This is a genomic window from Elusimicrobiota bacterium (assembly GCA_018816525.1).
Classification (GTDB): domain Bacteria; phylum Elusimicrobiota; class Endomicrobiia; order CG1-02-37-114; family XYA2-FULL-39-19; genus OXYB2-FULL-48-7.
On record JAHIVV010000003.1, the window covers coordinates 1 to 56,839 of the forward strand.

Annotated in this window: 59 protein-coding genes and 2 tRNA genes; 22 read left to right on the forward strand and 39 right to left on the reverse strand. The window is 40.0% G+C overall.

The annotated features are described in order from the left end of the window. Positions 1–201: hypothetical protein (locus KKH91_00340; protein ID MBU0951265.1), on the forward strand; the 201-nt coding region annotated here is incomplete at its 5' end. Between the two features lie 25 nt (positions 202–226). On the opposite strand, the gene KKH91_00345 is transcribed toward KKH91_00340, so the two are convergent. The 15 genes from KKH91_00345 to uvrA form a co-directional block, all read right to left on the reverse strand. Then, complete coding sequence (locus KKH91_00345) at positions 227–1,348, reverse strand: 2-oxo acid dehydrogenase subunit E2 (protein MBU0951266.1); 1,122 nt, start codon at positions 1,346–1,348, stop codon at positions 227–229. After that, a complete protein-coding gene (locus KKH91_00350; GenBank protein MBU0951267.1) occupies positions 1,348–2,319 on the reverse strand; it encodes an alpha-ketoacid dehydrogenase subunit beta in 972 nt (323 codons plus the stop codon). Before KKH91_00350 ends, KKH91_00345 begins: the two co-directional genes overlap by 1 nt. A gap of 110 nt (positions 2,320–2,429) precedes the next feature. Next, a complete protein-coding gene (locus KKH91_00355) occupies positions 2,430–3,347 on the reverse strand; it encodes a thiamine pyrophosphate-dependent dehydrogenase E1 component subunit alpha (protein MBU0951268.1) in 918 nt (305 codons plus the stop codon). Positions 3,348–3,409: 62 nt separating this feature from the next. Continuing rightward, positions 3,410–4,666, reverse strand: a complete 1,257-nt coding sequence (locus KKH91_00360; GenBank protein MBU0951269.1) for a hypothetical protein — start codon at positions 4,664–4,666, stop codon at positions 3,410–3,412. After that, entirely contained in the window at positions 4,663–5,958 is a 1,296-nt protein-coding gene (locus KKH91_00365) for an alcohol dehydrogenase catalytic domain-containing protein (protein ID MBU0951270.1), read from the reverse strand. The genes KKH91_00360 and KKH91_00365 overlap by 4 nt, the downstream gene beginning before the upstream one ends. Positions 5,959–5,975: 17 nt before the next feature. After that, entirely contained in the window at positions 5,976–6,743 is a 768-nt protein-coding gene (locus tag KKH91_00370) for a DeoR/GlpR family DNA-binding transcription regulator (protein MBU0951271.1), read from the reverse strand. A gap of 138 nt (positions 6,744–6,881) precedes the next feature. After that, positions 6,882–7,616, reverse strand: coding sequence for an esterase family protein (locus KKH91_00375; GenBank protein MBU0951272.1), 735 nt, complete (start codon positions 7,614–7,616; stop codon positions 6,882–6,884). Positions 7,617–7,667: 51 nt separating this feature from the next. After that, on the reverse strand, positions 7,668–9,641 hold the full coding sequence (gene priA / locus KKH91_00380; protein MBU0951273.1) for a primosomal protein N': 1,974 nt from the start codon (positions 9,639–9,641) through the stop codon (positions 7,668–7,670). A gap of 4 nt (positions 9,642–9,645) precedes the next feature. Continuing rightward, positions 9,646–10,371: a uracil-DNA glycosylase gene (locus KKH91_00385; protein MBU0951274.1), complete on the reverse strand. Its 726-nt coding sequence runs from the start codon at positions 10,369–10,371 to the stop codon at positions 9,646–9,648. Beyond that, a complete protein-coding gene (locus tag KKH91_00390) occupies positions 10,346–11,002 on the reverse strand; it encodes a hypothetical protein (GenBank protein MBU0951275.1) in 657 nt (218 codons plus the stop codon). The genes KKH91_00385 and KKH91_00390 overlap by 26 nt, the downstream gene beginning before the upstream one ends. Before the next feature lie 18 nt (positions 11,003–11,020). Further along, the gene (locus tag KKH91_00395) at positions 11,021–11,584 is read right to left on the reverse strand and encodes a phosphopantothenoylcysteine decarboxylase (protein ID MBU0951276.1); all 564 of its coding nucleotides are present in this window, start codon (positions 11,582–11,584) and stop codon (positions 11,021–11,023) included. Next, the gene (locus tag KKH91_00400) at positions 11,562–11,861 is read right to left on the reverse strand and encodes a hypothetical protein (GenBank protein MBU0951277.1); all 300 of its coding nucleotides are present in this window, start codon (positions 11,859–11,861) and stop codon (positions 11,562–11,564) included. Before KKH91_00400 ends, KKH91_00395 begins: the two co-directional genes overlap by 23 nt. A gap of 25 nt (positions 11,862–11,886) precedes the next feature. Further along, positions 11,887–12,477 (reverse strand): guanylate kinase, encoded by a 591-nt coding sequence (gene gmk / locus KKH91_00405; GenBank protein MBU0951278.1) that lies wholly within the window; start codon positions 12,475–12,477, stop codon positions 11,887–11,889. A 168-nt stretch (positions 12,478–12,645) separates the two neighbouring features. Beyond that, positions 12,646–13,854 (reverse strand): M23 family metallopeptidase, encoded by a 1,209-nt coding sequence (locus tag KKH91_00410; GenBank protein ID MBU0951279.1) that lies wholly within the window; start codon positions 13,852–13,854, stop codon positions 12,646–12,648. Continuing rightward, positions 13,851–16,640, reverse strand: coding sequence for an excinuclease ABC subunit UvrA (gene uvrA, locus KKH91_00415; GenBank protein MBU0951280.1), 2,790 nt, complete (start codon positions 16,638–16,640; stop codon positions 13,851–13,853). Before uvrA ends, KKH91_00410 begins: the two co-directional genes overlap by 4 nt. A 98-nt stretch (positions 16,641–16,738) precedes the next feature. Here uvrA and KKH91_00420 point away from each other — a divergent pair, with 98 nt between their 5' ends. The 10 genes from KKH91_00420 (at position 16,739) to KKH91_00465 (ending at position 25,634) form a co-directional block, all read left to right on the forward strand. Beyond that, the gene (locus tag KKH91_00420; GenBank protein MBU0951281.1) at positions 16,739–19,396 is read left to right on the forward strand and encodes a valine--tRNA ligase; all 2,658 of its coding nucleotides are present in this window, start codon (positions 16,739–16,741) and stop codon (positions 19,394–19,396) included. Beyond that, entirely contained in the window at positions 19,375–20,091 is a 717-nt protein-coding gene (gene rph / locus KKH91_00425; protein ID MBU0951282.1) for a ribonuclease PH, read from the forward strand. Before KKH91_00420 ends, rph begins: the two co-directional genes overlap by 22 nt. After that, positions 20,088–20,711 (forward strand): XTP/dITP diphosphatase, encoded by a 624-nt coding sequence (locus KKH91_00430; GenBank protein ID MBU0951283.1) that lies wholly within the window; start codon positions 20,088–20,090, stop codon positions 20,709–20,711. The genes rph and KKH91_00430 overlap by 4 nt, the downstream gene beginning before the upstream one ends. Before the next feature lie 36 nt (positions 20,712–20,747). After that, positions 20,748–21,284: a GyrI-like domain-containing protein gene (locus KKH91_00435; protein ID MBU0951284.1), complete on the forward strand. Its 537-nt coding sequence runs from the start codon at positions 20,748–20,750 to the stop codon at positions 21,282–21,284. 6 nt (positions 21,285–21,290) lie between these two features. Next, positions 21,291–21,365, forward strand: a tRNA-Pro gene (locus KKH91_00440). Between the two features lie 17 nt (positions 21,366–21,382). Further along, complete coding sequence (locus KKH91_00445; protein ID MBU0951285.1) at positions 21,383–21,919, forward strand: nucleotidyltransferase; 537 nt, start codon at positions 21,383–21,385, stop codon at positions 21,917–21,919. Next, on the forward strand, positions 21,916–22,116 hold the full coding sequence (locus KKH91_00450; GenBank protein ID MBU0951286.1) for a hypothetical protein: 201 nt from the start codon (positions 21,916–21,918) through the stop codon (positions 22,114–22,116). Before KKH91_00445 ends, KKH91_00450 begins: the two co-directional genes overlap by 4 nt. A gap of 37 nt (positions 22,117–22,153) precedes the next feature. Beyond that, positions 22,154–23,326, forward strand: a complete 1,173-nt coding sequence (locus KKH91_00455; GenBank protein MBU0951287.1) for a pyridoxal phosphate-dependent aminotransferase — start codon at positions 22,154–22,156, stop codon at positions 23,324–23,326. Continuing rightward, positions 23,327–24,949, forward strand: coding sequence for an NAD+ synthase (locus KKH91_00460; protein ID MBU0951288.1), 1,623 nt, complete (start codon positions 23,327–23,329; stop codon positions 24,947–24,949). Between the two features lie 49 nt (positions 24,950–24,998). Continuing rightward, on the forward strand, positions 24,999–25,634 hold the full coding sequence (locus KKH91_00465; GenBank protein MBU0951289.1) for a hypothetical protein: 636 nt from the start codon (positions 24,999–25,001) through the stop codon (positions 25,632–25,634). Between the two features lie 192 nt (positions 25,635–25,826). On the opposite strand, the gene nifS is transcribed toward KKH91_00465, so the two are convergent. The 3 genes from nifS to pabB are packed head-to-tail and all read right to left on the reverse strand — an operon-like array spanning position 25,827 to position 29,141. Further along, the gene (nifS, locus tag KKH91_00470; GenBank protein ID MBU0951290.1) at positions 25,827–27,023 is read right to left on the reverse strand and encodes a cysteine desulfurase NifS; all 1,197 of its coding nucleotides are present in this window, start codon (positions 27,021–27,023) and stop codon (positions 25,827–25,829) included. Between the two features lie 4 nt (positions 27,024–27,027). Next, positions 27,028–27,855, reverse strand: coding sequence for an aminotransferase class IV (locus KKH91_00475; protein ID MBU0951291.1), 828 nt, complete (start codon positions 27,853–27,855; stop codon positions 27,028–27,030). Beyond that, positions 27,852–29,141: an aminodeoxychorismate synthase component I gene (gene pabB, locus KKH91_00480; GenBank protein ID MBU0951292.1), complete on the reverse strand. Its 1,290-nt coding sequence runs from the start codon at positions 29,139–29,141 to the stop codon at positions 27,852–27,854. The genes KKH91_00475 and pabB overlap by 4 nt, the downstream gene beginning before the upstream one ends. Before the next feature lie 73 nt (positions 29,142–29,214). Between pabB and KKH91_00485 the strand changes: the two genes are divergently transcribed. From KKH91_00485 to KKH91_00500, 4 genes are read left to right on the forward strand one after another with little or no spacing between them, the layout of a single operon-like run. Further along, positions 29,215–29,667 carry a hypothetical protein gene (locus KKH91_00485; protein ID MBU0951293.1) on the forward strand — a complete coding sequence of 151 codons (453 nt, stop codon included), beginning with the start codon at positions 29,215–29,217 and terminating at the stop codon, positions 29,665–29,667. Positions 29,668–29,672: 5 nt separating this feature from the next. Next, positions 29,673–30,251, forward strand: coding sequence for a 16S rRNA (guanine(966)-N(2))-methyltransferase RsmD (gene rsmD, locus KKH91_00490; protein ID MBU0951294.1), 579 nt, complete (start codon positions 29,673–29,675; stop codon positions 30,249–30,251). Continuing rightward, a complete protein-coding gene (gene argB, locus KKH91_00495) occupies positions 30,248–30,991 on the forward strand; it encodes an acetylglutamate kinase (GenBank protein ID MBU0951295.1) in 744 nt (247 codons plus the stop codon). The genes rsmD and argB overlap by 4 nt, the downstream gene beginning before the upstream one ends. Further along, on the forward strand, positions 30,988–32,163 hold the full coding sequence (locus KKH91_00500) for an aspartate aminotransferase family protein (GenBank protein ID MBU0951296.1): 1,176 nt from the start codon (positions 30,988–30,990) through the stop codon (positions 32,161–32,163). Before argB ends, KKH91_00500 begins: the two co-directional genes overlap by 4 nt. A 2-nt stretch (positions 32,164–32,165) precedes the next feature. Here KKH91_00500 and KKH91_00505 read toward each other — a convergent pair whose 3' ends face one another. The 6 genes from KKH91_00505 to KKH91_00530 all read right to left on the reverse strand — a co-directional run bounded on the left by KKH91_00505 (position 32,166) and on the right by KKH91_00530 (position 37,327). Next, complete coding sequence (locus KKH91_00505) at positions 32,166–33,053, reverse strand: OmpA family protein (protein MBU0951297.1); 888 nt, start codon at positions 33,051–33,053, stop codon at positions 32,166–32,168. 118 nt (positions 33,054–33,171) lie between these two features. After that, entirely contained in the window at positions 33,172–34,269 is a 1,098-nt protein-coding gene (locus KKH91_00510) for a PorV/PorQ family protein (protein ID MBU0951298.1), read from the reverse strand. Continuing rightward, positions 34,270–35,058 carry a hypothetical protein gene (locus tag KKH91_00515; GenBank protein MBU0951299.1) on the reverse strand — a complete coding sequence of 263 codons (789 nt, stop codon included), beginning with the start codon at positions 35,056–35,058 and terminating at the stop codon, positions 34,270–34,272. 14 nt (positions 35,059–35,072) lie between these two features. Then, the gene (pth, locus tag KKH91_00520) at positions 35,073–35,651 is read right to left on the reverse strand and encodes an aminoacyl-tRNA hydrolase (GenBank protein MBU0951300.1); all 579 of its coding nucleotides are present in this window, start codon (positions 35,649–35,651) and stop codon (positions 35,073–35,075) included. Further along, entirely contained in the window at positions 35,648–36,367 is a 720-nt protein-coding gene (locus KKH91_00525; protein MBU0951301.1) for a 50S ribosomal protein L25, read from the reverse strand. Before KKH91_00525 ends, pth begins: the two co-directional genes overlap by 4 nt. A gap of 15 nt (positions 36,368–36,382) precedes the next feature. Beyond that, positions 36,383–37,327, reverse strand: coding sequence for a ribose-phosphate pyrophosphokinase (locus KKH91_00530; GenBank protein ID MBU0951302.1), 945 nt, complete (start codon positions 37,325–37,327; stop codon positions 36,383–36,385). Between the two features lie 222 nt (positions 37,328–37,549). On the opposite strand from KKH91_00530, the gene KKH91_00535 reads away from it, so the two are divergent. The 7 genes from KKH91_00535 (at position 37,550) to KKH91_00565 (ending at position 43,153) form a co-directional block, all read left to right on the forward strand. Further along, positions 37,550–37,622: transfer RNA gene (locus KKH91_00535), tRNA-Thr, on the forward strand. Positions 37,623–37,966: 344 nt separating this feature from the next. Continuing rightward, positions 37,967–39,484, forward strand: coding sequence for an NTP transferase domain-containing protein (locus tag KKH91_00540; GenBank protein ID MBU0951303.1), 1,518 nt, complete (start codon positions 37,967–37,969; stop codon positions 39,482–39,484). Further along, positions 39,481–39,972 carry a hypothetical protein gene (locus KKH91_00545; protein ID MBU0951304.1) on the forward strand — a complete coding sequence of 164 codons (492 nt, stop codon included), beginning with the start codon at positions 39,481–39,483 and terminating at the stop codon, positions 39,970–39,972. Before KKH91_00540 ends, KKH91_00545 begins: the two co-directional genes overlap by 4 nt. Beyond that, entirely contained in the window at positions 39,969–40,835 is an 867-nt protein-coding gene (locus KKH91_00550) for a shikimate dehydrogenase (protein MBU0951305.1), read from the forward strand. Before KKH91_00545 ends, KKH91_00550 begins: the two co-directional genes overlap by 4 nt. Position 40,836: 1 nt before the next feature. Continuing rightward, positions 40,837–40,974, forward strand: a complete 138-nt coding sequence (locus tag KKH91_00555) for a hypothetical protein (protein MBU0951306.1) — start codon at positions 40,837–40,839, stop codon at positions 40,972–40,974. Then, positions 40,959–42,833 carry a M20/M25/M40 family metallo-hydrolase gene (locus tag KKH91_00560; GenBank protein MBU0951307.1) on the forward strand — a complete coding sequence of 625 codons (1,875 nt, stop codon included), beginning with the start codon at positions 40,959–40,961 and terminating at the stop codon, positions 42,831–42,833. Before KKH91_00555 ends, KKH91_00560 begins: the two co-directional genes overlap by 16 nt. A 110-nt stretch (positions 42,834–42,943) precedes the next feature. Next, positions 42,944–43,153 (forward strand): hypothetical protein, encoded by a 210-nt coding sequence (locus KKH91_00565; protein ID MBU0951308.1) that lies wholly within the window; start codon positions 42,944–42,946, stop codon positions 43,151–43,153. 69 nt (positions 43,154–43,222) lie between these two features. Here KKH91_00565 and KKH91_00570 read toward each other — a convergent pair whose 3' ends face one another. The 15 genes from KKH91_00570 to KKH91_00640 all read right to left on the reverse strand — a co-directional run. Next, entirely contained in the window at positions 43,223–44,389 is a 1,167-nt protein-coding gene (locus KKH91_00570; GenBank protein ID MBU0951309.1) for a trypsin-like peptidase domain-containing protein, read from the reverse strand. 77 nt (positions 44,390–44,466) lie between these two features. Further along, the gene (locus KKH91_00575) at positions 44,467–45,069 is read right to left on the reverse strand and encodes a TatD family nuclease-associated radical SAM protein (GenBank protein MBU0951310.1); all 603 of its coding nucleotides are present in this window, start codon (positions 45,067–45,069) and stop codon (positions 44,467–44,469) included. A gap of 2 nt (positions 45,070–45,071) precedes the next feature. Beyond that, positions 45,072–46,595 carry a methionine--tRNA ligase gene (gene metG, locus KKH91_00580; GenBank protein MBU0951311.1) on the reverse strand — a complete coding sequence of 508 codons (1,524 nt, stop codon included), beginning with the start codon at positions 46,593–46,595 and terminating at the stop codon, positions 45,072–45,074. Continuing rightward, complete coding sequence (locus KKH91_00585; protein ID MBU0951312.1) at positions 46,592–47,416, reverse strand: stage 0 sporulation protein; 825 nt, start codon at positions 47,414–47,416, stop codon at positions 46,592–46,594. The genes metG and KKH91_00585 overlap by 4 nt, the downstream gene beginning before the upstream one ends. Continuing rightward, complete coding sequence (holB, locus tag KKH91_00590) at positions 47,404–48,384, reverse strand: DNA polymerase III subunit delta' (GenBank protein MBU0951313.1); 981 nt, start codon at positions 48,382–48,384, stop codon at positions 47,404–47,406. The genes KKH91_00585 and holB overlap by 13 nt, the downstream gene beginning before the upstream one ends. Before the next feature lie 13 nt (positions 48,385–48,397). Further along, positions 48,398–49,024 carry a dTMP kinase gene (gene tmk / locus KKH91_00595; protein ID MBU0951314.1) on the reverse strand — a complete coding sequence of 209 codons (627 nt, stop codon included), beginning with the start codon at positions 49,022–49,024 and terminating at the stop codon, positions 48,398–48,400. Continuing rightward, positions 49,024–50,415 (reverse strand): NADPH-dependent glutamate synthase, encoded by a 1,392-nt coding sequence (gene gltA / locus KKH91_00600; protein ID MBU0951315.1) that lies wholly within the window; start codon positions 50,413–50,415, stop codon positions 49,024–49,026. The genes tmk and gltA overlap by 1 nt, the downstream gene beginning before the upstream one ends. After that, positions 50,412–51,230, reverse strand: coding sequence for a sulfide/dihydroorotate dehydrogenase-like FAD/NAD-binding protein (locus KKH91_00605; protein ID MBU0951316.1), 819 nt, complete (start codon positions 51,228–51,230; stop codon positions 50,412–50,414). The genes gltA and KKH91_00605 overlap by 4 nt, the downstream gene beginning before the upstream one ends. An 18-nt stretch (positions 51,231–51,248) precedes the next feature. Then, positions 51,249–51,413, reverse strand: coding sequence for an HNH endonuclease (locus KKH91_00610; protein ID MBU0951317.1), 165 nt, complete (start codon positions 51,411–51,413; stop codon positions 51,249–51,251). Between the two features lie 15 nt (positions 51,414–51,428). Then, complete coding sequence (locus KKH91_00615; GenBank protein MBU0951318.1) at positions 51,429–52,544, reverse strand: undecaprenyl/decaprenyl-phosphate alpha-N-acetylglucosaminyl 1-phosphate transferase; 1,116 nt, start codon at positions 52,542–52,544, stop codon at positions 51,429–51,431. 4 nt (positions 52,545–52,548) lie between these two features. Next, positions 52,549–53,172 (reverse strand): PIG-L family deacetylase, encoded by a 624-nt coding sequence (locus tag KKH91_00620; protein ID MBU0951319.1) that lies wholly within the window; start codon positions 53,170–53,172, stop codon positions 52,549–52,551. A gap of 20 nt (positions 53,173–53,192) precedes the next feature. Next, on the reverse strand, positions 53,193–53,996 hold the full coding sequence (locus KKH91_00625; protein MBU0951320.1) for an AAA family ATPase: 804 nt from the start codon (positions 53,994–53,996) through the stop codon (positions 53,193–53,195). Between the two features lies 1 nt (position 53,997). After that, positions 53,998–54,681 carry a WbqC family protein gene (locus KKH91_00630; protein MBU0951321.1) on the reverse strand — a complete coding sequence of 228 codons (684 nt, stop codon included), beginning with the start codon at positions 54,679–54,681 and terminating at the stop codon, positions 53,998–54,000. Beyond that, the gene (locus KKH91_00635; protein MBU0951322.1) at positions 54,682–56,097 is read right to left on the reverse strand and encodes a PHP domain-containing protein; all 1,416 of its coding nucleotides are present in this window, start codon (positions 56,095–56,097) and stop codon (positions 54,682–54,684) included. Positions 56,098–56,101: 4 nt separating this feature from the next. Further along, positions 56,102–56,839, reverse strand: a 738-nt coding sequence (locus tag KKH91_00640; GenBank protein ID MBU0951323.1) for a glycosyltransferase, incomplete at its 5' end; no start/stop codon positions are given.

Below are 56,839 nucleotides of genomic sequence, written 5' to 3' on the forward strand. Positions count from 1 at the left end.
GGCAAGGTAAATGTTTTGCAGGTGCCGCAACATGGCAAGAAAATGCCCAGTAAGCAATTATTGAATCAACTCAACCCTGAAGCTTTGATAGTCTCTTCCGATAAATCAATCGCAAATGTTTATTCCACAGCTGCTTCCGGTGCAATCGAGATTGTGAGTGATGGAAAAAAGTATAAAGTAAGTGGGTTTCTTAAGCAATAGCGAGATGAAAGTTTTAATTCTTTATTCATTGCATTATTGAAGACGGATTTTCCAATGTTTCTTTTAACTTAGCTAAAAATTTGGCGCCATAAGCGCCATCTACAACACGATGGTCTAAAGAAATATTAACTTTCATCAGCCAGCAAGCAACTATTTTCCCTTCCCGTACCTGCGGAACTTCTTTAATTTTACCCACAGCCAGAATACCCACCTGTGGCGGATTAATTATTGCAGTAAATTGGTCAATACCATACATTCCAAGATTGGAAATAGTGAAAGTACCGCCAGAAAAATCTTTTTCATCAAATTTACCTGTTTTTCCTTTTGCTTGTAAGTTTTTTATTTCATCAGCAAGCTCAAAAAGAGCTTTCTTGTTCGGTTCTTTTATTACCGGAACCATAAGTTTATCGTCTATCATCATGGCAATGCCGATATTGATTTTTTTATGCATTTTTATTTTTTCAGCTTCAAAAGTGGAATTGATTAACGGAAAACTTTCCAAAACTTTAGCCGCCGCTTTTACTACCACATCATTATAAGAATATTTTTTATCCGACCCCTCGCGCAGTTTAACAATATTATCCAGAGCTATCTCTATCTGAAGATAATAATGCGGGGCATCGTGCTTGCTCTGTGAAAGACGCTGAGCAATTGTCTTACGGATACCTGTCAATGGGACTATTTCAACATCACTTTCTGCGCCGACTGCTGATTTTTGACTGCTTTCTGCGTCAATTACATCTTTTTCAATGATTCTACCGCCGGGCCCTGTGCCTTTTATTTTGGAAAGGTCGATATCTTTTTCCTTAGCAAGTTTTTTCGCTACCGGTGAAGCTTTTGTCTCTTTTTCATTCTCTGGTTTCTGTTCTACGCTTCCTGTTTCTTTCGGTATTTCTTCATCCATTGTATCAGCAACATAAGCCACCGTTTGAATTACTGGTATTTTTCTTTCATTATCCGCCGGAAAAATAATTTTTTTTATAAAACCGCTTGCCGGCGATTCTGCTTCAAATGTCGCTTTATCAGTGGTCACTTCAAATAACGCTTCACCTTTCTCAACCTTTTCACCTTCCTGCTTTAGCCATTTAGTAAGTATCCCGTCTTCCATTGTTTCACCAAGTTTCGGCATTACAAGCTTTGTAATCATTAAATTAGCTCCTTTACTGCTTTAATGATATCTTCTTTCTGAGGCACTGCCAATTTCTCCAGATTTGGCGCCTTTGGCATAGGCACGTCTGCACCGCATAATCTTTTTATTGGTGCATCAAGGTAATCAAACCCTTCCTCCATTATTTTCATGCCTATTTCTGCACCTACTCCTCCTGTCTTACACGCTTCATGTACAATTAACACCTTATGCGTTTTTTTGACTGACTCCAATATAGTATCGGTATCAAGCGGCAATAATGTTCTCGGGTCAATGACCTCGCAACTTATTCCTTCTTTTTGCAGTTCTTCCGCAGCTTCCAATGACCTGAGCAATGACCTTGAATATGCGATAACCGTAATATCTTTCCCCTCTTTTTTTACATCTGCTTTACCTATCGGTACAGTATATTCAGTTTCTGGAATTAATCCCTTTGTATTGTAAAGCATTTTGTGTTCAATGTACATTACTGGATTATCTTCCCTGATTGCTGATTTCAGTAATCCTTTTGCATCATACGGCGTAGCTGGCATAACTACTTTTATTCCCGGAATATGAACAAACCAGGCCTCAAGACTCTGGGAATGATGAGCACCCAAAGTCCTGCCGGCGCCTCCTTCAGTCCGGACAACCAGGGGCACCTTGCATTTTCCGCCGAACATATATCTGATCTTTGCTACCTGGTTATTTAACTGGTCCATGGCAATTCCCATAAAATCCACATACATTATTTCAACCACAGGTCTGGTTCCGGTAAGCGCGGCACCCAAGCCGGCACCGACTATCGCGGCTTCTGAAATTGCAGTATCCCTTACTCTTTCTTCGCCGAATTTCTCGTATAATCCGCGGGTCACGCCGTATGCTCCGCCGTAAATTGCGACATCTTCTCCCATGACAAACACCGACGGGTCCCTTTTCATCTCCTCTTCCAGCGCTTCATTTATCGCTTTCCAATACTGCACTTCATGCATATTTTTCCCTCTCAGGATATTCATCCTGACCGGGAGTTAATCTCCCGGCTCTTTTTAAATATTTTTATTTGCGCTCGCCTCAGCGAGAGGGCTGAATTTTATGAAGCCCTCTAAACATATAAATCTTCATACAATGCTTCTGGTTCTGGTAAGGGACTTTCAATAGCAAATTTTGTTGCTTCCTCTATCTCTTTATTTACTTCTTTTTCAATAGCATCAATTTCTTCCCGGGTAAGAATTTTTGCCTGTTCCAATTTTCTTGAAAAACTTAAAATACAATCCTTTTCTTTCCAGAATTTCTCCTCTTCTTTTGTCCTGTATACTCTTGGATCACTTCTTGAATGGCCATAATACCTATAAGTACTACAAACAATTAATGACGGCCCTTTGCCTTCGCGGGCATATTTTGCGTACTTTGAAACAACATCCTTCACTGCCAATATATCCATACCGTCAACATGTTCTGAAGGCATAGCATAAGGGACTGCTTTTTTTGCTAAATCTTCAACTGCTGACGCTCTTTTGACTGAAACACTCATACCATATAAATTATTTTCACAAATATAAATCACAGGTAATTTCCACACACCAGCCATATTTAGTGATTCATGAAATATACCCTGATTAGTTGCGCCGTCACCAAAAAAACACAATACTACTTGATTTGTCTTGCGGATTTTAATCGACAAACCAGCGCCAGTTGCCATCCCAAACCCGCCGCCGACAACTCCATTGGCACCTAAATTACCAGTAGATACATCGGCAAGATGAAGTGAACCGCCTTTACCTTTACAACATCCTGTTTTTTTACCGAGTATCTCCGCCATAAGTTCCGGTAATTTCCCGCCTTTGGCAATACAATGTCCGTGTCCGCGATGAGTAGAAGTTATCAGGTCCTCCGGATTAATTGCTGCCATTGAACCGACAGCCACTGCTTCTTCGCCGGCATAAAGGTGAGAACCTCCTTCAGCAATATTTTTTGCCAATAAGTCCATAATTTTATCTTCGAACTGTCTTATCTCCATCATCTGTCGCAGGTGCTTTACTGCTTCTTTTTTTGTTATTTTGATTTCTGGCATTCCGTCCTCCGTTATAAATAATTTATTTTTTTTAAATAGGAATAGAGGTTATTTTTAACCTGCCATTCTTTAATAATATCAAACGCCTTACCGGTTAAAACTAAAATTTCTTGTTTCATTTTTTCATCGTCAACATCTTTCCACAAGTTCTCAAGAACCGAAAGAGCTTGCGATTTATCAGGTGAAGACAATAAAAGCCCTGCAGCAACACCGATAATATATCTCTTGGGAACAACACCTGCTGCAAGCGAATTGCGAATTACGCCGATAAACCGGTCATTCCATGAAAGTTTTCTATCCGGGTCGCGGATTATCCTGTCTATTGAATCGTATAAAAACGGATTAATTATCCGCTGACATAATTGAACAACGAACGCTTCATAACCCTTAGGCGTTGCATCTTCTTCCTTTGTATAGCTATATTTCTTTTTAAACCAGAATCCGGTTTCTTCCCGTAATGCATCAACACCTATATAACCAAAATCAGGGTCTCCTGCATAATCAGACATGTAAATGTAACCTTTTAATTTTCCGACAAATCCCAAAAGTGCGTGAACTGCATTATGACCGAAAAGTTTCTGTTCTTCATAGATGTTAATATGGTTTGTCGCGAAAAATCTTTTAAACCCGGTTTCATAATGATACTTTTTAGAAAATTTGCATTTTTCGATTATTATTTTGTCAAAGTCCTCTACAAGGAACGCCTCTTTACCGGCTTCGGTTAATAGTGCAAGCTTGTGCCTTTTTATAAACTCCGGGGCACTGTGGAAACCACCCATTCTTGCGATGACTGTATCCGAAAATTTTACCCAGGAAGGTATTTTGCCTGAAGGAAAAACAAGTTTTTTAAGCAGTACTGCCGCTTCAATTTGGTTTTCAGAAGCATAAACTATTACCGGACTGGTTTCTTTTTTCCGGGCAAGCCCTTCCTTTAATAGCTGGGCAACACCGCCTTTTTCATAAAGCGATGCGCTCGGCACTGCAGTAACAATATCGTTTGCGTCTTCGATATAATCAAGAATTTTCTTGCGCTCTTCAGGATTAGTTGGATTGTATATTTGTACGGGACCCACTGTTACAGGTACTATTCTGTCAAAATATGCGATGTTTAAGGAGTAATAATTATTATTATTTCTTATAGCCCGAACTTTTGCATCATCCACTTCAGCAATAACAACTTTCAATCCTGCAAGGTTTGCATAATATCCCCACAAACCCAGTTGAATTGCACCGCCCCCGATACCAACAAATATTTTTTGTTCTTTCATTTCAGGTTCTTCTCTAAAAATTCAGCTTCTTTTTCTCTTGTCCATTCATCTTTCACTTCTAACGGTTTATCTGCTTTTGCATGAGGATAAACTATTGCCTTACCATCAATTTTAGCCTGGTTGACAAGATTCAAAAATTCAACAGCATTATTAAGATCACCAACTAACTTAATATAAGTACCAACCTGCAAATCCCCGCTATTAATCATGTTAAGGGTTTTTACAGTATCTCCCCAGTTGCCCCCGCTTGAACCGGTAATTATTGATTCATCATAATGGACTTTGCGCATATCAACCGGAATAATTGCATCTTCTATTTTCAACCCGCCGAAAGAATTAACCACGCTCCCCTTGCCTGTAATTTTCAGCGCTTCTTTCTGCGCAATACCTGAACCGCTAGCTTCAATTATATCATCTCCGTAGTTCTGTCCACTGATTTTCTGGATGACATTTTTTGTATCATCTTTACCTGCAACTACACAGTGAAGATCAATGCCTTTTTTCTTTGCGCGGGGCGTAATATATTTTTCAATCCACTGAAACCTATCCTCCCTGATATCAAGAACAATTATTTTTCTGGGTGAATAACTGAGCGCTGACTCAATATGAAAACGACCCATAACTCCTGCGCCGAAAATTACAGTTACCCCGCCTTTGAGTAACCCTTTCATCGGAACCCGGTTGCCTGTTTCGGCATTGAAGGTCAGGTGCACGTGGTGGTCCTGCGATGAAACCACACATGAGAGCGGTTCGGAAAGCGAAACTTCGTAATAACCCATACTTTGCGAAGGTATTTTTAAAAGGCAGTTTGCTTCAAGAACTTCTTCCTGAACAAGCATATACTGGCTAAGATGTCCGCCGAGCGTATAACCCACTGCAGTTTTCTTCATAGCTTCCACATTGCGGTAACGTTCCCTGTGGTTGATAGGTGGACAGTCCACTGCCGGTTGAATACAAAGTCTTTCTCCAACTTTATATTTCTTAACCAGATTTTTACCCACCTTAACTGCGGTAACTGAACCCTCATCGCCGGGAGTTATCGGATATTTTTCAATATCCCAGCCATTAACAAATGTATGTTCCGGCCCCTGGCTAAGAAGTTTCATGGTTGACGGACATATAGTACACGCATCTACACGCACAAGTAGCTGGTTATCGTTTGGCTGGGGAATATCAACTTCTCCTAATTTAAGATTTTCAAGCCCAGTTTGTGACATTAAAACTGCTTTCATTTTTTTTGGAATTATTATGTTCTCTTCAATATTTCCGTATATCTGAAATTTGTTCTGCATTTCCGCATCCTCCTAAACTATAGATAAACAAATTTTGGGCCTGTATTTTCAAACTTTCTTTTGATTTTAGCATCTACCCCTGAATCAGAAATAACCATATCTATTTTTGATAGTGGCGCAACATGAGCAAATGAAACTATGCCAAGCTTGCTGTGATCTGTAACAACTATTTTTTCTCGTGAAATTTCAAGAAATATCTTTTTCATTGAAGCCTCTTCTCCATAGATCTCGGTTAATCCTTTTTCCCAGTGAATTCCAGTCGTTCCAAGAAAAACTTTATCTGCATTGAATTTTTTTATATCTTCTACGGCTGACGGCCCGTATATTGAAAAAGTTTCAGGCAGAATATACCCGCCAATCAAAATATGCCGTATGTCTTTATTTGATGAAAGTTCAACCGCAGCTTTCAGAGAATTAGTTATAACAGTAATGTTTTTTCTGTTTTTTAAAAGAGAAGCAATCCAATAATTAGTTGTTCCTGTATCAAGAATAATTACATCCTTTTCTTTTATCATAGATACAGCATACTTTGCAATTTGTATTTTTTCTTGATGAAATTTTTTTAGCCTTTTTTCAAAAGATATTTCTTCTAATACTCTATCTTTTGCTATAGCGCCGCCATGTGACCTGCGTATCATGCCCTTTCTATTAAGTTCTGTCAGATCACGCCTAATAGTAGGAATAGACACATTAAGCTCTTTTGCCAGGCTGTGTATTGTAACCCTTCCTTTGTCACTGATGAATTGCGTTATTAGATTTTGTCTTTCTTCTTGAAATAATCTCATAAGAGTTATTTTGATTGATATTGATTGTTTATGATTGATTTTATCATATAAATTATAATTTGTCAATAGGGTTTTTTAACCTATTATTTGCGAAAACAGGGCTTTTCCTTTAATTTGGTCTCCGGAGTTTATAGGGGTTCAGCGAAGGGGGAGCCAATGGAGGACGCGCTGGATTTTTTTATCCCAATAACCCCATTCATGCGTTCCGGGCTCTTCTTCATAGGTATAATCAAGAGGGAGGCGCTTGCAGTGATCGCGGAATTTTTTATTATCTTCATAAAGGAAATCTTTAGTTCCGCAGCATTGGTAAAGTTTTGGCTTGGGTCCTTTAGATTTCGCTAATTTATCCGCCAGAAAGAAAAGATTACTATTACTTTTTTTAAAATTCGGCCTGACACCGAAAACATTTGTCATGTCCTCTTTACTAATTCGAGCGCCTATTTTCTCAACATCCATAGATCCGGAAAGGCTGGCTGCAGCGGCGAACTTATCCGGGAAATTAAGAGCGAGCTTAAACGCTCCGTAGCCGCCCATAGAAATGCCTGCCGCAAAGTTTTCATTCCGTTTTACCGATAAAGGGAATAATGACCTGGCAATTTTTGGCAATTCCTCGCTGATGAATGTCCAATATTTCGCGCCATGAGCCATATCGGTATAAAAACTCCTGTTGACAGCCGGCATCACCACGGCAAGCCCCAGAGATTCTACATAACGCTCAATAGAAGTCCTTCTTGTCCAAGCTGTATGGTCATCAGATAATCCATGGAGGAGATAAAGTGCCGGGTGCTTTTTTGTCGTTTGCGGCAGTATAACGTACATGGACGTGGAAATTTGTAAAACTTCTGAAAAAAAACCACAATGAATTAGCGCCATTTTAAAGTTTCTCCTTATAACTATTTGCATTTGAAAAAAATATAAGTTTTTTCATATGATATAATAGGGATTTAGATCATATGCAATATGAATCCCTGTTTTTGGTTTAAAGTATTTTATATTTTCATTGAGCATGTTTAAATATTCAGTATCAAGCTTCAATAATATATGCCTGCGGTGTTCTCCGCGTAAAAGCGGATGGGGCGGTTCTTCAGGCCCCAGCAGGGTAACCTGATCCTGCACTTTATCTTCAAGGAAATTATACAATCTTTGCGCTTCTTCTTCAACTTTTGTTTTTTCTTTCCCGCGGATAATTACATTTATTAATTCCTTAAACGGCGGGTATCCCAGGTCTTCGCGCAATTCCAATTCATTTTTATAAAAGCCTTTCCAGTTAAGTTTGGCAAGCCAGGCAAACATATAGTTCTTTTTATCAGCAGTTTGCATCATAAACATGCCCGTTTTGTCCAGCAGGCCGGCTAATTTATATAAAACCTGAAAAGCCTTTTCGCTGGCCCGGTAATCCTGCTGGTAGATCAGGTGGTCAATATTGTAAAGGCCCACAAATGACAATTTCCGCGCGGATAAAGATTTTATTTTTTGCAGTATGGGAAGGATTATATGCGTGCCAATCAGTATATCTACCTTACCCGACTTGATCTCATTGAGAATTTTAAGCAAGTCGTCATTGCTTTTTATAGTATCCTGGTCTGCGCGGATAATATTTGCCTGGGGAAGAAGTATTTTTAAAGTAGATTCAACTCTTTCTGAGCCGATCCCGACAAATTTGATCCAGACGCTCTTGCAAATCAGGCATTTGTCTTTAAATTCGTATTTCAAACTGCAGTAGTGGCACTTGAGCTGTTCACTTTGTGGAGTTTTGGTATGGTAAGAAAGGGGGATACCGCATTTCGCGCAGCGCATAATTGTTTTGCAGCTGCGGCAGAACACCATGGTCGAGTACCCGCGCCGGTTCATAAAAATCAGGGAAAGTTCATTTTTCAACCGCCGCGACTGCAATTCATTGTTCATCTCATTAGTGATTGACTGGTCGCCTTTACTGATACTAACAACTTTTATTTCCGGCAAGTTCTCCTGCGATGTTTTTTTATCTGACAGAAGCGTGCACTTTTTTGTATTAATATTATGGTAAGTGTTAATTGAAACCAGCTCGCTGCCGAGAATAACCGAGCCACTATTGATTTTTGCGTATTCCGCTGCGGTTCTTATGGCGTCATATAAAGGTTTTTGCGGATTTTTATAAGATTGGTCGGTTTCATCGTCCACAATTATCAATTTAGGGTTTTTGAAAGGCATAAAAAGCGCTGAACGGGTACCCACAATGATTTTTAATTTTCCGGAGCTGGCGCCGAACCAGGTATCATGTTTTTGCCTTTCAGAAAGGTAGCTATGCCAGGCGCCCGCAATAGCGCCGAATTTTTCCTGTAATTTCGCTTTTACTTCTTCAACAAGAATAATTTCCGGTACTAATAGAAGGCAGTCGCCGAACTGCAAAGTTTGCGCTATGGTATCAATATAAAAAGAAATTCTTTCCGGCTGGTTTAAACTGCTTATCGCGAAAGCGCTATGCCGGTTCTCTTTAATAGCGGAAACAATCTTACTCTGGATTTTTGCCCCCGAAGGGGTCTCAGGGACATATTTATTTATAATGGTTTCTTCCGGTTGATTGGGATCAGTAATGTATTTTGAAGCAGGTTTGAAGGATGTCGAAAAAATGCAGTCTAAAGCTTCGCCCAATGAGCAAACGTAAGTAAAGGACATCCAAAAGGCCAGTTTAAGAAGGTTTTCTGTTATGACAGGATAAGGGTCGGGCAGGCTGTAAATTTCTTTAATTCCCTTGAAATTGCATTCTTCCGTCAGATTTATTACATAACCCGTAACTTTTTTGGGGCCGAACGGAACGCTGACCCGCATGCCGGGAAAAACTTTTCCTGATAAGTGTGCCGGTATTTGGTAAGAAAAAGTTCTTTCTAATGGCAGGGGTAAAGCTACTTGCGCAAACATAGGTTTATTTTAAGCCCAATTCTTTTTTTAACATTTTCATATCGTGCCAGGTGTCTACTTTAAGAGCCGGGTTTCTAAGCAATGCTGACGGGTGGTACATAGGCAGGAGTTTGCTTCCCTTGTAATTCTGGAACTTTCCGCGGAGCCTGGATATTCCTTCAAAAGTATTAAGCAAAGCCGATGTTGACGAATTTCCCAGGGTTACCAGGACGGCCGGGTTAATAATTTCGATCTGTTTCTCCAGATAGGGCATGCAGCTTTCCATTTCTTCTTTTGACGGCGGCCGGTCATTGCCTCTGGCATCAGGTGTGTCCGGATTTATCATAGGATGGCATTTTACGATATTGGCAATAAATACTTCTTCGCGTTTCAATCCGATGGATTCAATTATTTTCGTGAGAAGCTGTCCCGCTCTGCCGATAAACGGCCTTCCTGCCCTGTCTTCATCGTAACCCGGGCCTTCGCCTATAAATATTACTTTTGCATCGCTGCTGCCTTCGCCGAATACGGTTTTTATCCTGGATTTGCACAGCGTGCATTTTTTACAGCCGCTTACTTCTTTTTCAAGTTTCAGTAATTTATCGGATTTGCTCTTGTCTATTTTTAAAGGCGGATTCGAGGGGTTAACCTTGCTTGCAAATATGACGTCTGTATAGCCTAAAAACTTTTCCTCTTTGAGGGACCGCTGCGCGAGTTTGACGATTTTAAGAAATTCTTTTTTTCTGTCCATATATGGTTTTTATCTTATTCCAGATTATTTGAGCGAATTTTTCCTTTGTCATGACCGGTATTTTTTCAACTTCTCCTGACCTGAATATGAAATAACCCTGGCTTTTATTATTGCCGATACTTGAAGAAGGATTGGCGATAATCAAGTCCAGGTTTTCTGCTTTTAGTTTCTTTAATGTGTTTTTGACTAAATCCTTTGTTTCCAAAGCAAAACCTATAAAAACTTTATCGCTGTTTTTATAGGACGCTGAAATATGATGAAGGATATTTTCCGTAGGCACCAATCTAATCTTCATTTCTTTTTTATTGCCTTTTTTGATTTTGTTTTTATTGAACTTTACCGGCCTGAAATCGCATACTGCGGCACAAAAAATTATTATATCTGACTGCGCGCTTAATTTCATCGCCTGGGCAAACATCTGCCCGGTTGTTTCGACAGGGACAATCAATGTGTTTTCGGGCCGGGGCAGGGTTACCGGGCCGCTGATTAAAGTGACGCCAGCATCGTCTTTTACTGCGCAATCTGCAATAGAATAAGCGGTCTTTCCGCTGGATGCATTGGAAATAAACCTTACCGGGTCAATATATTCTCTTGTAGGCCCAGCAGTAATTAATACGCTCGGTTTTTTCATTTGATTTTCTTTGAGGAGTTATTTTTTGAGAACTGAAATTATTTTGTTTAAAATAGTGTCCACTGCGGCAAGCCTGCCTATTCCTTCAACGCCACAGGCAAGCTCTCCGGTCTCCGGGCCCACGAATTTATAGCCGAATCCTGAAAGTTTTTCTGCGTTTTCTTTGTTGGCAGGATGATTCCACATATTGGCGTTCATGGCAGGGCAAATAATTACCGGCGCTTTGCTTGCCAAAACTACGCTGGAAAGCAATTCATCAGCCAGGCCATTAGCTAACCTTGATATTGTGGCAGCAGTGGCAGGAGCGATTACAATCAAATCGGCCCAATCGGCAAGCGATATATGCTCCGGTTTCCATTCAGGAAGATTCAATTCAAACATATCGGAATAAACCGTGTTGTTTGAGAGCGTCTGCAAAGTCAAAGGAGTAATGAACTGCTTGGCTGAAGGGGTTAATATGCACTTGACGTCAATCCCTTTTTCTTTCAGTTTACGAACCAGTCCGCATATTTTGTAGGCGGCAATACTTCCGCATACACCCACTAAAACCTTTTTTGTATTATTTGCTTTTTGATTTTTCATCTTTTATTTCTTTTCTCGGGTATTTCTTATTAGGTGTATTCAACGATTCAACTACCGGAGGAAGCTTTGCTAACGCTTCAAGCGAAACTTTTCCGGAATAGACGTCTCTCATGGCTATATCCATCTGTTCGTCAAACGGAAGATTTTTAAATTCTTCCTTGTTTTTAATCTCATGCGCCCATCTTGCTATTAACGGTATTATTTTATACCTTTCCAGTTTTGTGTTTAACATCAATTCTGCTAACAGCACTTCCTTTACTTTCGGTTCTGATGACAATGTGTTGTACCTCCATTTGAAAATTTCAATTCTTGCTCTTCCGTGACTTTATTATAGCAATTATTTGAGCTACTGCGTTATTTAATTTATCATTTACTACCACATGATTATAATTTTTAGCATAAGCCATCTCTTTTTGAGCGTTTTTAAGCCGTAGTTTTATGGTTTCCTCGTTGTCCTGAGCCCTGTTGACCAGCCTTTGTTCGAGTGCTTTTTTTGAGGGGGGGGCAACAAATATAAACAAACCGTCCTTAAAAATGCGCCTGATTTTTTCTCCGCCTTGGACATCTATTATCAGCATTATATTTTTGCCTTTATTTATCGTGTCGATAAGCCGTTTTTTCGGGGTGCCGTAATAGTGCCCGTGCACAAGCGCCCATTCGGCAAACTCTTTTTTGGAAATCATGGATTTAAACTTTTGTTCCGAGACAAAGAAATAATCTTTGCCGTTTTTTTCCAGGGGCCTGGGTTTGCGGGTTGTAACCGATACGGAAACTATTGTGTTCTTTAATTTTTTAAGCGCTTCTTTGCATAGGGTGGTCTTTCCTGCGCCGGAGGGAGCTGATATAACGATTATGAGGCCTTTTTTTATTGATTTTAATGTTTTTGTTTTCATTTTATAAGGAAATTTTCCGAACTTGGAGGCAAGTTATTGTCAGTATTTATATCTAATTATCAGAGGAAAGTCAAACAAATTAACTCCCCTCAATCACCTCTTTTAAAAAGCGGGGAAGTTAAAGAGGGACAGTGCTATATCGATAAACCGGAAGAAATGAAAAGGCAACTATTTGTTTTTCGGATTTGTCTCTGGCGGTGTTTCTAATAATTTAAGCGCATGGTCTTTTTGTATAATAAATTCATCGATATAATTTTTAGGTATATTTGCCGCCGGTGGAAATTTAAGTTTCATAAAATTTACAAACCTGCCGTTCTGAGTGATGCGAAAATCCAGATGAGGCCCCGTAGAAAGACCTGTAGAACCCACATAACCGATAACCTGCCCCTGCCCCACCCGGGCTCCTGAGCTTATTCTTTTTCCAAATCTTGAAAGATGCCCGTATAGGGTTGTATATGTTGAGTTATGCCTAATAATAATCATTTTACCGAACCCGCCTTTCCATCCGGCGAAGGTAACAGTTCCTTCACCTATTGTTACAATAGGTGTTCCTGTAGCAGCAGAATAATCAATGCCCAAATGCGACCTAAAAATCCTTAGAATCGGATGAAACCTTTTTGTAGAGAAAAATGAAGAGATTCTTCTGAAGTTTACCGGCGCTTTTAAAAATAATTTTTTCAGCGAACCGCCCTCCGGTGTAAAGTAATCTGTGAATTTTTTGTCCTTGCTTTCGAAATAAACCGCTTTATGCAGGCCAATTTGCCGGCCATTATAGCTAGCAGACAAAATCTTTCCTTCTCGGACAACGCCGTTGCTGTACTTGTAGGTTTCATAGGCAAGTTTAAACGTGTCGCCCTGCCTCAAGTCGCTGAAAAAGTCAATTTGCCAGGAAAAAATATCAGCGAATTTCATAATAAGCTCAGGCGGGTTACCCGCTTTTATCATTGCTTCGTAAAGGCTGGTTTGGATAGTGCCGGAAAATGTTTTAATCTCCAGCGTTGAAGAGACCGCATTTTTTTTACAGTAAAAAATATTGCTGGATGATTTTTCTATGGAACAGTATTCTATCGGATTAGTCCAGTAATTGAACCTGTTGACCGTGCCGAACGTTGTTTTATAAATTTCGTAAACCTGCCCGGGCTGAATTCCACGGATATCAAAATTTGAATTGAGCGTGTTTATGAGGTTTCTGGTTTCTCCCGGAATTATTCCTTCCTGGTCCATGAGGATTTCCTTAAGGGTATCGCCCGTCTGGATAGTCCCTGATGAAAGCACAATCACCGGTTTAGAATTAAAATAACCGCCCCTGTTTAAAAAGAAAATAATAAAAACAATCAAAAGGGCCAGCGCTGAAATCAAAATGTTGTTTTTTTTCATTTGGATATGTATTCCTTTAAATACTGGCCCGTATAGGACTTCTTGTTTTTAACAATGTCTTCCGGCGTGCCTTCGGCTGTTATTTCTCCGCCGGCATTTCCTCCGTCCGGGCCCAGGTCGATTATCCAGTCTGCGGTTTTTATCACTTCCAAGTTGTGTTCTATTATAACAACCGTATTTTTTAAGTCAGCCAATTTATGCAAAACGTTAAGAAGTTTTTCAACATCCGCGAAATGCAGGCCCGTCGTAGGTTCATCGAGTATGTAGAGCGTTTTCCCTGTTGCCCTTTTGGATAGTTCGGTTGCGAGTTTCACCCTTTGGGCTTCTCCTCCGGATAAAGCGGGTGCTGATTGCCCGATTTTTATATAGCCCAGGCCTACATCGTTTAAAGTCTGCAGTGTGCGCGCAATCTGTGGGATGTTTTTGAAAAAGCCTAAAGCTTCTTCAACGGGCATATCCAGGAGTTCCGCAATATTTTTTCCTTTGAAACGGACCCGAAGGGTTTCTTCATTAAACCTGGCGCCTTTACAGACTTCGCATTTTACATAAACGTCAGGCAGGAACTGCATTTCTATTTTTATTGTGCCGTCGCCCTGGCAATTTTCGCACCTGCCGCCCTTTACGTTGAAACTGAACCTGCCGGGCCCGAAACCTCTTCTTTTCGCTTCGGGAAGCCGGGAAAAAATATCCCGGATAGGCCCGAAAACTCCGGTATAAGTTGCGGCATTGGACCTTGGAGTCCTGCCTATGGGGGACTGGTCAACAATTATTATTTTGTCAATATTTTCCGTCCCTTTGATTGAATTAAATTTTCCGGGAGCTTCTTTTGACTGGTAAAACTTCTGAGCCAGGGCTTTATATAAAATTTCATAGACTAGCGTGGATTTTCCCGAACCGGAAACGCCGGTTATGCAGGTTAATAATCCGATGGGGATTGAAACATCAATATGCTTCAGGTTAAATTGGGAGGCTCCGGTAATTTTAATAGCTTTTCCCGATGGGTTCCTGCGTTCTTTCGGTACGGATATCCGGAGCTTTCCGTTCAAATACTGTCCAGTCAGGGATTCTTTTTCTTTTAATATTGTTTCCAGTGGCCCGTTTGCAATTACTTTGCCGCCGTGAATGCCGGCGCCCGGCCCCAGGTCTACAATCCAATCGCTTGCTTCAATTGTATCTTTATCGTGTTCAACAACTATCAGCGTGTTGCCCAGATCCCTCAATTTTAAAAGTGTATCCAGTAATCTTTTATTATCTTTCTGGTGCAAGCCGATAGTGGGTTCGTCAAGCACGTACAGAACGCCCGTTAATCCGGAGCCAATCCGGGTAGCCAGGTGAATTCTTTGGGCCTCGCCGCCGGCAAGTGTCTGGGTTTCCCTTTCAAGAGTAATATAATTCAAACCCACATCAATAAGGAATTTCAGCCGCTGGTTAATTTCCTTGAATATTTGTTTTGCGATGACTTTTTCTTTTTCGGATAATTCCAGTTTGGAGAAAAATTCCGCTGCCTTGTCGATTGACATGCTTGATATTTCAGCGATGGATTTGTTGGAAATGGTTATTCCGAGAGTTTCCTTTTTTAGCCTTGTGCCGCGGCAAAGAGGGCAGATTTTACGCGTTATGTATTTGTTGTATATTTCTTCTTTGACATAATCTGATTCCGTTTCCTTGTATCTCCTGCTAAGGTTGGTTATGACGCCTTCAAATTCGTCCTGTCCGTAGAAAATAAGTTTTTTTTGTTCCTGGGTAAGAGTTTTAAATGGTTTATTTACCGGTATATGATTTTTTCTGCACAAATCTGAAAGCATTCCTTCATAATAGCCCTCCCAGGAGGATTTCCACCGGTGAGTGCGGGTTGTAATCGGGTTAGACCAGGGCCTTATAGCGCCCTGGTCGATAGAAAGGGCCGGGTCAGGAATAACAAGCGCTGGGTCAACCTCAAATTTTGTTCCCAGCCCGTCGCATTCCGGGCAGGCGCCGAAGGGAGAATTGAAGGAAAAGGTTCTTGGTTCTATTTCGGGAATACTGATTGCGCATTCCGGGCAGGCGTGATGCTCGCTGAATATTTTCTCGGTGTTTCCGATTATTGCCTTGAGCAGACCGCGTGATTCTTTAAGCGCAGTTTCAACGGAATCAGACAAACGTTCACGGACGTTGTCTGCTATAGTGATCCTGTCTACGACAACATCAATTTCATGTTTTTTATAGCGGTCTAATTGGATGTTTTCTTCCAGGTCATAAGTTTTGCCGTCAACTCTTACCCGCACATAGCCGTTTGACTGCAATCTGTTAAAAAGTTCCGAATAGGTCCCGGTTCTTCCTTTTACCAGGGGCGCCAGGATTTGAATTTTTGTATCATTCGGCAGGCCGCTTAATTCGTCGATAATTTGCTGCGATGATTGAGGCAGGATCTTTTTGCCACATTGGGGGCAGTGAGGAATGCCGATTCTTGCATATAGAAGGCGTAAATAATCGTAAATTTCCGTTACGGTGCCGACCGTTGAACGCGGGTTATGGCTTGGAGTTCTTTGCTGGATAGCGATAGCGGGGGAAAGGCCTGAAATGTAATCCACATCGGGTTTTTCCATCAGATCCAGAAATTGGCGCGCGTAGGTTGAAAGGGATTCTATGTACCTGCGCTGGCCTTCAGCGTAAATTGTATCAAAAGCCAGGCTGGATTTTCCAGAGCCTGATAAACCTGTTATTACGACAAGTTTATCGCGCGGAATTTCCAGGTGGATGTTTTTTAGGTTGTGTTCCCTTGCTCCGCGGATGACTATTTTATCCATGACTGTATATATAGCAAATTATTATTTTTTTGACAAAAATACATTTTTAACATATCATTTTTTGACTTAAACGGCTGATTTAGATATAATGGACAATCATGGAACTGGAAAAAGTTTATAATCCTAAAGAAACCGAAGCCAAATGGTATAAATTCTGGGAAGAAAAGAAATATTTTGAAGCGCGCGTAAACCCTTCCAAAAAACCATTTGTAATGGTCATCCCTCCGCCAAATATCACCGGAATCCTTCACATGGGGCACGTCCTGAACAATACCCTGCAGGATATTCTTGCAAGATATAAAAGAATGGACGGGTTCGAAACCTGCTGGATCCCCGGAACCGACCACGCAGGAATAGCCACCCAGAACGTTGTTGAAAAAAAACTCGCCAAAGAGAAAATATTCAGAAGAGACCTGGGCCGCGAAAAATTTATCGAGTACGTCTGGAAATGGAAAGAAGAATACGGCGGTACGATAATCAGGCAATTAAGATATTTAGGGTGTTCCTGCGACTGGCATAGAGAGCGTTTCACACTTGACGAAGGGCTTTCAGAAGCAGTTCGGGAAGTTTTCGTAAAACTTTATGATAAGGGGCTGATTTACAAAGGCAAATATATAGTAAATTGGTGCCCGAGATGCGGTACGGCCCTCAGCGACGATGAAGTTGACCATAGAGACCATGATGGAAACCTGTGGTATATAAAATATCCGATAAAAGATTCAGATGCTTATGTGGTTGTTGCAACAACCAGGCCGGAAACCATGCTTGGCGATGTAGCTATAGCCGTAAGCCCGTCTGACGAAAGATATAAACAGCTTATCGGGAAAACTGCGATTTTGCCTTTGGTAAACAGGGAAATCCCGATAATAGCTGATGCATTTGTAGATAAAGCATTCGGCACAGGCATGGTTAAAGTAACACCTGCTCACGACCCTAACGACTATCAAGTAGGGTTGAGGCACAACCTGGAAAGAATAGTAGTTTTTGATACTGCCGCAAAAATGAACGAAAATGTGCCGGAAGAGTACCGGTGCCTTGACCGTTTTGAATGCCGTAAAAAAATTGTTGAAGATTTAACCGCAAAAGATTTGATTTTAAAGATAGAAAAGCATAAAAACGCAGTAGGGCATTGCTATAGATGCGATACTATGATTGAGCCCTATCTATCTGACCAGTGGTTTGTGAAGATGAAGCCTCTGGCAGAAAAAGCGCTTAAAGTCGTGCTTGACGGTAAAATAGAATTTTATCCGGAAAGATGGACAAAGGTTTACCAGCACTGGATGGAGAATATAAATGATTGGTGTATCTCCAGGCAGTTGTGGTGGGGCCATAGGATTCCGGTCTATTATTGTAAAAATACAAACTGCCCTCCGATAGTTTCAACAAAAAAACCAGATAAGTGCCCAAAATGCGGCGGAACTGAAATAGAACAAGACCCAGATGTGTTAGATACCTGGTTTTCTTCCTGGTTATGGCCGTTTTCAACTCTCGGCTGGCCCAAAGAAAGCGCAGACCTGCGATACTTTTATCCGACAACAACACTTATAACCGCGGCTGACATTATATTTTTCTGGGTAGCAAGGATGATTATGGCCGGCCTTGAATTTATGGGCGAAGTGCCTTTCAAGAAAGTTTATTTTAATAGCATGGTGAGAGACGCCCAGGGTAGAAAAATGAGCAAGTCTTTGGGAAATTCACCCGACCCTATTGATATTATCAATGAATACAGCGCCGATGCCTTAAGATTCACAATTACATACCTTTCTCCCATGGGTCAGGATATACTCTTTGCAAAAGAAAAATGTGAAATCGGCAGGAATTTCTGCAACAAAATCTGGAACGCCACAAGATTTATCCTTATGAATGTTGATAGTAATTTCAAATTTCAAATTTCAAATTTAGAATCCTCTCTGGCCCCTATGGATAAGTGGATTTTATCCGAATATAACACAACCATAGAAAAAACCTCAAAGTCTTTAGAAGAATTGAATTTTACCGCCGCGGCGCACACAATCCATGAGTTTTTCTGGTCAAAATATTGCGATTGGTATCTTGAATTCTCGAAGCCGCGTTTTGCCGACCCCGAACAGAAAAAAACCATACAGGCAGTTCTGTTGCATGTGCTGGCAGGTTCGCTGAAATTGATACATCCGGTCATGCCGTTTGTTACGGAAGAACTTTATCAAAAAATAAAAGAATTCATGCCGGAAAGTGAATCAGCTGAAAGCATCCTGCTGGCCCCCTGGCCGAAAAAAGACGCTAAACTAGAGAATCCGGATGCCGAAAATGAAATAGGTTTTATAATGGAAATAATTAACGGCATCAGGACTATCCGCGCAGACATGAATGTACAACCGCAAAAAACTTTTGAAATAGTGGTCAACAGCAAGGATACTAGCAAGGCTAGCAAGACCGGTATTTTGAATAAATACCTGCTTAACCTTACGCTGATGTGTAAGGTTAATAAAATTTCTTGCTCCGGCAATAAACCGAAACATTCAGCTTTCTTTGCTGCTGGAGATGTGGAAGTATTTGTGCTTCTTGAAGGAATAATTGATTTCGAGAAGGAAAAGGCGCGCCTCGACAAAAATATGCAGAAAATTGTGAACGACATAGCGAACCTTAACAGAAAATTAGCAGATGAAAAGTTTTTACAGCATGCGCCTGAAAAGGAGATAGAAAGATTGAAAGGTTTCCAACAGGAAAATGAAAGTAAATTAGCCAGTTTAAAAAAATATTTAGAAGCTTTGAATTAGGAGGTACGGGTTTGCGTCCAATAAAAGTTACACAAAATTATGTGAAATTCGGCGACGGTTCGTGTTTGTTCCAGATGGGTGATACAAAAATTTTATGTGTTGCAACAATCACTGAAGACAGGGTTCCTCCGCACTGCGAAGCCAAAGAAATAGGTTGGGTATCAGCTGAATATGCCATGCTTCCCCGCGCAGGAAAGGAACGTACCGCCAGGCAAAGAAGTATTGGTTCCGGCAGAACCCATGAGATACAGAGATTAATCGGCAGGTCTTTAAGGGCGATTGTCGACTTGTCAAAATTAGGCCGCAGGACAATCGTTATAGACTGTGATGTTATCCAGGCCGATGGCGGAACAAGGACCGCATCAATCAACGGGGCCTTTATTGCTCTCAGCCAGGCAATTCAGAAACTAATCGCAGAAAAAAAACTTTTTAACAATCCTATCAAGAGCTATATCGGAGCCATCAGCGTAGGAATGGTCAATAATAAAAAGATACTTGATATGTGCTGTACCGAAGATAACGCCGCGCAGGTTGACATGAACGTGGTAATGACAGACAAGAATGAGTACATAGAAGTTCAGTCCACCGCAGAGGGCAAAGTATTCACGGATAAAGACATGAAGGAAATGCTGGATCTCGCAAAAAATGGAATAAAAGAGATAGTAAAACACCAGAAAAAAATAATCAAACTATGAAGCTGGTAATAGCGACAGATAACAAAAATAAGCTCAGGGAAATAAAAGAAATTGCCGCTGTAATGAAAGTGCCGGGCAATATTGAGATTTTGTCCCTGGGGGATTTCCAAAATGCCCCGGAAGTTGTTGAAGATGGCTTAACTCTTGAAGAAAATGCAATAAAAAAAGCAAGAGAGATTTCAGAATTTACCGGCCTTATTGCCCTGGCTGATGACACCGGCCTTGAAGTGAATAAATTAAACGGCGAACCGGGGGTTTATTCCGCGCGTTTTGCCGGAGAACAATGCAGTTATGAGGATAATAATAAGAAGCTGCTGTCTCTGCTTAAAGATATTCCTGATAGCAAACGGACTGCAAGGTTTCGCTGTGTAATAGCTGTAGTTGTTCCAAACGGCAAAACTTATACTGTTGAAGGCGTTATGAAAGGGAAAATAGCGGCAAAAGCGCAAGGCGATAATGGGTTCGGCTATGACCCGATTTTTATCCCGGAAGGACAGAATAAAACCTTTTCTCAAATGTCATCGGAAGAAAAAAATAAAATCAGCCACCGCGGCGCGGCGCTAAGAAAGTCAAAAGAAATACTACTTGAAATATTGAGCAATAGTTCATATAATAAATAAATCCAATCTTCCAATCTTCTACAAGTGAGGAAAAAGATGAAAGCGTTTAAAATTATTGTAATTGTTTTTGTTGTGCTTGTTGGTTTAGTGGTTTTTGGAATGTGGCAGGCAGGAGTGTTCCAGAAGATTGAATTTAAAACGCAGGAAATTGGCCCCTTGAATATGGTTTATGCAGAGCATAAAGGGTCATATATGAAAATAACTGAAACGATAGCTTTAGTCGATAAATACCTAAAAGACAACAAATATGCAAGTATAGACTCTTTCGGAGAATATCTTAGCGATCCTAGTAAAGTTAAAGAAGCAGATTTATTAAGCAATGGCGGTATGTTGGTTCAGAAACCCGTTGTTAAATTACCGGAGCCGTTTAAATTCAAAAAGATTGACAAGCGTTTATATGTAACAGCCGTTTTTAAAGGCCATCCTGCAATGGGCGCATTTGTTGTGTATCCTAAAGCAATGCCTTGGATTACCCAAAATGGGTTTACTATTAACAGCGGTGTTATTGAAATATACAAGATGAATGGCAAAGATTGGGAAATAGAATATCTTTTCCCGGTAACAAAGAAATAATTAAATCGGGGTGTGGCTCAGTTGGCTTAGAGCATCCGGTTTGGGACCGGAGGGTCGTTGGTTCGAATCCAATCACCCCGATTTTTCCTTTTGGAATTATGAATTTTGAAAAAGTGTTCAAGTTATTGATATCAGAGTTTCAAAACAATAAGGTTGAATTTGCTCTAATAGGCGGACATGCTCTTTATTATTCCAAGGTAAGCAGAACTACCCTTGATATTGACTTTATGGTACTGCTTGATCAGTCAGATTTAGTAAACAATATCATGAAGAAATATGGATATAAGGTTCTTCAAAAAACTGAAAATGTAGCTAATTATTTGTCTGATTTTACCGATTTAGGCCAAGTTGATTTCTTATTTGCCCATAGAAAATATGCATTAAATATGCTCTCCAGGGCAAAATACAAAGATGTTTTTGGCCAACAAATAAAAGTCATAGGGCCTGAAGATATAATCGGTTTAAAAATACAGGCAATTTCAAATGATCCGCAAAGGTATCATCAGGATATAGCTGATATTGAGCAAGTAATTAAATGGAATAAAGAAAGTCTTAATTTTAAATTGGTAGAAGAATATTTTAAGTTATTTAATAGAGGCAAGGAATTAAAAGAAATAGTCAAGAGAATAAAATGAAACTTTCCGTGCAAGAAAAAAAGGAAATGTTGTGTGATGCTAAAAATAAAAAACGTAAATTGGAATTCAGGAAAGGCGTTGTTCCTGTTAAATTTAATACATTTGAAAAATACATATCATGGCTGGATGCTTTGCAATCATTTAACCCGATTAAACAAGAAAAGCGAATTGTAACTTATAAAAACGTAAAAATATAAAGGGAATATACACCATGGGGTATTAGAGAGGTATAAAATGCAGATCGCGGACCGAATCAGCAAGTTGGGCACAGAGCAGGCTTTTCACGTATTGGCAAGAGCAAAAGAGATGGAACGCAAAGGTATCAACATGGTCCATATGGAAATAGGCGATACCGATTTTGATACACCGACAGTTATTAAAAACGCCTGTAAAAAGGCTATTGATGAAAATAAAACACATTATCTCCCTTCCCAGGGATTACTTGAATTCAGGATTGAAATTGCAAAATATATAGCTAAAACCCGCGGCATACCTGTTGAACCGGAAGAAGTAGTTGTAACTCCCGGAGCAAAACCCATTATTTTTTATACTTTGCTCGCGACAATCAATGCAGGTGATGAAGTCCTTGTTCCGAACCCGGGATTCCCTACATACGAATCTGTCGTTAATTTTATTGATGCAAAACCGGTTCCGATCCCTTTAATAGCGGAAAAGAATTTTAATTTCGATTTGGATCTCCTTGAAAAACTTATAAACAAAAAAACTAAGTATATTATCGTCAATTCACCGCAGAACCCCACAGGAGGGATCCTGACCCATGAAAGTTTAGTCCGTATTGCCCAATTGGCTAAAGAACATGATTTATGGGTGCTTTCAGACGAAGTTTATGATAAATTTGTTTTTGAAGGAAAATTTGAAAGTATCAGTTCTCTCCCGAACATGAAAGAAAGAACGATTATTTTAAACGCTTTCACAAAGAGCTATTCTATGAGCGGCTGGCGCGTGGGTTACGGTGTAATGAACAAAGACCTGGCAAAAGTAGTCTCGAATCTTATCAACAACTCAATTTCCTGCTCTCCGAATTTTACTCAATGGGCGGGGATTGCAGCGCTTAAAGCCCCGGAAGCAATAGTCACAAAAATGCGCGGGGAATTAAAAAAACGCAGGGATGTTTTTGTAAAAGAAATCGTAAAATTGCCCAAAGTAAAATGCCATTGCCCTAAAGGCGGTATTTATTTATTTCTTGATATAAGGGAAACCGGTAAAACAAGCAAAGAAGTTTTTGAAATACTGTTTGAAGAAGGGCACGTCGCCACGCTTTCTGGCGCTGCTTTTGGAAAATACGGTGAAGGCTTTTTGAGATTGTCTTTCGGTTCCGCTCCGGTTCATAGAATAAAAGAAGCAGTAAAACGCATGCAGAGTGTATGGCATAAGATAGCCGAGTAAATGAAAAATATCAGGGCCTGTTTGGCCCAAATAAATACCACAGTAGGCGATCTTGCAGGCAATTCAGAGAAGATAATACAATATATAGATAAAGCCAGGGAACTTGGTTCCGATATTGTTGTTTTTCCTGAACTTGCTTTGAGCGGTTACCCGCCGGAAGATTTACTTCTTAAGCCGCATTTCATCAGTAAAAACAGGGAATACCTCGATAAAATCATTGAAAAAACAGAATCGATATTTGCAATAGTCAGTTTTCCTTACCGTGAAAAAGGCAAACTCTACAATGCTGCAGCTTTAATAAACAACAAAAAGCTTGTAAGTATTTATAAAAAAATATTTCTGCCGAATTACGGTGTTTTTGATGAACTGCGCTATTTTACCCCGGGTGATACCTGCCCGGTAATAAATTTTGGCAAAGGCAGGAAAATAGGGATCAATATCTGCGAAGATATCTGGCACAGCAACGGGCCGCAAAAAGCGCAGGCAGCTTCCGGGAAAGCCAGAATAATAATAAATATTTCAGCATCCCCTTACCATATTCAGAAATTGGACTTGCGCCAGAACGTTGTACGCCGGATTGCAAAAGAAAATAAAACCTTCGTTCTTTATTGTAATTGTGCCGGGGCTCAGGATGAACTGGTTTTTGATGGAGCGAGTATGGCATTTGACGATAAGGGCAAACTAATAGCCCGGGCAAAACAATTCGAGGAAGATCTTTTAACGGTTGATATAGATTGCGCAAAACCGTGCGGTAATAGAATTGAACGAAAGTTTTCTTTATTGGAAGAAGTTTATGCGGCTCTCGTGCTGGGGTTCAGCGATTATGTTAAAAAGAACGGTTTTAAAAAGATAGTTTTAGGGCTTAGCGGAGGCATAGATTCTGCGTTAGTTGCCGCTTTAGCTGTGGATGCATTGGGTAAAGACAATGTAGTCGCTTTAACCATGCCTTCGCAGTATTCTTCAAGCGGTACGCTGAATGATGCGAAAAAACTTGCTAAAAATTTAGGAATAAAATTATACGTTATTCCCATTAAAAAGCTCCACAAAGCGTATCTGGAAACATTTAGCGGGCCTTTTAAAGGCACAAAACCCAACATTACGGAAGAAAATATACAGGCGCGTATCAGGGGCAATATTCTTATGGCTTTTTCAAACAAGTTTGGCTGGCTTGTTGTTACTACCGGCAACAAGAGCGAGCTTAGCGTTGGATATTGCACGCTATACGGCGATACTGCCGGAGGGTTTGCACTTATCAAAGATGTACCGAAAACTCTTGTTTATAAATTGTCGCAATATAGGAATAAAAAAGAGGGGAAAGAACTTATCCCTATAAGCATTTTTGTGCGCCCGCCAACCGCAGAATTAAAGAAAAACCAGACTGACCAGGATACCCTGCCGCCTTACAGTGAATTAGATAAAATAATCGACGAATATGTTGAAAAGGACTATAGCCTGGACAGTATTGTAAGGAAAGGCATCAGGAAGGATACCGCAAAAAAAGTTATTTCGATGATTGACAGAAACGAATACAAAAGAAGGCAGTCCCCCCTGGGAATAAAGATCACGCCAAAGTCTTTCGGGCGCGACCGCCGCATGCCGATAACCAATAAGTTCTACGAGTAATTGACTTTTCCTTGCTAAACACCCCCAAATTTGATATAATGTAACTACCTTGAACAACCCAAAAGTAGATAAAACAAGCCTGTTTAATGAGCTTATTGCCTGGGATAGCATAATAGGCAAAAGAGTTCACCTTATTGCCTGCGGCAGTACGGCATTAACCTTTCTGGATATTAAAGAAACGACCACCGATATACATTTCATCGTTCCAAAATTTACCGAATACGATTATTTAACAAAAATTCTTCAACAACAAGGCTATGTATCAAACAAAAAAGGCGGGTTGAAGAGGGAATACGGTTTTAAGGTTGATTTTTACAGGGGAGATAAAACTGATACTATTGAACTGATGAATTCACCTCTCGATAGAGATTGGCATATCCCGCTTAAGCAATATAAATATATGTACGTAGGCGTGCTTAATTATTACGATATCATAATCAGCAAATTATTCAGGGCTAAGTCAGACGACCTTCGTGATTGTTTGATGCTGGTAAAATTAAGGCAGGACGAAATAGATATAGATATACTTAAAAAACTTTTCCTTCAGACTATTGCTGGAAACGCTAATGGCAAAAAAGTCAGCAAACACCTCGATTCATTTTTAAGGATGCTTAAAAGGGAGAAACTCTATACCCCTGAAACAGAAGCGAAAATGAAATCCCCGCCAGTAAAGACAAAACACTAATAACCGCCAGATAAATAATCAATATTTTCAGCCCGAATTCTTTTTTAACAACCAAAATAGTTCCGTAAGAAGTTATCGGCCCGGCAAGCGATAATACCATTCCTGCTACTTACGGAGTTTCAAAAAAGTTTCCAATAATACCGATCACAAAACCCATAAGTTTCCAGGTAATCAGAATATTGGATGTTCCTTTTATTTCTTTTTATTCTTATAAATGGGGGACATGGCGCGCAATTTTTTAACAATACCCGGAAGAGTTTCCACGATATAGTCTATTTCTTCTTCCGTATTATTCAGGCCTAAAGAAAACCTCAGCGAGCCTTGTGCTTTTACCGGATCCACTCCCATAGCGCTTAAAACATGAGAGGGTTCCATGCTTCCGCTGGTGCAGGCTGACCCGGCTGACGCCGCGATGCCTTTTAAATCAAGGTTAAGAAGCATAGACTCGCCTTCGATAAATTCAAAAGATACGTTTAAAGTATTCGGCAGGCATTTTTCCGGAAGCCCGTTGAGATTGACATGTTCAATCTTTTCAGAAATACCCTTCCAAAGTTTATTCCGCAATTTCGCAAGATGTTTTGCTTCTTTTTCAAGGGTTTTTTTTGCGATTTCACAGGCTTTACCCAAAGCGACTATACCCGGGATATTTTCAGTTCCGGCCCGCATGTTTTTTTCGTGGTGGCCGCCGTGTAATAGAGGCTGCATTTTTGTTCCCTTGCGGATATATAACGCTCCTATGCCTTTCGGGCCGTTAATTTTATGCGCGGAAAGAGATAGCAAATCTACCTCTAGCTGTTTGAGGTCTATAGGTAATTTGCCCACTGCCTGTACTGCATCTGTATGAAAAACAACATTAGGCCGGCTGATTTTTGAGCGTTCATTATTAACAGATTGAATTATTTTACAAATATCTTCAATCGGCTGAATGGCGCCTGTTTCGTTGTTTGCAAACATTATTGTTACCAGTATTGTATTAGCCGTAATCGTTTTTTCAAGTTCACCTAATTTAACAATACCATATTTATCAACAGGCAGGTAAGTAACCTTGAGGCCTTCTTCAAGATATTTGCATGTGTTTAACACTGCATGGTGTTCTATCTGTGAAGTTACTATATGACTGCAGTCCTGTCTTAAAGCAGACACCGCCCCTTTTATAGCTAAATTGTCTGATTCGGTTCCGCCGGAAGTGAAGAATATTTCTGCGGTTTCAGCATTAAATAAGGATGCTACCTGTTCCCGGGCATTTTCCAAAGTATTGTGCGCCTGTTGTCCAAACCAGTGGATACTGGAAGGGTTGCCAAAATTTTCTTTCAAAAATGGCAACATCTCTCGTAAAACTTCGGGGTGAACCGGTGTGGTTGCGTTGTGGTCTATGTAAATACGTTTCATATGCCTATTTTACCAAATTAAAGGCTGTTTTGAAATATTGGTTCATAAGTAATTGGGTAATTTTACCCGGCTTCCCAATATAAAAGCCGCCTATCTTTTTTATCGGAATTATTCCAATCTTTGAATTTGTAATAAATACTTCATCCGCATTGAGTAATTCAGTTTTTAAAATATTCTTCTCAACTAATTTCAAATTCAAAATTTTACATAAATCTTTAATAACTTCCCTTATTATTCCCGGAAGAATGGGAAAGGGCTCTAAGGCCGGGGTATAGACTGTTTTGCCCTTCACGACAAATATATTGGCTGACGCGCATTCGGTTAAGTATTTTCCTGATGGATCCGTATATAAAGAATTAAAGCATTTCATTTTAAGGGCTTTTGTTTTTTCATTCAGGTTTTCAAGGTAACTCAGCGTTTTATATTTAGGCAGAAAAGAATAATTATTGGTTCTGTAAGAAGAAATAGCCAAATCTGCGCCTTTTGAATAAAATGTTCCAGGGATAGGGTCTAATTTTTTCATAAATATGAAAAGTGTCGGTTTTTCTGTGCCGGCGCTGAGCGTGATCCTGATATAAGCATTGTTTAAATTATTAGCTTCAAGCAATTTAAACAAAATACCGGTTAAGTCTTTCAGGGAAAGCTTAAAAGGGATTCGCAATTCTTTTGCGCTTCTTTTTAACCTTTTGTAATGCTTGTCAACAAAAGGAATGGACTTGTTATAGGAACGAAGAGTTTCAAATACTCCTGACCCGAAGAGAAACCCTTTGTCTAAAGGTGATATTTTTGCTTCATTTAAATCAGTAATTTTACCATTTAAATAAACTGTCATAGAACCTCCAGAAAAGTTTTTACTTTGTAAAGTGTCTCTTCGTATTCCTGCTGCGGGTTTGAATCATAGGTTATGCCGCTGCCTGAATTAAAATACAATTTCCCTTTATCAGTATATATAGTCCTTATCGCAATATTGAAATCAGTAATCCTATTGAACCCAAAATAGCCTATAGCTCCGCAGTAAACATTTCTTTTAGTCTTTTCAAGTTCTGATATTATTTCCATAGACCTGATTTTTGGCGTGCCGGTTATCGAGCCACCGGGAAAACAGGCTTTTAAGCAGTCCAAATGAGTTTCATTTTTATGAAGCTTGCCCCTAATTGTCGAAACCAGATGGAATACTGTCGAATATTTTTCTATTTCCCGCAGTTTTTCTACCTTTACGGAGCCATAATTGCAGACCCTGCCCAAGTCGTTTCTTTCCAGGTCGGTTATCATAAGTAATTCCGCAAGATTTTTCTTGCTGGATAAAAGTTCTTTGGCGAGCCTTCGGTCTTCCTTCGGCGAATTGCCTCTTGGCACTGTCCCTTTAATGGGTCTTGTTTCAACATCGTTTTTATGAATCCTTAAGAACCTTTCCATTGAAAAAGAGAGTATTTCTTTGTCATTAAATTTTATATAGGAGCCAAAAGGAACTTTATTCTTTTGCCTGATTATTTTATAAAGCGAATACGGATTAATTGTTGACTTTGTGCGGAATTGCTGTGAAAGGTTCACCTGGTATACATCGCCCTGCTCAATGTATCTTTTGATTTTGTTTATCGCGGCAAAATATTGAGATTTAGTAAAGTTTGAAAATATTTTTGATCTGTGTCTTTGGTAAAGAACATCGTTTTCAGGGTTTGTCTTTTTGTATGACTGGATTTTATCCAGAAAGTAATTCAGCCGTTTTGTGCTTCTTTCTTTTGCTTTAGTTTTATTCGTCTCAGGCAGGCCCGTAGAAACTATATATGCCTGTTTCTTAAAATGGTCGTAAATTATAGAACAGTCGTAAAATCCAAATTCCAAAACGGATTCATAAGAAACGTACCCGGCCGCAGCGCCCAAAGGGAAATAGCAGTTTTTGGCTGATATTTTGTATCGATTCAATAAAATACCTAATTTATTAAAGGCATCCTTTTTTTTTGAACATAATTTCAGGAAAGGATCTGCGAAAATCAAAGTATACCTGCTGAATTTGGAACTGGGGTCATTGCTGTCTAAAAAAATGGCATTTTTTTCTTCTTTTAAAGCCTCAAATAGCTCAATAGCAGTAAGGTTCGTCAGGATTTTTTTAATAATCAAAGTTGTTTTTTATCTCCAATTATGATATTTTATTAAAACATAATAATAGTATATTTGCAAATCAAATACCTAAATGTTTAAAATTGGGGGGTGCGCCTTCAAATTAGAAGTCCATATTATAATTTCAATTGCAGTAAGCAGCGTTGCATACTTGGTCTTCAAATCATATGAAGTAGCCATTAGCGTTTTATTGGCCGGCATATTTATTGATTTAGACCATTTATTTGACTATTTCATGGATGTTAAAAAAATCACGTTTGGTTTTAGTGATTTTTTTTACAGGTTAAATGAAGCCAGGTTAAAAAAAGTCTATGTTCTTTTGCATTCATATGAAGTCCTGGCAGTGTTTACATTTATTGTAATTAAATTAAAGACGCCGATTTTACTGGGAGCGTATATAGGCGTATTAACGCACTTTATGGCTGATATTATGTGTTGGCGGGCGTATTTTTATTCCTATTCTCTTATTTACCGCGCCAGCGTGAGATTTGATACGAAAAAAATCTTTAACCTCGCAGGCGAGTAAAAATTATGGCTAATCCAAATATCAAAATTATAGGCGGCGAGTTTTCAGGCCAGCAGTTAACAAAAATCCCGGGGCACCTGGAATTGCGCCCCATTCTTGCCCAAATTAAGAAATCGGTGTTTGATATCCTGACGCCGAGGCTTCCGGACTGCGCTTTTCTGGATTTATTCGCAGGAACGGGGTCCGTCGGTATTGAAGCTCTTTCAAGAGGGGCGAAACATGCTGTATTTGTAGAGTCTTCTTCTGATTCGATAAAAATGATAAATAATAACCTCGAAAAAATTAAAATAAAGGAATGTGCCGGCGTTTACCAAAGAGATGTTACTTACAGTTTGCAGTGGCTGTCAGCTATGTTAAAAGAGAAATACTTTGACATTATATTCCAGGGCCCTCCCTACAAAGCTTATTTGGTAAACCAGGTGCTTAAAAATATCAAGGAAGCGAACTTGCTGAAAGAAGGCGGTGTAATAGTAGCTCAGCATCACCAGACAGAAAAAATTGACCCTGCTTTTTTTAATATTTTCAGGAAAGAAAAATACGGCGATACAATAGTAACATTTTTAAGACAAACGGAGAATATATGAGCAAAATTATTGTGATAAAGTACGGCGGGAACGCGACACAGGATAAAGCCTCGGCAAAAAAAATATTGAAGGATATTGTTTCAATAAACAAAAATAATCCGGTCCTGCTGGTTCACGGGGGCGGCCCGCAGATCAGCAAAATGATGAACGAATCAGGAATCAAGCCAATGTTTATAAACGGCTTGAGATATACGGATATTAAAACGATGCAGATAGTCGAAAAAGCGCTGAAGGCTATTAACGATTCAATCGTCAGCCGCTTAAATAAGACGGGCGGTTTTGCTTTCGGAATATCCTGCAGGGAAGGTAATTTAATAACATCAAAACGCATAAAAAAATTAGGTTATGTCGGCAATATTGTAAAAATTGATACGAAGCTTCCGGTATTGCTGTTTGCGGCCGGAATTATACCGGTAATTATGCCCGTTTCTCAGGATTTCGGGCACACAGCCCTCAACCTTAACGCCGATACTGCCGCTACGCAATTAGCAGCGGCGCTTGAAGCCCAAAGGCTGGTATTTCTTACGGATGTGCCGGGTGTGAAAGGCCCTGATGGTAAAATTATTAAAATTGTAAGGGCTAAAAACATTGAAAAAATGATAAAGTCCGGTATTGTAACCGGCGGCATGATGCCTAAGCTCAGGGGCGCTGCTGCAGCTATTAAGAAGGGAATAAAGCAAGTTCAGATTACTGACGGTAAAAATGGGGTCAATGGTAAATCGGGAACGGTGATAATATGACGATAGTTAGTTTGGAAAAAAAATATATATTGCAGACCTATAAACGCCAGGACGTTGTGTTTGTCAGAGGCAAAGACAAATATCTATGGGATATAAATAGAAAAAAATATCTCGATTTCTTTACCGGCATAAGTGTCTGCAATATGGGCCACGGCCATAATAAAATTACCGCAGCAATAAAAAAACAATGTGAAAAACTGGTACATGTTTCAAATCATTATTATACAGGCCCGCAATCGAAGCTTGCCGAGTTAATAATAAACAAGAGTTTTAAAAAAGGTAAAGTATTTTTATCCAACTCTGGCGCCGAGGCTAATGAATGCGCCATAAAGCTTGCCAGAAGACATGGTAATCCCGAAGGGAAATATGAAATCATCAGTTTTAATAATTCTTTTCACGGCAGAACTATGGCGACATTATCCGCCACGGGCCAGAAAAAGTTCCACCAGTATTTTAATCCCTTTCTTTCCGGTTTCAAATTCGCAAAATTGAACAATATTTCATCTGTAAAAAAACTAATAAACAAAAGAACCTGCGCTGTTCTTATTGAACCTATCCAGGGAGAGGGCGGCGTTTGCGCTGCAAACAGGAAGTTTTTACAGGAATTAAGAGCTCTCTGCAATAAAAATAAATTGTTGCTTATATTTGATGAAATTCAGTGCGGTTTGGGCAGGACCGGCAGGCTTTTTGCATATCAGTATTATGGCGTTGAGCCGGATGTGATGACATTGGCTAAAAGCATTGCAAACGGATTGCCCCTTGGTATTACGGTTGTCAAAGATAAGTACAGCGATGTTTTAGCTTTCGGCGGCCATGGTTCAACTTTTGGGGGAAACCTGGTAAGCTGCGCGGCAGCGATCGAAACCTTAAATCTGATAAGCGGCAAAAAAGTGCTTGATAATGTTGTCAAAACCGGCGATTATTTTTATAAAAAACTAACAGGCCTAAAAAACAAGTATCCCGGAATAATAAAGGAAGCCCGCGGAGCCGGCCTGATGCTGGGGATTGAACTGGTAGCTGACAGCGGAGCCGGAATTGTAGAAAAATGCCTTAAAAAAGGATTAATTATAAACTGCACGCAAAGCAAAATCCTGCGATTTCTGCCGCCTTTCACAATTACCAAAAAAGACGTAGATTCTGCAATAAGAATTCTAAGTGAATGCCTTCGGTAAAATTATTGTGCTGTTTGGGTAGATTGCTGTTGTTCGAAGGATTGGGTTGTTGTTGAAGGCTCAACGTTTTGAACAGGCTGCTGAATTTGTTTTGCTGTTATTTTTTCTTTTGATATCGTTATTTCTACACGACGATTCTTCATCCTGCCGGTTCTTGTTGTATTAGGAGCAATAGGTTTTTGCGAACCCCATCCTTTTGCGCTCATTCTTTCAGCTCTCACGCCTTTTTTAACAAGGTAACTGTAAACATTCCAGGCCCGCGGGCTGGAAAGCTCTGTTTCAGATTTTGCTTCGGATATATCAGTATGGCCTTCAATTAAAACTTTATTATCAGGGTAATTTTTAATTGTTTCGATTGCTTTGTCCAAAGCCGCATAGGCTTCCGGTTTGAGCGAGGCCTTATTTCTGTCAAAAAGAACTTCTGAAGAGAGGGAAATTTTAAGCTCCTGGAATTCCTGTTTGAGTTTTTTTATTATTTCTTTCGGAGGAACTTTTACCGTAATAGGTGTTTCCGCGGTTGTTTTATTTCCGGCAACATCAAAAGCGGTTATTTGGGCTTTATATTCCCCGTTGGGTACAATCTCTGAATAAATGTCGTCTTTGCCGGACCAGGTTACGTCTCTTCGCACGATGCCGCCCAGGATAGTTTCTTCGGGTGATTTATAAGTTTTTATCGTTTTGTTTTTAGAGCTGATAATATTTAACTGCCAGCGCTCAATGGGATTTGTGTCCTGGATAATGAAGAAAAAAGTTGTTTCATCTGTTATTTTATCGTCGTTTGGTGTTATTACAGCCGTTGAGGCCGTGATAGAGAGCTGTGGGGATGTCAAATCTATCTGTAAAGGCTGGTGTTGTACCTGCCCGACTTTTCCGTCGGCATTGATAACCATTTCCACTTCGTAGTTGCCCTCGGGCGCGAATACGCCTAAATCAGTTTTACCGTCCCAATTGATAATTTTTGGCAGGGTCTCTTCTCCCGAAAAAGATTTTATAAGAGCATTGAATGAATTATAAATGTTGATATTCCACGATTTTATTTTTGTCAGGGGGGGGTGTTTGGGGCAGAAAAAATGTACTGTCTTTTATACCGTCATTGTTGGGTGAAAAGATTGCCGGGTCAATTTTAAGCAGCATGTCAAAAGTTTTAGGAGTTACAGACAAAGGAGCGAATTTTATAACGAAGGAAACACGGTGTGTGTCCCCTACTGCAGCAAACGGCTGGTAGGCATAATCAAACCCTATTCCATTAATATGTATGCCCAGGCCGGCCCTCAACCCTGACATAGAATCAAGCGCTTTTGTGTTTTTTTCATCAACAAAATATTTATAACCGAGCCGCAGTGCAAGGACATTAGCTCCCCAGTGTTCAATGCCGGCGCTATAGCTTGTCTGGCCGGATGCAGGCTGGTCGCCTTGCAGCACAAAATTTATCAGAGAGGATTGTTCAGGCATGTCCAGTTTTAAAGCAATTCCAACGCTTTGGGTTAAAGGCATTTTTTCTTTTATCAAAGAATTTGAAAAAGAGAACTCATTAACGCCTAAATTTCTTGCGGCATAGCCAAAAGAAAAAGCTCCATTTTCTGTCCGAAGGATAAAACCCGCGTCGCCGCATAAAATATTTGCGCTGTAATTTGTATCGAGAGTTTCGGTTACGGATTTTCCGGTTAACCCCAGGGAAAAAGTTTTTGAGGCCTTGATGCCGTAGGATATGCCCGCTGACATATCGGAAGCATTGAAAGTGTCTTTTAGCGACCCTTCTTCAAATCTTGTTATGGGTGTGCCGCCTAAATAGGTTCCGTTTAACGCGACAGTACCTGTGTGGGAGGGGTATAAGAATCCACCTGAACCGATATATGTATCTCCCAACCAATAAGAATAAGTCGCTTGAAATTCTGACCTGGTTATGAAGCCTAAGCCTGCAGGATTGTAATAGACAGCATTTAAATCATCTGCCAGGGGAGTAAAAGCTTCGCCCATGCCGGCCGAGCGCGCTCCCGGGGCAATATTGAGAAATTCCAGCCCTGTGGATTGTGCGTGCAGGTTTGAAAAACAGAAAACGATTAATGAAAATATTACCGAAATGAGTATTCTTTTTTTAGTTTTCATTTATTTTTTTGTTACTACAACTCTTCTGGTAATTCCTTTCGGGTCGGCAGCATCTAAATTAACGAAATAAATGCCTGAAGGAACCACTTCACCGGTTTCATTTTTACCGTCCCAAATTAAAGTGTATTCACGTTCTTTTAATGCCAGCTGGTCCCCTGCCAGAGTTTTCACAATCTGGCCTGAAAGGTTGAATATTTTAACTTTGACTCTTCTGTTGGTGTCTCTTATAATATATCTGAATTTGGTTATCTGTCCTTTAGAAGGGTTAAAAGGATTGTTATAGTCAACCTGCAAATCGTAACTATATCCCGATGCAAAGGTTAAACTGGAAATAATTGTTACAAATTTTGCCGGTGACGGAAAAGACGGAATAGGAATTGACGAGCCATCATCTTGATAAAGTATTAAGTTCCAGTAATACGTGGAATTGTAGGTTAATGCAGTCGTTGCACTATTGTCTGAGTTATATTTAAGTGTAGTCCGGAAGTTTCCAGCACCCAGATTCGCAGTATTTATTGAGTTTGTTGAAGCAGTGATTACCCAAATGGCGGAAGTAAACGGCAATGCATTTGCGGTGCTGACAGAAAGCGTAAAAGAGCTTATACAGACACTGCCGTTAGCCGTGAATTCCCAGGAAAAAACTGGCGGCCGGCCCTGAATAACAACTTCAAGGTTATCCTGAGCGCCGTCCACAACAAACAGGTAAGTCGAGATTGATATGGCCTGCAGCTGTGAAACCATGAATAGTATTGCGGATACAAGAAATGTTTTTTTTAGTATTTTCGGCAAGTCGTTACTCTGTTTTAAGGATTGTAACTATTTATTTTTTCCATTATTGCCCGCATATTTCCGCCATTAAAAATATCCTGGGCTGAAATAGCCGCGAAGTCTGTCATTTTAGATACCTTCGGTTTTTCTTCCGTTTTAAACCTGCTTAATACGAAATCTTTTGAATCAGAATATGTATTTGGCAAAGGCCCGATCCCAAGGCGAAGCCTGGGAAAATCATTTGTTCCTAATGCCGACACAATAGATTCTATGCCGTTGTGGCCGCCGCTTGATCCCTGGAGCCTGATTCTAAGTTTTCCTAAAGGCAGTGAAAAATCATCCGAGACAATTAAAATATTTTTTGGTTCAATCGCGTATTTTTTCATAACCTTCAGGACAGATGTCCCGGAAAGGTTCATGTAAGTCATAGGTTTTAAAAGATACAGTTTTTCTGGCTGCGCCAAAGGTGTTATCTCTGCTTCAAGAGATTTTGAAACCCTGAATTTCAGCCCCAGATTAGCAGCAATTTTATCTATAACAATAAAGCCAAGATTGTGCCGTGTAAATTCGTATTCTTGGCCCGGATTGCCTAATCCGACAATAAGCTCTATCATTTTTTCTCGGGCTTTGCTTCTGTTTTCGCCGGGTTACCCGCTGTTCCAGGTGTTGCTGGAGCTGTAGCGGCAGCTGCGCCATCTTCTTCCTTTTTACCTTTTGCAATTACTTCAGGTTCGGCCGGAGAAGCTGCAATAGCATCAGCCGCAGTCGGTTCTTCAGTCTTAGTAGGAGCGACAACGTGAACGATAATAGAGTTTTTGGTGCTTAAAATGGTAACGTTAGCCGGCGGTGTAATATCTTTCACTAATATGTTATGCCCAATGTTTAAGTTTGATACGTCAATATCGATGGATTTTGGTATATTTGTCGGCAAACACCTGATTTTCAGCTCTCTTAAAACGTGTTCAAGAATTCCTCCCTGCGATTTAACTCCATGGCATTCCCCTATGATGTGAACCGGTGCCTCAACTTCAATTTCTTTTTGAAGGGAAACAGCATGAAAATCTACATGCAGGAGTTTTTCAGATACTACGTGTTTCTGGATTTCCTTGATCAATACTGTTTTTGGCGACCCGTCAACTTTAAGGTTGATAAGCTGATTAAAACCAACCCTGAGAATTTTAGAAATTTCCTTTTCTTTCACAAAAAGGGAAATTGTTTTTTCGTCTGAGCCATAAAGTACAGCCGGAACAAGCCCGTCAATTCTTGATTTTTTCAACTGCCCTTTTGTTTTTGCTTCTCTTGTCTGTGATTCTAAAGTGATCTGGTCCATTTTTACCTCTCTCCTTTATACAAAAAGCGTACTTACGGATTCTTCGTTATGAATCCTTTTTATTGCATCTGCCAGTAATTTGTCGACCGATAATACGACTATTTTTTCAGATTTTCTTCTTAAAGGAATTGTGTCAGTTATTATGAGTTTTTCAATATCCGATTTCTCGATTCTTTCTATAGCGTTTCCGGAAAGGACGCCGTGAGAACAGGAGGCAAGCACTCTTTTGACTCCTTCTTTTTTTAAGGCAGTAGCCGCGTTGATCAAAGAACCGCCTGTATCTATAAGATCGTCGAGCATTATGGCTGTTTTGCCTTTAACGTCTCCGATAATGTGCATGATTGAGGACTGGTTTGGCGCGGACCTTCTTTTGTCAATGATTACCAGGTTTGCCTCAAGCCTTTTTGCAAAAGCTCTTGCGCGTTCAACGCCGCCGGCATCCGGGGAAACAACACATAAATATTCCTTGTCGCCCATAAATTTTTTATTTTTAAAATAATTCAAAAAAACCGGGTTTGCATACAAATGATCTACCGGAATATCAAAAAACCCCTGTATTTGGCCGGCATGCAGGTCCATTGCCAGAATTCGGTCGGCCCCGCTGGAAGTAATCAGGTTTGCCACCAATTTTGCCGTTATCGGCACCCTGGGTTCGGCTTTCCTATCCTGCCTGGCATAACCGTAGTAAGGTATGACCGGTGTAATTCTTCTGGCTGAAGCCCTCAATAAAGCGTCCATGATGATTAATAATTCCATTATGTGGTCGTTGACAGGCGGGCAGGTGGGCTGAATAATATAACAGTCCTTTCCACGGACATTTTCCTCGATTTTTACCCGGATTTCGCCGTCAGAAAAAGTATTGACAAAAATCTTGCCTAGGTTTATGCCAAGTTCTTTTGCAATAGCTTCAGCAAGTTCAGGGTTAGCATTGCCTGAGAAAATCCTTATTTCATTTTTCATAAAAATTCCCGGTTATTATTGGTTTCTTTTATTTAAACGAAAGGAAAACTAAGTACAAATTCTATTAAAAAAACAATTAAATGTCAAATTTGCCCGGTTCAACTGGGTATATTTGTACTGAAGCTAAGGTAGCTGAAGTACAAATTAGCCTTGTTTGACTTTAAAACATATTTTTAGTATATTTTAGTATATTTAATCAATTATTAAAAGTGTCGCATTTATGCCCACGTAGCTCAGTTGGTAGAGCAATCGCCTTGTAAGCGATAGGTCGTCAGTCCGAGTCTGACCGTGGGCTTTTTTTTAGAAACAGGACTGATAAAGGCCTAAAAGAAAATTTGAAAGAGCGGCAAGCGGCATTTTAGTTGATTTGTTTACTGCTGATGCATTGATGAATATTGGGCGGGGTTGCAATAGAAACAAAATCTTCACTAGACATTGAACGGGAGTTGCTCGTTTACGCAAAATTACCCAATACTGAAAAACCGCTTGAAATACACGCGAGAGTAGTCCTGTAGCAGGATTTGGGTAATATACGCCGTTACGGCCTGAAATATACAAAAATAACAATTATCGAAAGAATTAAACTTTTTGCATATGTGCACGGGTGGCTGGAAAAGCCGAAAATAAAGGAAACAGAGAATGGAAATAATCTTTAAATCAAAACAAATAAATCCAAAATTTAAAAACATTTCAGTAATACTTTCCGGGGGAAAAGGTAAAAGAATTAAATCCGAAATACCGAAAGTCCTTCATGCTTTGTGGGGAATTCCTTCGGTTGTACGTGTGAGCCAGGCAGCAAAAAAAGGGCTTAATTCGCCTAATCAGGTAGTGGTGGTCGGCATGAAAGCGCAGGATGTGGCCGCTCTTTTAGGGGATACACCTCACACAATTTTCGCTTACCAGGAAGTCCAGAAAGGAACCGGCCACGCTTTACAAGTCGCTGTTTCAAAAATAAAAGGCGGACAGGGATCAAAGAACAATATTTTCGTTTTTCCCGGGGATGCCGGACTGTTGGATGCGGAAATAGTCGCAAAATTTCGCAGGCGTTTTGAGAAAAGTTCCTGCTCCGCCATGATGCTTACGGGCGCTTATGAAGGGCCGGTTGAGTTAAATATGTACGGCAGAATCGTCAGGATCCCGGACCGGGACTCAAAAGGGAATCAGTCAGGGGATGATTTTCAGAAAGTTGCGGAGATAATGCAGGCCAAGGACATTATAAAGATGCTGCCTGATGAAATACATAAAGTAATATATAATAAAAAAGAATACCATTTTACCAGGCAGCAATTGCTTGAGAACCGGGAATTTGACTCGGGCATGATTGCGTTCCGTTATGATTTGTTAAAAAAATATCTGGGCAAAATAAAATCCGATAACGTTCAAAAAGAATTGTACATGACCGACCTGGTTAAAATTTTTAATGCTGCCGGCCATAAAGTTGAATCTTTTGAAATAAAGAAAGATACGAAAGATTCCGGGTTCCAGCATGCCGATGCCCTGCTGGGGTTTAACAGCAGAAGCGAACTAAAAAAAATGGAATCAATCCTTAGGGCCAAATATTTCGAGCTGTTGAAAGATATTATCACCTTTGAGGATGAGGAGGATTTTTTTCTTGACCTGGAAGTTGTAAAAAGAATTCAGCATTTGGATTCCAGGGGGATTCCTTTAGACATAACAATCGGAGAAGGTTGTTTTGTCGGTAAGGGCGTTAAAATCAACAAAGGACTTAGCATAGGAAAGAGAGCTATTCTTGAGGGAAATATTATCTTCGGACAGCGTGTTAAAATTGGTGAAAATGTACACCTTTCGGCTTATCCGCGCCAAAAAATGCACATCGGAGATGATACCGTAATTTTTGACGGCGATATAATAAAAGGCAATGTGAAGATAGGCAACAAAGTAAGAATTGAAACCGGGGTAACTATTACAGGAAGCGATGAATACCCTGTTAAGATCGGGGATAATTGTACAATAAAAGGGACCACATACATTTTTGGTTCGATAGTTGAGCCGGATAATTGTATTCAGCATTCTGTCCTGGTGCACCAGCTTGTACAAAGAATCATTAATAAATCCGGACTGGCGCAGAAAGTAAAGTACATATTACCCCTCCCGGAAGGCAGGGATTCAATAAAACCTTTATCGGAGAAAAAATGAGGATATTTTTTATTTTTATTTCATTGTGTTTATTCGTAATAGGATTGATTTATTTTTATTCGCCCGCTACAATCATTGTAATCAACAATTGGATGAGGAGAGTTTTTTTCGATGATTCCAGGGTTATTTTAAATAGAAAAAAAACAGGAATGTTTTATATCGTTGCAGCCCTGGTTGTTTTCTTCGGTGCTTTTTGTTTAAAGCGTATTCCGAATGAACATAGCGTGAAGTCAGAATTGTACCAGGCCTGGTGTTATTACTATCAGGGCAAGTATGATCTGGCAAAAAACATGAGTGAAGAAGTTCTTAAAGCAGAACCGGAAAATCAGACTGCGCTGGAACAACTTATGCTGGTATATTTTGTCGAAAATGATTATTTGAGAGCAAAATATTATTGTCAGAAAGCTCTTATTAAAGACCCAAACAATAAAAGGACAAAAAATATGTATGATACAATTCAGAACAAAATAAAAAAACCTATTCTATGATTCAAATCGATGGTTCAACAAAAATAATCGGGATTTTTGGCTTTCCTATCAAGCATACCCTGTCTCCGGCGATACATAACGCCGCGTTCCAGCACTTGAAATTAAATCTGATCTACCTCCCCTTCCAGATTAAATCTGAAAATTTGGAGACTGCTATCAAATCTCTTGAATTATTAGATATTCCGGGCATAAATGTAACAGCCCCTCATAAAGAAAATGCAGTGAAATACCTGGATAAAATTGATCCGCTTGCGAAAAAGATCGGAGCGATAAACACCATCGTCGTAAATGACGGACAATTGACAGGATATAATACTGACGGTTCAGGTTTTATAAAATCTCTTGAAGTACGGGGATTCAAACTTGCTGGGAAAAAAATATTATTAATGGGTTCAGGCGGGGCAGGGAAATCGATTGGGGTGACGCTTTGCACCTCAGTGCCGAAAATAAAAAAATTGTTTATTTACGATTTAGACGTAAAAAAATCATTAGAGCTTTTTCAAAAGGTAAAAACAACAAATAAAGCAAAATTGGTAACAAAAAAAACAGAACTAAACGAAATCTTCGGTGAAATTGATATGCTTATTAATGCTACCCCTGTAGGTATGGGAAAAAATGATCCATGCATAATTGCTCCGGGGCTGCTGACAAAAAATATTTTTGTTTATGATATTGTATATAACCGTGAAACAGCGTTGATAAAAGCGGCAAAAAAGGCCGGATGCAGGCATATGAATGGACTGGATATGTTATTGTTTCAGGGCATTCTGGCATTTCAATTATGGACGAAGCAGAAAGCGCCTGTAGAGTTGATGCGCAAAGCACTAAAGAATGCTCTGACACAAAAAACTAGCCAGAAATAACATGCCATCTTTCAAAACAAAATTCATTATTTCCTATAGCCTGGCTGGTTTAGTTGTCCTGGCATTGTCATTGTATTTCCATGGTATTTTTGTCAACAAGAACCTTTATAAAATCGACCGCGCATGGAAAAAAAATTAAAACATATTTTTCTAAGCCTGCTCATACTTGTTATTGCTTTGCCGATAAGCGCGCAAAGCGAACAAATCTCACAAAGTTTGCTTTTAAAATTGCCTCAAAATGACAAGCCATTCATTGATAAAGCCAAGTTAAGATTTTCCTGCAAAGATTATATTGTAGCCAGCGTGCAGGAAGAAGACCTCGAATCATTAAAAGAAAATTATGAAATCCTTGATAAAGCTCCCGTCTCTTTGGAGCAACGGTATTATATGTTCCGGGTTAAATCCGTCGATGAGTTAACTCAATTAAAAAAAATCGCGCAGATCCTGGACAATTCAAACGGAAATGTTCTTATAAAATTAAATGAAAACGCGCAGATAGGCCAGGTACCGGTTAAATCAAAGTTCAAACTTTTACCGGAATTTATCCCCTGGCCGCGGAAAATCAGGAAGAGTTTTGGGTTTATGGCGCCGCGCTCAGTATATGGCGCTATCAGCCACAGCACGATTACCGCTATTTTGGCCAGCCTTAGCACGGCTGAAGTTTCGGGTTACATACAAGCCCTGCAAAATATCGGGACGAGGTATTCATTCAGCCCGAAATGCAATGACGCCAGGGATTATCTGGTTGCAAATTTTTCTTCTTTCGGGCTTGAAGTTACAACTTTTCCTTTTAAAAACGTCAGCGAGAGCAGTACAACAAATTATAATGTCATCGCCACGCTGCCGGGTAAGCTGCATCCTGAAAAAATATTTGTAATATGCGCGCATTACGATTCAATCAGCGAAGACCCGCTTAACAGCGCGCCGGGCGCCGACGATAACGGAAGCGGCGTTACTGCCGTATTGATGGCTGCAAAATACCTGAAACAATATGATTTTGCCTACACCATAAAATTTATATGTTTTTCCGGCGAAGAACAGGGCATGGTTGGTAGTTTTGCCTACGTAAAGTCTCTTTATCAGGCTGATACTCAGATTTTGGGCGCTTTAAATGTGGATATGATTGCCTACGCAAAACCCGGTGTTAAATATGACCTCAATGTTACCGAAAATGAAAGTTCCCAGCAGTTAGGCGAATACCTGGATTTTGTAGACAAGGATTATGTCCAGCATCCTCTTGCTGTGACAACCAATAATGATGCCTGGTGGAGCGACCATGCAGCTTTCTGGGAATATGGGTATCCCGCATTGGAGTTATCCGAAGCTTATGACTGGGACAGCCCGGATTTTAACCCCTATTACCATAGCACCAGAGAAACCCTTGACAAACTTGACCTGGTTTTTACGTTAAAAAATATAAAAGTCGCTGTTGCAACACTCGCTGAACTTGCTGATGTTTATACCACTGAGCTGGTTACCACGAACCCTGCAGGCTGGAATACAATAATTAGCAAGGGGAATTTGTATGATATTGAGTGGGTAAATGCAGATAACCAGCAGGTGTCTTTGTACTATGCGGAAACATTCGATGGGGAAAAACATTTGATTGCCAATGTTGACGGAACCCTGAAAAAATATCAGTGGGATACAACTAATGTTATCCCCGGCAAATATTGGATATTTATGCAGGCCCAGTCCGGGTATAGTTGGTCTTCCGGTCAGGTTACTATATTTTCAAATGATTTTGAAAGGCTGATGATTTATCCGAATCCTTGCGTTGACCAGGCAACAATTTCCGGTTTAGCCGAAAATACCAGGATGAAAATATTTAACGTAGCCGGTGAAATGGTATTAGAAAGAGTATTCACTAATCAATTCAGCTGGTCCTGGTATCTTGTAAACGGCAATTATGATAAGCTTGGATGCGGCGTTTATACATGTCTTTTTCAAAGCAGTACAGGTAAAAAAGCAGCCAGAAAATTCGCAATTATCCGCTAAACTGCCCCTCCTCTGATTAAAAGGATTTCTAATCATTGTAATTACAAAGTACTATTGACAAAACCTCTTTATCATACTATATACATAGTGCATATAATAGGGGGGATTAAATGGTTCTCTTTAAAAAAAATGAGGATGAGAAGCTTCAAATAGATGATATAACAATTGTTTTACACCATAAAAACAAACCGGATGTAGTGCATAATCATTCTGTAATAAACCATTACCTAAGGTCTATTAATTGGTATGTTGTTTCTGCTATTGTTATTATTGCGCTGTCGGCAGGCTGGTTTATATGTTATATGTCGGCGGCGTATTAAAAAGTGTTGCTTTTTCTTTGAAAACTAAACTTCCGCAATAACTATCTTTTTCATAGGAAGCTTTATAAATCATTCCTTGGGCATTTCGCCGGTGACTAAATCAACAATATTCTCTTTTCCGTTGCGGACAAATTTTACCTTTATTTTCTTTTTCGGGCCTGTATCGGAAACTATTGCCTGAAGGTTCCTTACAGACTCGATTTGTTTGCCGTTAAATTCAATAATTACGTCGCCCTTTTTAAGCCCTGCTTTCTCCGCGGGGGAATCCTTTATAATGCTGTTTATGAACGCTCCGGATTTGTCCTTTATTTCCACGCCCAGCCAGCCCCTTACAACTTTTCCCTGGCGGATTAAATCATCAAGTATTTCTTTGGCGCGGTTTATGGGGATAGCAAAACCTATCCCAGAAAATACGCCGGTCGGGGCGTAAATTGCCGTGTTTATTCCTATAACTTCGCCGTGAATATTGCCCAGCGGACCTCCAGAATTTCCTCTGTTGATAGGAGCGTCAGTTTGTATAAAATCCCTGTACTCTTTGTTTTCAACTACAATTGACTGCCTTATCGCGGATATGATTCCGTTAGTTACTGTCTGCCCCAGCCCGAAGGGTGAACCGATTGCAAGCACAATTTCGCCTACGCGTATTTTGTTTGAATCACCCAGGGGCGCCGCCGGAAATTTTTCGGTTGCCGAGTTTGAATTGATTTTTACAATTGCCAGATCGGTTCTTGAATCTTTTCCAATAACTTTTCCTGTATAGGTTTTGTCTTTACTGTTTATTGTAACCGTAACTTTTATTTCATTCGCGCCGTGAATGACGTGTTCGTTGGTAAGTATATAACCTTCCGGGTCAATTATTACGCCGGTTCCGCCGCTTTCGGTTCTATATTGGGATGATTTTTTTCTTTGTTTTTTCTGCTCCTGCGGGCTGTTAAAAAAATCCTGGAAAAAATCTTCAAAAGGATCCCCGAAATAAAATTCCTGCTGGGCGTCATCCAGCATCTGTACGGTTGAAATATTCACTACGGCTGGTTTTAGCCGCTCGGATACTTTAACGAAAGCTTCCTGTAAACCCAGGGCATTGGAGCCAATTTCATTGTCCCTGAGAGTTTCAATATTGGAAGTAACCTGTCCGTTATTAAGGGATGTTTCCTTGAGGTCTTTAATATGCCAAAAAACACCTAGTACTATTAGACAAAGCAGGATGGTGATTAATATAGAAAGCTTATTTTTCATGTTTAAGCAGTCCTCTGAAATTTTCCGAGCGGAAGCTCGCGGGATATTTACTTATGCAAAAGAGGGAAAGCGTAAATTTATAAAAAGGGCCTTTCAACAAATTTAACGCCTATTTTTTTTGCAATCTGCCTGCATTTATTTATATCAGTGCCTTCTAATTTTACAGATGTAATAGAAACGTCCTTTATATATTTTTTGCATTCTTTTGCAAATGTCAGGACGGCGTTGAAACTTTTAAGCCCGTAACGCGGTCTGTTTACATTTTTGTATTTGACTGCGTTTTCTGCGTTGAGGCTGATGCATATTTTATCGATTAAACCTTTTAATTCCGGGCAAATATTTTTCCCATGGTATAAATTTGCCTGGCCGTTAGTGTTTATCCTGACATTGAGGCCTATTTTCTTGTAATAGGCTGCAACTTTTTTTACCGTCTCAAGCCGTATTAAGGGTTCCCCGTATCCGCAAAATACAATATCCGAGGTTAATGGGGAAAAAGCAATTTTTTTTCTAAGGGTTTCAGATTCTTTAATAATTTCTTTTACAGTAGGTTCTTTTTTTAGCCTGAGATTGTTGCCTCTGTAGCCCCAATTCCATTTGGTTCTTATACAATAGGTGCAGTTCATAGTGCACCTGTTGGTGATGTTCAGGTAAACATTGTTTTTATAAGAGTAGGCTATCATATTTATATTATTTTCGGAAACAAAATCTGCGATTTAGCAATTTCCCTGCCGGTGAGCGGGATAATCGCAGGAATTTTTGCTGTGACGTTTTTTATGTCGTCCTGTTCGTCAAGTGTTTTCCATATTTTCCGGGAAGTTTCAGGCATAAAGGGATTGATTAAAACGGCAATATACTTAATAGCCATCAATGAGTTGTAAAGCACTAGTTCAAGCTGTTTCATGTCGGTTTTTGCCAGGTTCCAGGGAGCCTGTTTGTCAATATACTGGTTTGTGAAGGAAGATAAGCTTAATATGGTTTCTAATATACCGTCAAGTTTAATATCTTCAATTTCTTTTTCAGTTTTTTGCAAGGATTTTTTTATTTCTTCCATAAATTCATTTGTTCGGGTTGTTTGCAGGGCAAATTTCCCGCTAAAGTATTTTACGGCCATATTAGTAACCCGCGAAATCAGGTTTCCTATATTATTGGCCAGGTGCGCATTATATTTTCCTTTAAAAGCTGCTAGATTCATATCACCATCAGCCCCGAAGGGGAAGGAATTCAAAAGAAGAAAACGCGATGCATCAGCGCCAAAAGCCTGAATAAGTTCTCCGGGTTTGATTACGTTGCCGATGGTTTTTGACATTTTTTGTCCGGAAACAGTAAAAAAACCGTGCGCAAAAACTTTTTTTGGAAGAGGCAGGCCGTTTGCAAGCAGCATAGCCGGCCAGATAACAGTATGAAACCACAGAATATCTTTTGCTAAAAGGTGCAGGTCGGCCGGCCAAAGTTCATTGAATTCTTCCTGGCCGGCTTCGCCGTAGCCAAGGGCTGATATGTAATTAATTAATGCATCTATCCAAACATAGATAGTCTGCGATTTATCGAAAGGAATCGGTATTGCCCAGGGCAGGTTGGCCCTGGAAATGCTGATGTCTTCAAGCCCGATTTTGAGTTTGCCGAGTATTTCATTTCTTCTTTCTTCGGGCAGGATATCAAAATGCTGGGGATGATTATTATCTGAAATTATTTCGATTAACTTTTCCCTGTATTTGCTTAAACGGAAGAAATAATTTTCTTCTGAATGCACAGAGGGTACTGTTTTGTGGTCCGGACAGCAACCCTCAACGAGATCGGTTTGGGTCAGGAATTTCTCGCAGCCCATGCAATAAAGCCCGTCATATTTTGATTTGTATATCTCGTTTTTTTCGTGAAGGTGTGTTATGAATTTTTCAACCGCCGCTTGATGTTTTGCATCGGTCGTCCTGATAAAACGATCGTAAGAAATATCCATCTGTTTCCAGGTATTTTTAAAATATTCTACAATTTCATCGCAGTATTCTTTCGGCTGCTTATTTTTTTCTTTTGCGGCTTCCAAAATTTTGCTGCCGTGCTCGTCGGTCCCCGTAAGAAAAAAAGTATCTTTATTGCGAAGCTTTGCCCAGCGCGAAAGCACATCTGCCGCTACGGTCGTATAGGTGTGCCCGATGTGGGGCAGGTCGTTGACGTAATAAATGGGCGTAGTAATATAGTATCTCTTTTTCATTTGTTGTTTTTAGGTTTATTGACAGGCGCTTGCAGCAGGGTAACCTGATCAGCCTTAAATTTTTTAGTTTGTTTTTCTGATAATTCAACCGTCACTTCATCTTTAATGTAATTTACATTGGTCACTATTCCCGGGCCTTCAGGCGTTTGGACTTTGCTGTTGTATTTAGGCATTCTTTTTGCCTGGGCTGAATAGAAAGCGTCTTCATAGGCTATGCAACACATCAGCCTTCCGCAAACACCTGTCATTTTTGCTATATTCAGGGAAGGATCCTGTATTTTTGCCATTTCGACGGTAACCGAACTGAAAGTTTTGAGGAAAGTTTTACAGCAAAGCTGGCAGCCGCAGGGGCCGAATCCGCCCAGCATTTTAGCTTCGTCCCTGACGCCTATTTGAACCATTTGAATGCGTGTTTTCAGTATATGCCCCAGGTCTTTAATTAACTGGCGGAAATCTATTCTTGTATCGGCTGTATAATAAATAAAAAGCCTGGACCGGTCAAATGAATACTCAACACAGGTTAATTTCATATCCAGTTCGTAATCCTCGATTTTTTGGATTATGGATTTTGAAGCCTGGATGTTTCTTTGGCAATTATCCTTTAACCTCGGCACGTCGTCATTTGTGAGTTTGCGGATAATTTTATGAACTTCCATTTTATGTTTTTCTATAAGCCGTTCATTGGTTAAAACAGTTCCGACTTCCTGGGTTTGGTCTATGTCAACAATAACTTTTTCTCCCAGATTCAGGTTAAATTTTCCGACATCTCCGTATATTGTATCCTCTTTGCGCCTTACTAATAAATCGACTACAACTGGCATAGGGTCTCCTCGTTTTTGAGCTTAAATATTTCATTCAATTTTAGCAAAATTATGTCGCTTAACAGGCTGTTGTTAACATTATAACGCAGGGCTTTTTTGCATTGGATTATGAACTCGATAATTTCAGTTGTTTTCTGAGAATTCTGGTTCAACTCAAGCCTGGCAAGGATAAGTATTTTAACAAGAAAATCTTCAAGCATTTGTTTGTCTTTCGAGAGGCTTTCGCTGAAATCCATTAATTTATCCGTAGAAATAGCGTTTGTTTTTAAAGCGCTCCAAAATCCAATTAAACTGCTGATTTCGTCCGAAGAATTTAAATATCTCAATGCTTTGCTTACCGATCCCTGCGAAAACTGGACTATTTGCGCAATATCGGAAGCTTTTTGTGAATACAAATTTACAAGTATTCCCGAGATTATATCATCGTTTAATTGATTGAACCTGATATGCTGGCACCTGGATAAAATTGTCTGGGGCAGGGAATCGTGTGACGAAGAAACAAGAATCAATAATGAATTTTCCGGAGGTTCTTCAAGTGTTTTTAAAAGGCAATTTGCCGCTTCGGTATTCATTTTTTCAGCCGGATCTATGATAAATACTTTCCATTTTCCTTCTGAGGCCTTCATGCTGATTTGTTTTTGCACTTCCTGCACAGTATCAATTTTGATGCGGGTTTGTTTTTCAACATCTTCTTCAAGAAAAGCTGCCTGGAAGCCATAGTCTATCAGATGCACGTCCGGATGAATTCCTTTGTTGATTTTATTGCAGGACGCGCAAGCGTCACAAATGGGTGAATTCGCAGTTTGGTTCAGGCAGTTCAATGCCTTTGCAAGTTCCAACGCTGTTTTTCTTTTTCCCGTGCCTTCCAGTCCGGAAAAAATATATGCGTGCGAAATTTTATTGCTGCTTAATTGTTTTTGCAATAGGCTTATTGCTTTATTTTGTCCTAGAATTTCCGGTAAACTCATATCTTATTTCCTCTTAGGAACCTCTCAGGAAGGCATTGGTTATTTCCATTATTTTTGTATGAATAGCCTCAATAGAATTGCAGCCGGCCACTACTTTTATTCTCTTCGGTTCCCTTTTTGCTAATTGAAGGAATCCTTTGCGTATTCTTTCGTGAAATTGAATGTTTTCATTCTCCAAACGATCCTTGGGGCCGTTTTTACAAACTCTTTTCATTCCGTCTTCAGCTTTAATATCAACGACTATTGTTAACGCGGGTTTTAGTCCGCCTGCCGCTATTTCATTGAGCCGATAAATCAGGCTTTTGTCCAAATTGCGGCCGAAATACTGATAAGCCATGGTTGAATCTGAATACCTGTCGCAGATAACAATTTTTCCCTGCGCCAGCGCAGGTTTTATGAGCTCCTGAGTGTGCTGGGCTCTGCTTGCGGCGTACAATAGGAGTTCAGTGAGAGGAAAAACATTCATTCCTGGTTTAAGCAGAAGGTTTCTTATTGATTCAGCAAATGGCGTGCCGCCGGGTTCACGCGTAAGAATATACTCGTAACCTTTTTTTTTGAGAGCAGCAGCCAAAAGTCCGGCTTGAGTGGATTTACCTGAACCGTCAGGCCCTTCAAATGTGATAAATATACCTTTTTTCATTATTTTATAAAGGACTCTATTATGGATTTTGCGGCTTTTTTGCCCAGGCCCAAGGCTTCGATAACGGTTCCTTCGCCGCCGACAATGTCTCCGCCTGCATAAATATTTTTCAGGCTTGTTTCCATGGTTTGTGGATTTACGGAGATATTGCCTTCTTTATCCTGCTTTAGGCCGTATGTTGAAAGAGGAATAAGAGGATTAGGTTTAAGCCCTATGGCGAGCACGGATGTATCTATATCTATTATAAACTCTGAACCTTTTATCGGGACAGGCCTTCTCCTTCCAGACGAATCAGCGCTGCCAAGCTCGCATTTAATGCATTTTAGCCCTTTAACAAATCCGTTTTCATCGCCCAAAAATTCGATCGGCTGGGTAAGGAACTCGAATTTTATGCCTTCTTCCTTGGCATGTTCTATTTCAGCCTTTCTTGCCGGCATTTCCTCTTCAGTTCTGCGATAAACAACTGTTACTGCGCCTTTGCCCAGTCTCAAGGCGCATCTTGCCGCGTCCATCGCAGTGTTTCCTCCGCCGATAACAGCTGTTTTCGCCCCGCTGTTCAAGGGCGTATCATATTCGGGGAAATTATAAGCTTTCATAAGGTTAATTCTTGTAAGAAATTCATTAGCAGAGTAAATCATGCACAAATTTTCTCCGGGAATTCCGGGAAACATCGGCAGCCCTGCCCCGGAGCCTATAAAAACAGCCTTAAATCCTTTTGCGAACAATTCATCAATAGTCAATGTTTTACCAATAACAATGTTAGGCAGTATTTCAACACCAAGCGATTTTATATATTCAATTTCATAGCTCAAAATATTTCTGGGCAGGCGGAAAGGAGGAATCCCGTAGGTTAAAACTCCGCCGGGTTCATGCAGGGCTTCAAAAATAGTAACAGCACAGCCTGCCCTGGCTAAATCCCCGGCACAGGCAAGCCCTGCCGGGCCGCTCCCGATAACTGCAACTGAAATTGGAGATTTGAAATTTGAAATTTTTGAGTTGGAATTTGAGATTTGAGATTTGAGATTGTTCATCTCCCAGTCTGCAGCAAACCTTTCCAGAGAGCCTATAGAAATCGGGTTGCCTTTCTTATTTAAAACACATTTTAATTCGCACTGAGTTTCCTGAGGGCATACCCTGCCGCATATGGCGGGCAGGTTGTTTTTTTCTTTAAGGGTTTTTATCGATTGGTCAAATTGTTCCAGGGTTATTTCTTTTATAAATTTCGGTATGTTTATTTCTACGGGGCAGCCTTCTATACAGGATGCTTTTTTACACTGTATGCATCTTTTTGCTTCGTTTACGGCTTCTTCTTTCGTATAGCCCAAGGATACTTCCGAAAAGTTTTTTTTTCTTTCTTCCGGCAGCGCTTCCTGCATTTTAATTTTATTCATATTGTTTTTAACGCTTCTATTTCCTGTTCTTTGAAAAGTTTCAGCCTTTTTTCAAGCCCAGCCCAGTCAACTTCCCTCGCGTCAAATTCCGGGCCGTCAACACAGGCAAATTTTGTTTTGCCCGCTATCGTACAGCGGCAGGACCCGCACATGCCGGTTCCGTCTACCATGATGGGATTGAGGCTTACAATGGTTTTTATGCTGGTAGGTTTTGTCAGGTTTGAAACTGCTTTCATCATAGGTACCGGGCCTACGGCGTAGATAATTGCTATGGATTGTTTTGCCGTTATAATGTTTTTTAAAATATCGGTTACGAACCCTTTTTGGCCGTAGGAGCCGTCATCTGTTGCTATAAAGAATTCATCAGACGAATTTTTCAAGGCGTTTTCAAATATTATAAGTTCTTTACTTCTCGCGCCCAGAATGGAAATAATATAATTGCTTTTATTTTTAAGGGCCCGGCAAACGGGAAGCAGTTCAGCTGCTCCCAGGCCTCCGCCGACTAAAATCACAGGGCCGTCATATTTCTTTATTTCACTCTCGCGCCCGAGGGGCCCTGCAACATCGCGGATTTGTTCTCCGGGGTTAAGAGTTCCAAGCAGCCTGGTTGTTTTTCCGATTTCCTGAAAGACAATCGTAATAGTCCCTGAGGTGTTATCCGATTTTACAACGGTGAGGGGAATCCTTTCGCCTTTTTCATTTATGCGCAGGATTATGAACTGGCCAGGGAGAACCTTTTTGGAAATCTCAGGGGCTTCAATTTCTAACAGCCTGGTAGAGGGGGCAATAAGTTCATTTTTTAAAATTTTATTCATAAATATGCAAGTACGCGGTCAATTTTTGAGATTGCAGAAAAAACATGATGTTACAACATTTTTCCAGTCTGTTTTGCCTCCGCGCGAGCGGGGGATAATATGGTCCAGGTTAAGTTTATCCGTTGTGAGTTTTTTTCCGCAATAAAAGCACTTATAATTATAATGCTCGTAAAAGTTCCTTATTTATTCCTTTGTACCTTAGTCTTCCGTTATAGTTCTGCCGGATAACATCAATAAAACAACAATTACGAAAATTATAGTTGCCTGCAAAAGAAGAATGAAGGAACCCTGGGAACCGGTTTGACGGATAATCAGGGCTCCCAGGCCAAGGCATAAATTCAACAATATAATAAATCTTACGCTTTGCCGCACTGATAACCCTAATTTAAGCAGGCGGTGATGAAAATGGTCTTTCCCTGCATATTCCAGCCATTGCCCGAATGTTTTGACATTGCCGTTTTTTATTCTTGAAATTGTGGTATAAATCATATCAAATATGGGAATGCTCAGTATGAGCAGAGGCGTTGAAAACCCTACTATCCTGTTGTTTTGGGTCCAGGTTCCCAATACTGCGAATCCGGCTAATAAGAACCCGATCAATGTGGCCCCGGAATCGCCTAAAAAAATCTTTGCTTTGTTCCAATTATAATGTAGAAAACCAAAACATGCGCCAGTTAACGCGATGCACATCCAGGCCAAATACAATTGGTTTGTCTGCAAAGCAATAATAAAGAACAGCAATGAACAAACAGCTCCAAATGAAGTAACAAGCCCGTCGATACCGTCAAGGAAATTTACTGCATTCAGAATACCAGTAAACCAGAATAGAGATATGATGACATCGGCCAGATAATGAAAAGAATATCGGTCTGGAATTATTGTTGTATGAACTCCATAGGCAATAGCAATTAAAGACGCGAGCAATTGGAAGAAAATTCTTACTTTTGCCGGGACAGGCCGGACATCGTCAAAAAGGCCTAAAACAAAAATTATCGTTCCTCCGGCCATAAGGCCGAAAATCTCTTTTGAAAACTGAAGATTTCTTGCGATTGTTATTATAAAAGCGGTATAGATAACAATGCCGCCTATTCTTGGTACGGGCGATTTGTGAACTTTTCTTTCATTAGGATAATCCAGCAGGCTGAATTTATGGCCTAGATATATAATCAATGGAGTTAAAAGATATGAAATCGCTGTCCCTAAGATAAAAACGTAAAACCACCGTAGATTATACTTATAACCCCAGGCCCCTCCGGAGGGCTGCAACAAAAACAAAATCAATATCCCCGGCAAAATAAAACGAAGTTTTTTCATGGTTTTACAGGTTCAATCCAAAATCGAGAGCCAGCTTTAAAGGGACAAATCCTTCGGCATATTTAGTCCTGTTCTGGAATCCTCTGAATAGGGCGCATGCTTTTGAACTTTCTATAATTGAAAGCTCCGCAATACGCGTAGAATGAACCTGCGACTTGTGCGATTCAAGCAAGATAATTTTACTTTGTATTGTTGCGGCTATATCAGTGTAAACAGAGGGGAGAAAATTTATTGTCGTAGGAACTTCATAAAATAAAACATTGCGTATGTACCTGGCGGCCGTCGCTGTGGCCTGGCTGGTATTTCTATGGTCCTGATGAGTATCTTCAGGATAATGGACAAAAATTAAAGTAGGATTTACTTTTTTGATTATAAATTCAATTTTATTGATAATTTTTTTGGTTATGGGTATTTTTGTATCAGAAAAATTGCCCCAGAAAAGATGGGCTTTCAATATTTTTGAGACTTTCAACTGTTCTTTCTTTCTTAAGCCGGGATGGCCGCCCGCTTCACCCCGGGTCATGACCAGAAGGAAGATATTATGGCCGGCTTTTGCCAGTTTTATCAAAGTGCCGCCGCAGCCGTATTCCAAATCATCGGGATGTGAGCCAATTACCAGTATGTTCATTAGCGCTCCTGTTAAATGCATTAGAGAGTTAAACTTTGAATTGTTTCGATGACAATTTCTTTGTCAATTATTCTAGCTTCTTTGCCAAAACCTGTCAATAGAGCGCTGTCGCAAATGAGATTTATCCTTCTTGGTATTCCGCCTGAGCGGTCGTAAATTAAACTTAAGGATTCGTCGGTAAAAATCTGTTTGGACGCTTGCGCAATATTTAACCTGTGGATAATATAATTTTTGGTATCTTCGCGGGACAGGCCTTCCAGGTGAAACCCCATGGCTATTCTCTGGTTAAGCTGTTTTATGTTTTCAACGTTTTCCTTTAATTCCGGCTGCCCGATCAAAAGAAGGTTGAGTAAAAATTTATTGTCCTGCTGGTAGTTGAGCAGCAGCCTTATTTCTTCGAATATATTTTTGTCTTCAATGGCGTGCGCCTCGTCAATTATTACAACAGTTCTTTTGCCGTCCGCAGCGTTGTTTTTTAAAACCTGTTCCAGCGCGATCAGTATGTCCGCTTTTCTGGTGGGAATCCGCTGTACGCTGAGATAATACACGATCATTCTTAAAAGTTCTATATCATCCAGGCGGGGATTGGTAATCACCGCTACTTTATAAATATCCTGCTCTATTTCTTTTAGGATCGCCTGCGAAAGCAATGTTTTGCCGCATCCGTAAATACCGGTGAGCAGTCCTGCGCCTTTTCCTTCCCTGATAACATAAAGCATCCTCGCCAGACCTTCTTCATGCTGGCGTGAATTAAAAAAGAATTTATGGTCAGGCGTGTTTTCAAAAGGTTTTTCGCTGAAGCCCCAGAATTTTTCGTATACCACATTATCCTCTTAACAATTTAGAACTATCCGGCCCGCAGTTAAAAAGCAGGTCTATCGCCGACATATAAGGTTCAAACCCCCCGGGGTAAGCCTGGCTATATTGGGGGTGTTTAAAATCCTGGTAAATCAATTTTATTTTTTCCTTTTCAAACAAGCTCTCATCCATATATTCTTTTCCGCCCGCGCCGGACAAATAGGTGTCAGAGTTCAGTTTCTCGCAAATGTTTATAATTCTTTGCGTAGAAGTCCCCGTGATGTTCAATTCTGATTCAACTTTTACCGGCGTCTTTATATCAAAAATTTTCAGCAACAGGAAAATAATTTCTGAATTCAAATCAACAAGTTTTGACCATGTTTTAGCATACATGGCTTCAAAACTGTTTTGATAGTCCTTGAAATATTTTGAATGGTTGTAATTCGTTTTTATGGATTCCCAGTGTTTTTCCTGCCAGCGGACGGTATTATCAATTGCCACTTCAGAGATTTTCTGATAGAACTTTTCTTTTGTAATTACCGGAACTGTCAGCCAGATGGAGCCGTTTTTTGTCAGAATTTTGTTTCTGTTCTGGAATTCTCTTTTTTTGTATTGCACATTATCCAGAAATATAAATTCATCACTTTTGGCAATTTTATGAAAATATCCGATCCAGGGAATATATTGCGGTTGATGAACAGAAACAATCATTCAATCATTATATAAAAAAATGGGGTTAGTGACAAGTTTTGTGGAGTTTTCCATATCAATTTCAATTCTGCAATAGGTATGGTTTTTTACCGGTTGGAATTCGAATTCGATATTTGCGGGTGATTCCTTTGTAATTGTATTGATAATTTTACCATCTTCTATGAACCTGGTTTTAAGTTTGCGATGGGAATTATCACTTGTTGAAATTGTAAAAAATATTTTTACTTTTCCGCGATAATGCAAGCTTTCACCGAAAGTTACCCGAGTTTCCGCAGATTTAATCGTAAAATTAGTAAGGACAGGTTCAAATCCGTTTGGTTTATATTTTGACGTTACGTAAAAACGGCCTTTGCGCAAGGCGTCCAGCGCGTTTTCTTTTGTCAATTTGTCTACAAGTAAAATATTTTTGTTCAGGTTAAGGTAATTGTTTTGAACTCCGTCGTTGATATAATCCAGCTCGCCAATAGCCCATTCAGGTTTCTTTCTTTTGTTTTCGCAATATTCAATTAATGCCTGGTCCCAATAACCGCCGGCATTTCCGGCCATATTTGCGCCTTCCCAGAAATAAGCGAACCCTGTAAAATCCCTGGTGGTAAGAAGTATTTCAGGATAGGGGGATGACTGAAGCGATACAGGCCAGAAGCTGTAGGGTTCTTTCCAGTTTCTTGCTTCAGGATGAGCCCAGAACACAAGTCCATTTTGAGTGTTTACATAATTTATCAAATTTTGATATGGAAGTTCGCCAAGATTGGTTGAATAAGCGTTGAAGGGGTAATTTTTAAAAGGGAAATTGTAAATCAACAATAGCAATGAAATAGCAATAAAACAAAATTTTACTTTAGGCCTGCCGCTTATCAATAACCCTAACAGCAACAAAAGTACAGGCCACAAAAGCAGAGGATCAAACTCTCTGGCGGACGGATTGTTTATTATCGGGAGTTTTTTATATTTTTCAGCAGTATCAAGGCCTATAATTGTCATGTGCTTGTGCCATCCGCGCAGGACAAGGTTTTTTGTGAACGGGCTTCCGGTCCAATAATGGTAAGCCGAAGATTCAACCCCGGGGATGATTATTATTTCGGGGTATTTTTCCTGCAGGCGTTTTATTTCTGCCAGATATTTGTCTGTGCCGATTAGAAACACCGAATTTTTCTCGACAGTTTTTTTAATAATTTTCCTGAAAGGCCAAAGGCCATACTCTATTTTTTCTAAATCGTGGTCAGTGGGAATGACTACGTCAACATGATAATCTTTTGCTTTTTTAATGATCTGTTCCAAAGAGAGTTTTCCGCTGTCGCTGAAAGTTGAGTGTATATGGGTAACGCATGACACCTGCTTGTAAGCATGCAGCAGATTGGAAACTGACAGTAATAAGAGAGCCAGAATGCAAAAAAATATTATTTTAAAGTTTTTCATTTTACTAGCCTTGCCGGGCCATTATTTTGTCGTACATTTTTTCTAAAAGACTTATCATTCTTTCAGTGCTGAATCTGGGTAATCCTTCAACAAGTTCCTGCGCGTAAAATTTACCCTGTTGGCCAAGTTTGTTTGCTGTTTGCATACTATTTGCCATTTGCTCCACCGCAATTGAAATTGCTTGCGCATTTTTCGGCGGAACAAGTAGCCCTGTTTTGCCGTCAAATATCAGGTCAGGTATGCCTTGCACATTTGTTGCGATTATCGGTTTGCCCAGATAGAGGGCCTGTATGATTGTTTTGCCCATTCCTTCATTTTCAGAAGGTTGCACGTAAATATCCATAATTGACATTAAATCTGTAATATCGGCCCTCATGCCTGTGAAAATAACTTTTTCTTTAAGCCCGTCTTTTTCAACAATTGATTCTATTTCGTTTCTTTGGTTTCCATCGCCTACTATAACAAAAGTAATGGGCCGGTTCAGCGATTTTACAATAAAGGGAAAAGCCTGGGCAAAATATTTAATGCCTTTTACCGGTTCCAGGCGCGCAACCGTTCCGATTACCAGAGTGTTTTCCGGTATATTTAATTTCTTTTTTAATTCATTTTTTTGAGCTGGATTCGTATTTAAATCAATGCCGCTATGAATCACTTCCCAGTTTTCTGGTTTACCGACTTTGAATTTCAGGGATTCCTTTTTTTCGCCTTCAGTCAATGCAACAAGTTTGTCGGTGATAATTGA

Bases quoted from the DNA above. Each gene is read 5' to 3' on its own strand.
- KKH91_00460 (MBU0951288.1), top strand. From the start codon at position 23,327: ATGAAAAATATCAGGGCCTGTTTGGCCCAAATAAATACCACAGTAGGC.
- gmk (MBU0951278.1), bottom strand. From the start codon at position 12,477: ATGAAAACAAAAACATTAAAATCAATAAAAAAAGGCCTCATAATCGTT.
- KKH91_00555 (MBU0951306.1), top strand. From the start codon at position 40,837: ATGCCATCTTTCAAAACAAAATTCATTATTTCCTATAGCCTGGCTGGT.
- KKH91_00605 (MBU0951316.1), bottom strand. From the start codon at position 51,230: ATGAATAAAATTTTAAAAAATGAACTTATTGCCCCCTCTACCAGGCTG.
- KKH91_00585 (MBU0951312.1), bottom strand. From the start codon at position 47,416: ATGCCAGTTGTAGTCGATTTATTAGTAAGGCGCAAAGAGGATACAATA.
- KKH91_00545 (MBU0951304.1), top strand. From the start codon at position 39,481: ATGAGGATATTTTTTATTTTTATTTCATTGTGTTTATTCGTAATAGGA.
- nifS (MBU0951290.1), bottom strand. From the start codon at position 27,023: ATGAAACGTATTTACATAGACCACAACGCAACCACACCGGTTCACCCC.
- KKH91_00435 (MBU0951284.1), top strand. From the start codon at position 20,748: ATGAAAGCGTTTAAAATTATTGTAATTGTTTTTGTTGTGCTTGTTGGT.
- KKH91_00505 (MBU0951297.1), bottom strand. From the start codon at position 33,053: ATGGTTATCAATGCCGACGGAAAAGTCGGGCAGGTACAACACCAGCCT.
- priA (MBU0951273.1), bottom strand. From the start codon at position 9,641: ATGTTTGCGCAAGTAGCTTTACCCCTGCCATTAGAAAGAACTTTTTCT.
- KKH91_00390 (MBU0951275.1), bottom strand. From the start codon at position 11,002: ATGAAAAAACCGAGCGTATTAATTACTGCTGGGCCTACAAGAGAATAT.
- rsmD (MBU0951294.1), top strand. From the start codon at position 29,673: ATGGCTAATCCAAATATCAAAATTATAGGCGGCGAGTTTTCAGGCCAG.
- KKH91_00350 (MBU0951267.1), bottom strand. From the start codon at position 2,319: ATGCATGAAGTGCAGTATTGGAAAGCGATAAATGAAGCGCTGGAAGAG.
- KKH91_00455 (MBU0951287.1), top strand. From the start codon at position 22,154: ATGCAGATCGCGGACCGAATCAGCAAGTTGGGCACAGAGCAGGCTTTT.
- KKH91_00500 (MBU0951296.1), top strand. From the start codon at position 30,988: ATGACGATAGTTAGTTTGGAAAAAAAATATATATTGCAGACCTATAAA.
- KKH91_00630 (MBU0951321.1), bottom strand. From the start codon at position 54,681: ATGATTGTTTCTGTTCATCAACCGCAATATATTCCCTGGATCGGATAT.
- KKH91_00540 (MBU0951303.1), top strand. From the start codon at position 37,967: ATGGAAATAATCTTTAAATCAAAACAAATAAATCCAAAATTTAAAAAC.
- KKH91_00385 (MBU0951274.1), bottom strand. From the start codon at position 10,371: ATGGACAGAAAAAAAGAATTTCTTAAAATCGTCAAACTCGCGCAGCGG.
- argB (MBU0951295.1), top strand. From the start codon at position 30,248: ATGAGCAAAATTATTGTGATAAAGTACGGCGGGAACGCGACACAGGAT.
- holB (MBU0951313.1), bottom strand. From the start codon at position 48,384: ATGAGTTTACCGGAAATTCTAGGACAAAATAAAGCAATAAGCCTATTG.
- tmk (MBU0951314.1), bottom strand. From the start codon at position 49,024: ATGAAAAAAGGTATATTTATCACATTTGAAGGGCCTGACGGTTCAGGT.
- KKH91_00485 (MBU0951293.1), top strand. From the start codon at position 29,215: ATGTTTAAAATTGGGGGGTGCGCCTTCAAATTAGAAGTCCATATTATA.
- KKH91_00365 (MBU0951270.1), bottom strand. From the start codon at position 5,958: ATGCAGAACAAATTTCAGATATACGGAAATATTGAAGAGAACATAATA.
- KKH91_00570 (MBU0951309.1), bottom strand. From the start codon at position 44,389: ATGAAAAATAAGCTTTCTATATTAATCACCATCCTGCTTTGTCTAATA.
- KKH91_00615 (MBU0951318.1), bottom strand. From the start codon at position 52,544: ATGAAAAAACTTCGTTTTATTTTGCCGGGGATATTGATTTTGTTTTTG.
- KKH91_00360 (MBU0951269.1), bottom strand. From the start codon at position 4,666: ATGAAAGAACAAAAAATATTTGTTGGTATCGGGGGCGGTGCAATTCAA.
- KKH91_00620 (MBU0951319.1), bottom strand. From the start codon at position 53,172: ATGAACATACTGGTAATTGGCTCACATCCCGATGATTTGGAATACGGC.
- KKH91_00510 (MBU0951298.1), bottom strand. From the start codon at position 34,269: ATGAAAACTAAAAAAAGAATACTCATTTCGGTAATATTTTCATTAATC.
- KKH91_00395 (MBU0951276.1), bottom strand. From the start codon at position 11,584: ATGAAAAATCAAAAAGCAAATAATACAAAAAAGGTTTTAGTGGGTGTA.
- KKH91_00575 (MBU0951310.1), bottom strand. From the start codon at position 45,069: ATGATAGCCTACTCTTATAAAAACAATGTTTACCTGAACATCACCAAC.
- KKH91_00560 (MBU0951307.1), top strand. From the start codon at position 40,959: ATGGAAAAAAAATTAAAACATATTTTTCTAAGCCTGCTCATACTTGTT.
- KKH91_00410 (MBU0951279.1), bottom strand. From the start codon at position 13,854: ATGAAAAAAAACAACATTTTGATTTCAGCGCTGGCCCTTTTGATTGTT.
- KKH91_00635 (MBU0951322.1), bottom strand. From the start codon at position 56,097: ATGAAAAACTTTAAAATAATATTTTTTTGCATTCTGGCTCTCTTATTA.
- KKH91_00420 (MBU0951281.1), top strand. From the start codon at position 16,739: ATGGAACTGGAAAAAGTTTATAATCCTAAAGAAACCGAAGCCAAATGG.
- pth (MBU0951300.1), bottom strand. From the start codon at position 35,651: ATGATAGAGCTTATTGTCGGATTAGGCAATCCGGGCCAAGAATACGAA.
- KKH91_00530 (MBU0951302.1), bottom strand. From the start codon at position 37,327: ATGAAAAATGAAATAAGGATTTTCTCAGGCAATGCTAACCCTGAACTT.
- uvrA (MBU0951280.1), bottom strand. From the start codon at position 16,640: ATGGATAAAATAGTCATCCGCGGAGCAAGGGAACACAACCTAAAAAAC.
- KKH91_00475 (MBU0951291.1), bottom strand. From the start codon at position 27,855: ATGACAGTTTATTTAAATGGTAAAATTACTGATTTAAATGAAGCAAAA.
- KKH91_00375 (MBU0951272.1), bottom strand. From the start codon at position 7,616: ATGGCGCTAATTCATTGTGGTTTTTTTTCAGAAGTTTTACAAATTTCC.
- KKH91_00355 (MBU0951268.1), bottom strand. From the start codon at position 3,347: ATGATGGAGATAAGACAGTTCGAAGATAAAATTATGGACTTATTGGCA.
- KKH91_00565 (MBU0951308.1), top strand. From the start codon at position 42,944: ATGGTTCTCTTTAAAAAAAATGAGGATGAGAAGCTTCAAATAGATGAT.
- KKH91_00345 (MBU0951266.1), bottom strand. From the start codon at position 1,348: ATGATTACAAAGCTTGTAATGCCGAAACTTGGTGAAACAATGGAAGAC.
- KKH91_00445 (MBU0951285.1), top strand. From the start codon at position 21,383: ATGAATTTTGAAAAAGTGTTCAAGTTATTGATATCAGAGTTTCAAAAC.
- gltA (MBU0951315.1), bottom strand. From the start codon at position 50,415: ATGAATAAAATTAAAATGCAGGAAGCGCTGCCGGAAGAAAGAAAAAAA.
- KKH91_00550 (MBU0951305.1), top strand. From the start codon at position 39,969: ATGATTCAAATCGATGGTTCAACAAAAATAATCGGGATTTTTGGCTTT.
- KKH91_00450 (MBU0951286.1), top strand. From the start codon at position 21,916: ATGAAACTTTCCGTGCAAGAAAAAAAGGAAATGTTGTGTGATGCTAAA.
- KKH91_00525 (MBU0951301.1), bottom strand. From the start codon at position 36,367: ATGGACCAGATCACTTTAGAATCACAGACAAGAGAAGCAAAAACAAAA.
- KKH91_00370 (MBU0951271.1), bottom strand. From the start codon at position 6,743: ATGAGATTATTTCAAGAAGAAAGACAAAATCTAATAACGCAATTCATC.
- KKH91_00430 (MBU0951283.1), top strand. From the start codon at position 20,088: ATGAAGCTGGTAATAGCGACAGATAACAAAAATAAGCTCAGGGAAATA.
- metG (MBU0951311.1), bottom strand. From the start codon at position 46,595: ATGAAAAAGAGATACTATATTACTACGCCCATTTATTACGTCAACGAC.